We start from the raw sequence: 57671 nt of genomic DNA, 5'->3' as shown, positions 1-57671 counted from the left end.
CATTTCCGAGGCGAGTTGTGTGGGCCCGGTTTCCGCTCAGAAGTGCGTCTCGACGGACGAATTGAACACTGCGGGAGCGTCTTCCGATCTGGCTTCGCTCGGCGTGCCGGACTGGGCGATGTCGTCGGTCAAGAGCGTGCCGGACAAGGACCGTCAGCTCGAAGGCCTGATCGCCGCCAGCAGTTGGGATTTCGACCCCACTGCGACGCCGACCGAGATCCTGCGTTCGTTGGTCGAGGGCAGCGCCGCCAAGTACGAGGCCACCGGGATCCTGACAGCAGGCAGCGGAGTCGGAATGTCGCCGTACCAGTTGTTGGTGGCAGCGTCGCTGGTCGAGCGTGAGGCATTGCCTGGCGACATGTCCAAGGTCGCGCGGGTGATCGTCAACCGACTCGCAGTCGATCAGCCTTTGCAGTTCGACTCCACGGTCAACTACTCACTCGACACCACCGAAGTTGCCACGACGGATGCCGACCGTGAGCGCGTCACCCCCTGGAACACGTACGCAATGCCCGGTCTGCCTGCGACGCCTATTGCTTCGCCGAGCATCGACGCGCTGAAGGCCGTGGAATCGCCGGCGGCCGGTGACTGGTTGTACTTCGTCACGATCAACAAGGAAGGCCAGACGCTCTTCACCAAGAGTTACGAGGAGCATCTGGCCAACATCGAACTGGCACAGCAAAGTGGGATTCTCGACAGTGGACGGTAGTACCGCGACTTCGCTCGCGACGCCGCGTAAGGCGGCAGTTCTCGGAAGCCCGATCGCTCACTCGAAGTCGCCGTTGCTGCACCTTGCTGCGTACGAGGCTTTGGGTCTGAGCGATTGGACCTACGAGCGGATCGAATGCACCGGCGAGCAGTTGCCTGCCCTCGTGGACTCACTCGGCCCCGAATGGGTCGGCCTCTCCGTGACGATGCCGGGCAAGATCGCAGCACTCGACTATGCCACCGAACGCACACCGCGAGCGGTGACCATCGGCTCGGCGAACACCCTGGTCCGCATCGACGGCGGTTGGCGTGCCGACTGCACGGACGTCGACGGAGTCAGCGGTGCGTTGATCGCCGGCGGCGTCGGCGATCTCAGCGGCACTTCGGCGGTAGTCGTCGGCGCGGGCGGCACCGCGCGGCCGGCATTGGTCGCGTTGGCCGACATGGGAGTTCGGACAGTCACCGTGGTCGCGCGTGATCCGGGGCGAGCATCCGGTGCCATCGAATGCGGCAGTGCTGTCGGGTTGGGCATTGATCTGGCCTCTTTCGACGACGCACGACTCGGTGGGATCTGCGCCGAATCCTCGGTCTTGGTCAGCACCGTTCCCGCAGAAGCGGCCGCGCCTTTCGCCCAGCAACTGGGGAAGGCTCGATTTGTCCTCGACGCGATCTACAACCCCTGGCCGACGCCACTCGCTTCGGCTGTCGAGGCGGCTGGTGGCACGGTGATCGGTGGCCTCGAGATGTTGCTCAATCAGGCTTTCGGACAGGTAGAGCAGTTCACGGGCAAGCCCGCTCCGCGAGAGGCGATGGCTGCCGCTATCGCCTAGCTCTGTACACAGTGTCGAGGTAGTCCACAAGACGATTCGTAGTCTGCCGCTGGCGTACGCCAGACGCCAAGCTCGAAACCATGTGGACGTTCGTGGTCTTGGCAGGCGCTGGGGTAATCGGTGGTGTCGGTGCTCGGGCGATCGTCGACAGCTGGTTGCGACGACACGGTTATCGACCAGTTGTGGCTCTCTGTTGTGTGCCACAGTGTGCCGTCGCAACAGGCTGGGTTGTGGTCGGCGCGCTGAATACCTCGGTGGTGCAGTTGCTTTCCGGTCTCGCCGTGGTGTGGTGGTGCGTCGCGATCTCGACTGTCGACCTGGCCGTGCGCCGGCTGCCCAACAGTTTCACGTTGCCCGGCTACGCAGTCGTGATGTTCTACGCGACGGTGGCAGGCACGGTGTGGGCGGCCGCGGTGGGATCGGTGCTGCTCGCCGGAATCCATCTCCTGGCGCACGTGATGTCGCCTGGTTCCATGGGTGTCGGCGATGCGAAACTCTCTCTTCCACTCGGCGCCCTCACCGGATTGGTGGGTGCTGACGCCTGGCTGTGGTCGTTGGTGTCTGCGTCGGTGCTCACCGCAACCCTGGGGATCGTGCTCGAACTGCGGACGCTCGGACGTCGAAAGAGGGGACCGGTTGCCCACAATTCGCCCCTGCCGCACGGTCCTTCGATGTGCCTGGCAGCATGCGGTTCGATCACGTTTGCCTGGCTGACGTGACGAGTGCAACATCGGCGGAAAGTCTGGCGTCATTGACCGTTCAACGACGAACCGTGATCTGCAGGAAAGACGTAACCGTCGGTTTCATAAATGCGGGTATTGCAAGCGCGCAGTCCCAGTATGCGGCGAGTCGGACTTGCCGAATGTCCACATGCTGTCGTTCACTGAGCATTCGGAAATGGGACAAAACGAATCTCGTTTCGCACTCGATTATCGGGGGAACCTATGCGCACAAGGCTTTTCGTCGCTGCGGCAGCCTGTTTGGCTGCTGTGGCCGCAGGGGCAGGCGTCGCCGGCGCCGCGCCTGCACCTTCGTCGGTGGCACTGGGCGGGGGCTCAGGAATCCTGCTGCCGGACGTGGATCACTCCAATCCCGACCAAGTTGCGGCGTGCACGTTGACCGCGGTCGGCTATGACAACGCCGGTTCGCTCGTGGCACTCACCGCCGGACATTGTGGAGTTGTCGGGGACCGGGTGTTCGCCGAATACCTGCCCGAAGCCGGCCCCATCGGCCGGTTCACCTACTCGAGTCCGGTCTCGGACATCGCCGTGATCGATCTCGACGACGCAAAGGTTGCCCCGCTGCGTACCGTCGGCGGCACGACGATCAACGGAATCGGCGCCCCGCCGGCACCGGGCACGATCGTCTGCAAGGAAGGTCGATCGACCGGCAACACGTGCGGTATCACCTGGGGTTACGACTCCGTCTACGGTGAGATCGTCGAGCACACCTGCTCGATTCCCGGTGACTCCGGTGGACCCCTTGTCGTCGGTGATCGCCTGGTCGGCTTGATCAGCAATGGTTTCGAACCGTACTGCTTCGAGCCGCTCCCGCCGCCGTTCCATGCTCCCGACAACTCGGCGGACATCAACATCGGTTTGGCTGACATCAATGCCAACGGTGGAGGATTCCGCCTGTTCTAGACCCGCAGGAACCTCTGAGATGGCCCACACGCATCGTGCGTGTGGGCCATCTGCGTTCACCCGGAGGGCCACTGTGACAACTGAGGTCTGCGACGTGGAAAGATGGTCGGCGTGCTGCGTTGGATAACTGCCGGAGAATCCCATGGTCCCGCCCTCGTTGCGATGCTCGAGGGCATGGTCGCGGGGGTCGAAGTGACCTCTGAGGCCATCTCGTCCGAACTTGCCCGTCGTCGACTCGGTTACGGCCGTGGCGCACGGATGAAGTTCGAGGCCGACAAGGTCACCATCATCGGCGGTGTCCGCCACGGATTTACGCTCGGTGGCCCCGTGGCCATCGAAATCGGCAACACCGAGTGGCCCAAGTGGGAAACCATCATGTCCGCCGACCCGGTCGACCCCGACCTGCTCGCCGATCAGGCACGCAATGCCCCGCTGACGCGCCCGCGTCCCGGCCACGCCGATTACAGCGGCATGCTCAAGTACGGCTTCAACGATGCGCGTCCCGTCCTCGAGCGTGCCAGCGCTCGCGAGACCGCAGCCCGAGTAGCCGCCGGAACCGTCGCGCGTTCGTTCCTGCGTCAGGTGTTCGGTGCCGAGGTCGTCTCACACGTCATCTCCATCGGCGCTTCCGAGCCGTACGTCGGTCCTGTGCCGGAGGGCAAGGATCTGGACGCGATCGACGCGAGCCCGGTCCGTGCCTTCGACAAGGCCGCCGAAGAGTCGATGATCGCCGAAATCGAATCGGCCAAGAAGGACGGCGACACCCTCGGTGGCGTCGTCGAGGTCGTCATCCACGGTTTGCCGGTCGGACTCGGCACCTTCGTCAGTGGCGCCGAGCGACTCGATTCACGACTTGCCGCTGCCCTCATGGGAATTCAGGCCATCAAGGGCGTCGAGGTCGGTGACGGCTTCGAGACCGCGCGCCGTCGTGGCAGCGAGGCTCACGACGAGATCCGTCCGGGCCCCGACGGCATCGTGCGTTCCACGAACCGCGCAGGCGGTATCGAAGGTGGCATGACCAATGGTGAGGCTCTGCGAGTTCGCGCCGCGATGAAGCCGATCTCGACCGTTCCGCGTGCTCTGGCGACGGTCGACATGGAGAGCGGCGAGGAAGCGGTTGCCATCCACCAGCGCAGCGACGTGTGCGCGGTTCCGGCCGCCGGCGTCGTCGCCGAGTCGATGGTTGCGCTTGTCGTGGCTCAGGCTGCACTCGAAAAGTTCGGTGGTGATTCCATTGCTGAAACCACTGCCAACTACCGTCGTTACGCCGAGGGCATCGCAGCCCGGCCGCCTCGATAGGACTCACGTATCGATGAAGCCGAAGGCTGTACTCATCGGTCCGCCCGGAGCCGGCAAATCGACCATCGGTCGACGTCTCGCGCAGGCACTCGAACTCGAATTGGTCGATACCGACGCCGAGATCGAACGGACCACGGGTAGGACGATCCCGGAGATCTTCACCCATGACGGCGAGCCTCGGTTTCGTGAGATCGAGGAATCGGTGGTTCGCGAAGCGTTGGAGGCCACCGACGGCATCGTCTCCCTCGGCGGTGGCGCGATCCTCTCCGATCGCACCCGCGAACTGCTCCAGGGTCACACGGTCATCTACCTCGAGATCAGTGTCGCCGAAGGGCTTCGCCGCACCGGGGCGAACAATCATCGTCCGCTGCTGGCCGGCGGAGATCCCAAGGTCAAGTACCAGGAGTTGATGAGGCGTCGTCGTCCGCTGTACCGGCGTTCGGCCACGATTCGGATTCGGACCGACGGCCGAAGTCCGGCGCGTGTCGTCGGACAACTGGTGTCGAAACTTCAAGACAAATGAACAACCGGAGCGGAGTAGTGGAGCAGTGACCGAACCCGTACGTGTAGAGGTGAAGACCGCAAGTCCTTACCCGGTCGTGATCGGCCGCGGCCTGCTCGGTGATCTCGTTGCCGAGTTCGACGGCGCGCGCACTGTCGCGATCTTCCATCAGCCGCCGCTGGCAGAGACCGCGGAGGCCGTACGGGCTGCGTTGGCGGAGAAGGGAATTGACGCTCACCGTATCGAGATTCCCGATGCCGAGGACGGCAAGGATCTTGCCGTCGCCGGCTTCTGCTGGGATGTGCTCGGCCGGATCGGCCTGACTCGCAGCGACGCGATCATGAGCTTGGGCGGGGGAGCGGCGACCGACCTCACCGGCTTCGTCGCTGCTACGTGGATGCGCGGTGTCAAGGTAGTTCACGTCCCCACCACCTTGCTCGCGATGGTCGACGCAGCAGTGGGCGGCAAAACCGGTATCAACACCGAAGCGGGCAAGAACCTCGTCGGTTCGTTCCATGAACCCGGCGCGGTGTTCATCGATCTCGCGACACTCGAGACGGTGCCGCACAACGAGATCGTTGCCGGCATGGCCGAGGTCATCAAGACCGGATTCATCGCCGACCCGGTAATCCTGGATCTCATCGAAGCCGATCCCAAGGCAGCTCTCGATCCGTCGGGAACTGTTCTGCCCGAGTTGATTCGTCGCTCCGTCGAGGTCAAGGCCAAGGTCGTGGCCGCGGATCTGCGCGAGTCGGATCTGCGTGAAATCCTCAACTACGGCCACACCCTCGGCCACGCGATCGAACGTCGTGAACGCTACAAGTGGCGCCACGGTGCTGCCGTCTCCGTCGGACTGGTCTTCGCTGCCGAACTCGGACGGCTCGCGGGCCGACTCGACGACGCCACCGCGGATCGTCACAAGTCGATTCTCGATCTCGTCGGGCTGCCGACGTCCTACGACGGTGACGCGTTCGGTGACCTGCTCAAGGGAATGCAGACCGACAAGAAGAACCGTGCCGGCCTGCTGCGTTTCGTGGTCCTCGACGGTCTGGCCAAGCCGGGCCGCCTCGAAGGGCCGGATCCGAGCTTGTTGGTTGCGGCATACTCCGCGATTGCCCGCGATGCGAGGCCGGCCGGCGGAACGGTCCTGCTGTGAAGATCAACGTCGTCAACGGGCCCAATCTGGGACGTCTGGGTAAGCGTCAGCCCGAGGTCTACGGCGCGACCACACACGACGACCTGATCGAATTGTGTGTCGCGGCAGGCAAGGAGCTCGGCGTCGAGGTCGTCGTTCGTCAGAGCGATCACGAAGGTGATCTGCTCGGCTGGATCCACGACGCGGCGGACGCGGGGGAACCCGTGATCCTCAATGCCGGTGGCTTGACGCACACGTCGGTGGTCCTGCGAGATGCATGCGCCGAACTGACCGCAGGTCTCGTCGAAGTGCACATCTCGAACGTTCATGCGCGAGAAGAGTTTCGGCACCATTCTTACCTGAGCCCGATTGCGACCGGCGTGATCGTCGGACTTGGCGTCGCCGCGTACCCGCTGGCGATCAGATTCCTCGCCGAGCGGGGCTGAACGAGGGAAGTCGAAAACCCAGCCACACGAATGCGGCCCCGAGGAAAATATCCTCGGGGCCGCATTCGGTTGTGTAGACGGTGGGCGTTACTGCTCGCGCTTGCCCAGATCGATCGCCGGGAAGACCGCGGTATCGGCGTCGGATTCCTCGACGGACATGGCGGCTCCGCTGTACGCGTGCTGCTCGGTGGGGGAGTCGTAGCCCTCGCTGACGGGCACGGGTTCGCGGTGACGCTCGTGGGTCGGGGTCTGCGGAGCTGTTCCGTTCTTGCGCTGTTCGCGGCTGACGAAGAAGCGTCCGACGGTGATGGCGATCATGGCGGGGACGAAGATGAGAAGAATCGTGAACGCCGCACCCGACGTCACCTCGAAGAACAAGCCCTGCTGGGTCAGCTCGAGGGAGGGGACGAGGCTGAGTGCCCAGCTGGCAGCACCGGCGACGAACCCTCCGACCAACGCGGCCTTGAGCCACAGCATGGTCAGATCGGCGCCGTCCTCGGGTTCGGGGAAGTTCCGGCGGTCACGAATGCCGTCGATACCACCCCAGATCGCGGCGAAGACGATGACGATCAACAGGGACAGCCAGCGCAGGGTGGACCCCTGAAGTGGCCACTGTGCGATCGCTGCACCGAGCAACGCACGAAACACAACATGTATCAGGGCCATGCCGAGGCCACGTACCAACCACGCATTCATGGGTACAGCCTAACTAGAACCCATTACACCTTGTGGCCTAACCCACACTTATTGCTGTAACCGTGAGTTTCGAGTTGATCGGCAGGTCTGCGCGGGCGGTAGGTTCGAGGGATGCCGGTCGACTTCAGAACACGCCGTGAATCCCTCAGACGCCTCCTCTCGGAGCGCGAACTCGACGCGATTCTCGTCACAGATCTCCTCAACATCAGATACCTCACCGGTTTCACCGGTTCGAATGCGGCGCTCGTCGTCAGTGCATCCGATTCAGCGTCCGACGAACGCGAGACGGTGATCTGCACCGACGGCCGTTACGTGACGCAGGTCGCGGAGCAGGTACCTGACCTTCGTGCCGAAATCGCCCGTTCGAGTGCTGCGCACTTGATCGAGAAGTCCACGGCGCCCGTTCTCGCATTCGAGTCACACGTGGCGACGTTCGCCGAACATCGGGCGTGGACCGAGGCGGCGCCGAAGATCCGGTTCGAACCGGTGAGCGGACTTGTCGAACAGTTGCGCATGGTCAAGGACGAGCACGAGGTGGAGTTGTTGCGCGCCGCGTGCACCGCAGCCGATGTCGCGTTGGCACAGTTGATCACTCGCGGTGGTCTGCGACCTGGCCGAACGGAACGAGAGGTCGGCCGCGAGCTGGAAAATCTGATGCTCGACAACGGTGCGGACGGTATTTCGTTCGAGACGATCGTCGCGGCCGGCGCCAACTCGGCAATTCCGCATCACCGACCGACCGACGCGATCCTGGCGTCGGGTGACTTCGTGAAACTCGACTTCGGGGCTCAGGTCGGTGGGTACCACTCGGACATGACCCGTACCTACGTGCTCGAGTCCGTTTCCGATTGGCAACGGGAGATCTACGAGCTTGTCGCGCGTTCTCAAGCTGCCGGTTGCGACGCGCTCGCGCCGGGTGTCGAATGTGCGGCAGTCGACGCCGTCGCCCGTGCGGTGATCGACGATGCAGGATACGGCGAATTGTTCCTGCACGGCCTCGGCCACGGTGTCGGCCTCGAAATCCACGAAGCACCGGGGATCGGCAAGCTCGGCACCGGTACACTTCTTTCCGGCGCGGCGGTGACCGTCGAGCCGGGCGTGTACTTCTCCGGGCGCGGAGGTGTACGGATCGAGGACACGCTCGTAGTTCGTGAGCAGGGGCCAGAGCTGCTCACACTGACCGCAAAAGACCTTACCGTCGTCTGAGACGGTTTCCCGACCCCTAGGAGACGCGAAGCAAGTGGCTTCCACCAGTGATTTCAAGAATGGTCTGGTTCTGCAGATCGAAGGCCAGCTGTGGACGATCATCGAGTTCCAGCATGTCAAGCCCGGCAAGGGCCCTGCCTTCGTGCGCACCAAGCTCAAGAACGTGCTCTCGGGCAAGGTAGTGGACAAGACGTTCAACGCCGGTGTGAAGGTCGAGACCGCCACGGTCGACCGTCGTGACATGACGTACCTTTACCACGACGGCAGCGACTACATCTTCATGGACGGCGACACCTACGACCAGGTGTCGATCAGCGAATCCACCGTCGGCGACCAGTCGCGTTTCCTGCTCGAGAACATGGCCGTCCAGGTCGCGACCCACGAAGACGTTCCCCTCTTCGTCGAGCTTCCGGTCACGGTCGAGCTCGTCGTCAAGCACACCGATCCGGGCCTGCAGGGCGACCGCTCCACCGGCGGCACCAAGCCTGCCACCCTCGAGACCGGTGCCGAGATCAATGTCCCGCTCTTCATCAACACCGGTGACAAGCTCAAGGTCGATTCCCGTGACGGCAACTACCTCGGGCGTGTGAATTCCTGAGTGTCCGGCACACATAAGAAACTCGGTGCACGCCACAAGGCGCGCAAGCGTGCCGTCGACTTCCTCTTCGAAGCCGAGGCACGTGACCTCGATCCGGTCGCACTCGCGTCGGAGCGTTCCGACCTGTCCGTCAAAGACGACGCGGTAGCGCCTGTCGCGGCCTACACCGTCACGTTGGTGTCCGGAGTCGCGGAGAATCTGGACCGGATCGATCAGGTCATCTCCTCGCATCTGCAGGACTGGACGCTCGAGCGTCTGCCCGCCGTCGACCGTGCGATTCTGCGTATCGCCGTGTGGGAGCTCTTCCACGCGACGGACGTTCCTCCGGTTGTCGCCGTGGACGAGGCCGTCGAACTCGCCAAGCAGCTCTCGACGGACGACTCTCCGGGATTCGTCAACGGAATCCTCGGCCAGGTCGTTCTCGTTGCGCCGCAGGTTCGATCGGCAGCAGCGGCGACCTCGCAGCGCGCGCAGGAATCGGATTCCGGTACCGAGTAGCAAGTCTTGTTCCACCACCCGCCGTGCGAGTCGCACAGATGTCGCCGTGCGAGTCGCACAGATGTCTCTGCGCGAGTCGCACAGATGTCACTGCGCGAGTTGTGTGTCTGCACACAACCGGTCAGCGTCACTGCTCGCACGGCGGGATCAGGTCTGTCGGCTGATAGGGTGGGGACCGTCAGACATCCTTTAACGATCCGTCCAGTGAGGCGGAGAAGGAGGTCGCAGCATGAGCGTGCCCGAAGGGTCTCGCCCATCCGATCTTGCAGGTCCAGATAACGCGAAGGCGCCGGTCGGTGCCGAGGCAGGTAGCGAGACCCGCGAATTGTTGTCCGCCCAGGATGTGGGCCGGACCATCGCGCGGATCGCTCACGAGATCATCGAGAAAACCGCACTCGACGGACCCGAGGGAACAGCCCCTCGTGTGGTTCTGATCGGTATCCCGACGCGTGGAACCACTCTCGCCACGCGACTGCGCGCCAAGATCGAAGAATTCTCCGGTGTGCGTCTTCCTATCGGATCTCTCGACATCACGCTCTACCGGGATGATCTCCGCAACAAGCCGCATCGCCCGCTCGAGCGCACGTCCGTCCCCGAAGGTGGCGTCGACAATGCGCTGGTCGTTCTCGTGGACGACGTCCTCTTCTCCGGTCGCACTGTGCGCTCGGCACTGGACGCGTTGCGCGATCTGGGGCGCCCTCGTGCGGTCCAACTCGCAGTGCTCGTGGATCGTGGTCACCGCGAACTCCCATTGCGTGCCGACTACGTGGGCAAGAACGTCCCGACCGCGAGGTCCGAGGACGTCAAGGTTCTCCTCCAGGAGCACGACGGCAGGGAAGCGGTAGTCATCTCCGGAGGTAAGAGCGCGTGAAGCACCTTCTTTCCATCGCGGACCTCGATCGTGAGTCCGCGGTAGAACTTCTCGACGAGGCGGAACGCTTCGAGCAGGCGCTTCTGGGACGCGAGGTACGCAAGCTCCCGACGCTGCGTGGACGCACGGTCATGACGGTGTTCTTCGAAAACTCGACGCGCACCCGGGTGTCCTTCGAGGTGGCCGGCAAGTGGATGAGTGCCGACGTCATCAACGTCAGTGCATCGAGTTCCTCGGTGTCCAAGGGCGAATCCCTGCGCGATACCGCGATGACCCTGCGCGCGGCCGGTGCCGACGCCCTCATCGTGCGGCATCCGTCTTCGGGTGCCGCCCACCAGATCGCCAAGTGGACCGGAGCGGCCGACGACGGTGGCCCGGCAGTCATCAACGCAGGTGACGGTACGCACGAGCATCCCACCCAGGCGCTTCTCGACGCCTTGACCCTTCGGCAGCGTCTCGGTGACATCGAGGGCAAGCGGATCGCGATCGTCGGCGATATTCTGCACAGCCGCGTGGCCCGCTCCAACGCGCTGCTGCTCTCGATGCTCGGCGCCGAGGTTGTTCTTGTTGCCCCGCCGACACTGCTGCCGGTCGGGGCGCACACCTGGCCGGTCACGGTCTCGCATTCACTCGACGCCGAACTGCCCGGCCTCGACGCGGTGCTGATGCTGCGGGTTCAGGCCGAACGCATGAACGGCGGCTTCTTCCCGTCGCAGCGCGAGTACTCGATCAACTACGGCCTGTCCGAGAAGCGACTGGCGATGCTGGCCGATCATGCGGTGGTACTGCACCCCGGCCCGATGCTGCGCGGCATGGAGATTGCATCCGCCGTCGCCGATTCCTCGAAAACTGCTGTACTGCAACAGGTTACCAACGGTGTGCACATGCGCATGGCTGTCTTGTTCCGACTTCTGGTCGGGTCGGAGGACGGCGCGCTGTGACGAGAAACGAGAACGGAGAATCACCCGTGAGTGTCCTGCTCCGCGGAGTCCTGATCTACGGAGAAGGTGAGCCCACCGACGTACTCGTCGGCGACGGCACGATCCTCGAGATCGGCGTGGACCTCGATCCGGCCACGGCATCCGAGGTGATCGATGCCGGTGGGCAGATCCTGCTTCCCGGCTTCGTGGATCTGCACACGCATCTGCGTGAGCCGGGCCGCGAAGACACCGAGACCATCGAAACCGGTAGCTCGGCAGCCGCGCTTGGTGGATACACCGCGGTCTTCGCGATGGCCAACACGAGCCCGGTCGCCGATTCGGTGGTCATCACCGATCACGTCTGGCGACGCGGTCAGGAAGTCGGCCTCGTCGACGTCCACCCCGTTGGCGCAGTCACAGCAGGCCTGGAAGGTAAGCAGCTCGCCGAGATGGCGACCATGGCCGCTGGCGTCGGCAAGGTCAAGATGTTCTCCGACGACGGCCACTGCGTCTACGACCCACTGATCATGCGTCGTGCGCTCGAATACTCCAGCTCACTGGGCGTTCTGATCGCACAGCACGCCGAAGAGCCCCGCCTGACCGTCGGTGCGGTCGCCCACGAGGGCCCCACGGCCGCGCGTCTCGGCCTGGCCGGATGGCCGCGAGCAGCCGAAGAATCGATCGTCGCCCGTGACGCACTCCTCGCGCGTGACGCCGGAGCTCGCGTTCACATCTGCCACGCATCCACCGCCGGAACCGTTGAACTCGTGAAGTGGGCTCGCAGCCAAGGGATTTCGATCACCGCCGAGGTCACCCCGCATCACCTGCTCCTCGACGATTCACGGCTCGAGACGTACGACGCGATCAACAAGGTCAATCCTCCCTTGCGTGAGGCCAGCGATGTTGCTGCCCTGCGCAAGGGTCTGGCCGAGGGCATCATCGACTGCGTCGCGACCGACCATGCTCCGCACGCCGAGCAGGACAAGTGCTGCGAATTCGCGGCCGCTCGTCCCGGAATGCTCGGCCTCGAGACGGCGCTGTCGATCATCGTGCAGACGATGGTCCAGCCTGGCCTGTTGGACTGGCGCGGCGTTGCCCGGGTCATGAGCGAGCGCCCCGCGGCAATCGTGGGCCTCGACGATCAGGGCCGCCCCATCGAGGTGGGGGAGCCGGCGAACCTGACATTGGTCGATCCGTCGGCCGAGTGGACGGTCCACGGTCCCGACCTGGCGAGTGTCGCGCATAACACTCCGTACGAGTCGATGACATTGCCCGCTCGGGTCACGACCACACTGTTACGTGGCCGCATCACCGCACACGACGGGAATGTGCGGCTGCGGAGTAGCGAGGAGTAGCGCGTCATGGACAGAGCACTGTGGATCATCGGTCTGGCGATCTTCTGGGTCGCGATGATCGGCCTGATGTACGTCGGCTGGCGTGGACGCGCTCGACGCCAGAAAGACAGGATCGGCGAGCTGCCGACGGTACCGGCAACCCTGGGTGAGCTGCTCGTGCTGCCGACCACCGGCCTCTACGTCGGCAGCACCATCGCACCCAGTTGGCAGGACCGTATCGCCGTGGGCGACCTCGGTTTCCGCGCCACCTGCGAGATCAGCCGCTACAGCGGCGGAATTCTGGTCGAGCGTGACGGTGCGTCGGCCATATGGATTCCGGAGAAGTCGATCCGCGCGATCCGCACGGAGAACGGTCTCGCCGGCAAGGTCATGAGCAAGGACGGCGTCCTGGTCATCCGCTGGGAATTGCCGAGCGGAACCGAAATCGACACGGGCGTGCGCGGTGACGACAAGACGGTTTATCCGGACTGGGTCAAGCCGGTAACTGCTTCGAACAAGACTGCTTCGAACAAGACGAATGACAACGAAGACGCAAGCTCTGGCGACATCGAGCAGAACGGAAAGAACGCATGAGCGGCTTTGGTAACAGCCCGGCAGTACTGGTCCTCGAAGACGGACGGGTGTTCCGCGGAACCACCTTCGGTGCGGTTGGACAGACCCTGGGCGAAGCGGTGTTCAGCACCGGAATGACCGGCTACCAGGAAACGCTCACCGATCCCAGCTACCACCGCCAGATCGTGGTCTCCACCGCGCCGCAGATCGGCAACACCGGCTGGAACGACGAAGACGACGAGTCGGTCGGACCGACCGGCGAGCGTGCCGGCGCCAAGATCTGGGTTGCCGGATACGTCGTTCGTGACCCCTCGCGCGTCACCTCGAGCTGGCGTGCAACCGGTTCGCTGCAGGCCAAGCTCGAAGAGCAGGGCATCGTCGGAATCGCCGGGATCGACACTCGTGCCCTGGTTCGCCACCTGCGCACTCGCGGTTCGATGAAGGCCGGCATTTTCTCCGGTGAAGCCATCGCCGCCGATGAGGAGTTGGTTCGCCGGGTCCAGGATCAGCCGACCATGCTCGGCGCCGATCTTGCCGGTGAGGTCAGCACCACCAGCGGCTACGTCGTCGAGCCGAAGGGTGGCGAGGCGCTGTACACGGTTGCCGCCATCGACCTCGGTATCAAGACCAACACCCCGCGCATGTTCGCCGAGCGCGGCATCCGCGTCCACGTGTTGCCGTCCAACGCGAGTCTCGAACAGATCCTCGACCTGAAGGCCGACGGTGTGTTCCTCTCCAACGGCCCTGGTGATCCGGCCACCGCCGACGGTGCCGTTCACCTCACGAAAGAGGTCATCGGACAGGGCTTGCCGCTGTTCGGTATCTGCTTCGGCAACCAGATCCTGGGCCGCGCCCTCGGCCTGAGCACGTACAAGATGAAATTCGGACACCGCGGCATCAACATCCCGGTGATCGAGCATCAGACCGGTCGTATCGCGATCACCGCGCAGAACCACGGCTTCGCACTCGAAGGCGAAGCCGGTCAGGAATTCGACACTCCGTTCGGTCGCGCGGTGGTCAGCCACACCTGCGCAAACGACGGCGCCGTCGAAGGTGTTCGCCTGCTCGACGATTCGGCCTTCTCGGTGCAGTACCACCCGGAGGCAGCAGCCGGCCCGCACGACGCTGCGTACCTCTTCGACCGCTTCACCAGCCTGCTCTCCGCACGGAAAGAAACCGGAGTCAAGAACTAATGCCACGCCGTACAGATCTCAAGCACATCCTGGTAATCGGCTCCGGTCCGATCGTCATCGGTCAGGCCTGCGAGTTCGACTACTCGGGCACCCAGGCTTGCCGCGTCCTCCAGGAGGAGGGCTTGCGCGTCAGCCTCGTCAACTCCAACCCCGCCACCATCATGACGGACCCCGAGTTCGCCGACGCCACGTACGTCGAGCCGATCACGGCCGAGTTCCTCGAGAAGGTCATCGCCAAGGAAGCGTTGCAGGGCAACAAGATCGACGCCGTCCTCGCGACGCTCGGCGGTCAGACTGCACTCAACGCCGCAGTGGCTCTTCACGAGCAAGGCATCCTCGAGAAGTACGACGTCGAACTCATCGGCGCCGACTTCGACGCCATCCAGCGCGGCGAAGATCGCCAGAAGTTCAAGGACATCGTCGCCAAGGTCGGTGGCGAATCCGCGAAGTCCGCAGTGTGCTACACGATGGACGAAGTACACGCAACGGTCGCCGAACTCGGTTACCCGGTTGTCGTGCGCCCGTCCTTCACCATGGGCGGCCTCGGCTCCGGCATGGCGTACGACGTCGACGATCTCAACCGGATCGCCGGTGGCGGTCTCGCCGCGTCGCCGACGGCGAACGTCCTGATCGAGGAATCCATCCTCGGCTGGAAGGAATACGAACTCGAGCTCATGCGTGACAGTCGCGACAACGTCGTGATCGTCTGCTCCATCGAGAACGTCGACCCGGTCGGTGTCCACACCGGAGACAGCGTGACGGTCGCTCCGGCGATGACACTGACCGACCGCGAGTACCAGGCGATGCGCGACCTTTCCATCGACATCCTGCGTGAGGTGGGCGTCGACACCGGCGGCTGCAACATCCAGTTCGCGATGGACCCGAAGGACGGCCGCCTGGTTGTCATCGAGATGAACCCGCGCGTTTCCCGCTCGTCGGCTCTGGCGTCGAAGGCGACCGGTTACCCGATCGCGAAGATGGCCGCCAAGCTTGCCATCGGCTACACGCTCGACGAGATCGTCAACGACATCACCAAGGAAACCCCGGCCTGCTTCGAGCCGACGCTCGACTACGTCGTCGTCAAGGCTCCGCGGTTCGCTTTCGAGAAGTTCCCCGGTGCCGACGGAACCCTGACCACCACGATGAAGTCGGTAGGCGAGGCCATGAGTATCGGCCGCAACTTCACCGAGGCCTTCGGCAAGGTCATGCGTTCACTCGAAACCAAGCGTGCGGGTTACTGGACCGGCGCCGACATCGAGACGGAGAGCCTGGACGCACTGCTCGCCGATCTGAGCGTTCCGCAGGACGGCCGCATGTACGGCATCGAGAAGGCATTCGCCCTCGGCGCAACTGTCGAGCAGCTCTTCGACGCCACCAAGATCGATCCGTGGTTCCTCGACCAGTTCCAGCAGATTCACGAGCTCGGTGAAAAGCTACGCGCTGCAGAGTCTTTCGACGAGGCTGCCCTGCGTCAGGCCAAGTACCACGGCATCTCGGACCGCCAGATCGCGGCTCTGCGCCCCGAACTCGGTGGTGACACGCACGCAGGTGAGGACGCCGTTCGCGCTCTGCGTGATCAGCTGGGCGTGCGCCCCGTCTACAAGACCGTCGACACCTGTGCCGCAGAGTTCGAGGCCAAGACGCCGTACCACTACTCGACCTACGAGCTTGATCCTGAGGCCGAGTCCGAGGTGGCTCCGCAGACCGAGCGTCCCAAGGTTCTGATTCTCGGATCCGGCCCCAACCGCATCGGTCAGGGCATCGAGTTCGACTACTCGTGTGTCCATGCGGCGCAGACGCTGTCCGAAGCCGGGTACGAGACCGTCATGGTCAACTGCAACCCCGAGACCGTCTCTACGGACTACGACACCGCTGACCGCCTGTACTTCGAGCCGCTGACGTTCGAGGACGTCTTCGAGGTCTACCGCGCGGAGGCTCAGTCGGGCACCGTTGCCGGCGTCATCGTCCAACTCGGCGGCCAGACCCCGCTCGGATTGGCGAAGCGCCTCGAAGCTGCCGGAGTCCCCATCGTGGGAACCAGCCCCGCAGCGATCGACCTGGCCGAGGACCGCGGCGAATTCGGTCGCGTGCTCACCGAAGCCGGACTGCCTGCACCGAAGTTCGGTACCGCCACCACGTTCGACGGCGCCCGCGAGATCGCAGCCGGTATCGGCTACCCGGTGCTGGTGCGTCCGTCGTACGTGCTCGGTGGTCGCGGCATGGAGATCGTCTACGACGAGGCTTCCCTCGCCGACTACATCTCGCGTGCCACGGAGATCTCCGACGATCGTCCGGTCCTGGTCGACCGCTTCCTCGAAGACGCGGTCGAGATCGACGTCGACGCTCTGTGCGACGGCACCGAGGTGTACCTCGGTGGCGTCATGGAGCACATCGAGGAAGCCGGCATTCACTCCGGCGACTCGGCGTGTGCGCTTCCGCCCATCACTCTGGGTCGTGCGGATCTCGAGAACGTCCGCCGCTCCACCGAGGCTCTTGCAAAGGGCATCGGTGTCAAGGGCCTGCTCAACGTCCAGTACGCCCTCAAGGACGACATCCTCTACGTGCTGGAAGCGAACCCCCGCGCCAGCCGTACGGTTCCGTTCGTGTCCAAGGCGACGGCCGTCCAGCTGGCCAAGGCATGCGCCCGCGTCATGCTCGGCGAATCCATCGCCGAGCTGCGCGCAAGCGGCATCCTGCCGGCGACCGGTGACGGTGGAAACACTCCGGCCGGTGCACCGATCGCGGTCAAGGAAGCTGTGTTGCCGTTCAACCGCTTCCGCCGCGCCGACGGTACCGGCGTGGATACCTTGCTCAGCCCTGAGATGAAGTCCACCGGTGAGGTCATGGGAATCGACTTCGACTTCGGTACGGCTTTTGCCAAGTCGCAGACGGCTGCCTACGGTTCCTTGCCCACCACGGGCGCGGTGTTCGTCTCGGTCGCCAACAAGGACAAGCGTTCGCTGATCTTCCCGGTCAAGCGCCTGGCAGATCTCGGATTCACCATTCTTGCCACCGAAGGGACCGCAGATGTGTTGCGGCGCAACGGTATCGAGTGCAAGCAGGTGTACAAGCAGTCGGGTGAGGATGTTCCGGCCGGTGCCGAGACCATCGTCGACCAGATCCGCAGCGGCGAGGTCGCCATGGTCATCAACACGCCGTACGGCAACAACGGCCCGCGCGTCGACGGCTACGAGATCCGAAGCGCAGCAGTAGCGTCGAACATCCCGTGCATCACGACGGTGCAGGGTGCCTCGGCTGCAGTACAAGGCATCGAAGCGGCCATCCGCGGCGACATCGGGGTGCACTCCCTGCAGGAACTGCACGCAGGTCTTCGCCGGCCGGCACAGCAGTCGTGAGTCACAGCTGGGGGCATCGTCTCCGGTCCGCGATCGCGGACCGGGGGCGGCTGTGCGTCGGCATCGACCCGCATCCCGCACTTCTCGACGCGTGGGGACTGCCGCGTACTGCTGAGGGTCTCGAGACTTTCGCCGAGATCTGCGTCGAGGCGTTCACCGGTGAGGTCGGACTCGTCAAACCTCAGGTCGCGTTCTTCGAGGCATACGGCAGCGCCGGCTTCGCCGTGTTGGAGCGGACCATCTCGGTCCTCCGCGACGCGGGAACGCTTGTCGTCGCGGACGCCAAGCGTGGTGACATCGGATCGACGATGGACGCGTACGCGCAAGCCTGGTTGGGTGATTCACCGTTGGCCTCCGACTCGGTCACTGTTTCGCCGTACCTGGGGTTCGGGGCGCTGGCTCCGACACTCGAACTGGCGAGGGAGAACGCACGCGGGATCTTCGTGCTGGCCCGAACGTCCAATCCGGAGGGTGGCGAACTTCAACAGTCGTCGGCCGACGGTGTGAGCGTGGCTCAGTCGATCGTGAACGCGGCGGTCGACGCGAACGCCGACGGCCGCGACACCGTCGGACTGGTGGTTGGTGCAACTCGGGACCACGGTCTGGACCTGTCGCAGTTCAACGGGCCGATTCTCGCTCCGGGGCTCGGCGCGCAGGGCGCAACGGCAGCGGATCTCGCAGACATCTTTGCCGGCTCGACCGAACTCCTGCTGCCGAACACCTCACGCGGGGTGCTCAGGCACGGTCCTTCGGTATCGGCACTTCGGGAGGCAGCAATGCGTGACCGAGACGAGATCGAAGCCGCATTGGCGAACTGATCCGTGAGTGACCTCGAGGCTCGTTCGAGCGGTGGAACCCGGTGGTACCGTCCGTCGGTGAATCGTTGGTGGCAGACCGGACTTCTCATCGCGGCGTGCGCCCTGCTGGCCACCGGGTTCCAATCCGTCACCGGCGTACACGGCGACGATCTCGCCGTGTACCGGACGGCGGGTCAGGCCGTCCTCGACGGCTCGAACCTGTACGACGAGTCGTTCAACGCGAGATTGCCGTTCACGTATCCGCCCTTCGCTGCGCTCGTCGCCGTTCCGGTCGCCTTGGGTTCGTGGGGCGCGGTCCAGTGGGGATGGAGTTTTGTCAGCCTCCTGATGCTGGCCGCGATCATCGTGCTCAGCTACCGCGAAGTCCCGTTCACGCGTAAGCGACCGGTCGTGGTCTACGTGGGTTTCCTGGTCCTGTGGACGGCAGCATCACCGATCTCCGATCACCTCGGGTACGGGCAGGTCGGGTTGTTCCTGACGCTCCTGTGTCTGATCGACGTGCTGGCTCGACCACGGTGGATTCCCGAGGGTGTGTTGGTGGGGATCGCCGGGGCGGTCAAACTGGTGCCGCTCGTCTACATCGGTTATTACGTGATCACCGGGCGCTGGAAAGCGGTTGCGGGAGGCCTCGCCGGCTTCCTCGGCGCAACGGCACTCGGCTTGGCGGTTCTCCCGCGCCAGACGATCGACTACTTCGGTGACATCGCCTCACTGTCGGGGCGCGTCGCTGTCGGCGACCCTTCTGTGTTCGGCAACCAGTCCGTGCGTGGAATGGCCTTGCGACTACTTCCCGAGGGCCTGGTGGGTCCCGCATGGCTTTTCGCCTGTGCAGTGTTGGGTGTCGTCGGAATTGTCGCAACACGGCGTGCTCAGCGCCTGCGGGGTGATCTTGCCGGTTTCACGGTGGTGGCTCTGCTGGCGGCAGTCGTGACTCCCATTGCCTGGACCCACCATTTCGTGTGGTTGGTGCCGGCGGTGGGCGTGCTCCTGGTTCCGATCAAGCCAAGCGTGGGGGAGCGCACTCGAACCGTGCCCGTGTGGTCCTGGGTCGCCATCAGCCTCACTGCCGCAGTAGTCCTGTTTCGGCTTCCGCGAGTCGGCGCGGACATGGATGTCCCGGTCTTCGGCTTCGTACTGGAGAATTCATTGCTCTGGGCGAGCCTCGCGGTGGTCATCGCTCTGGCTGCCCCCGGTGTGAGCCGCACCGAACCCGAGACGGTCGACGCCGGCGATCCGAAATCGTCACTGCAGACCTGAAAACAGGCCGCGACACGCGCATGGGCGTCGAAAATGCTCGAAAATTTTGGATGTGTCGGCGACCACGTTCATTCCCGCAGGTAACGATTTCGCACACGTACACAGGGCGGTCATGCCGCGATTGACGAAATACTTTGTGCTACAGTCTATTTCGGTACTGTACGCATGTTCATGTTGCGCCGAATCCGTCTCGATCCTGCCGAAAATGGCGACGATCGGTGACATCGATTCGACGCGCATAACCCACCGCGATCTGCATCGGACCGCGGGGGGTGGGTTAGCAATTCGCGCCAGGCGTGAGTACGGTCGCTATCGCTGCTGGTTATCAGCGGAATAGACAAAATTTGCACACGACGAGACGGAGGAACCGTGGCCCTTCCCCAGTTGACTGATGAGCAGCGCGCTGCTGCTTTGGAGAAGGCAGCTGCTGCCCGCAAGGCCAGGGCTGAGCTCAAGGAGCGCCTGAAGCGTGGCGGCACCGACCTCAAGCAGGTCCTCAAGGACGCCGAAGACAACGAAATCTTGGGCAAGATGAAGGTTTCGGCACTGCTCGAGGCGCTGCCCAAGGTGGGCAAGGTCAAGGCTCAGGAGATCATGACCGAGCTGGAGATTGCACCGACCCGTCGCCTTCGTGGCCTCGGTGATCGGCAGCGCAAGGCTCTGCTCACCAAGTTTGACTTCGAGGCCTGAGCCGACAAGTGATGATTGCTGACGCGGCAGTGTCTGATGATTGCTGACGCAACAGTGTCAGAGAGCAAGACCGCAGTGCGGAGGGGTCGGCTGGTTGTACTGGCCGGCCCTTCGGCTGTCGGTAAGTCCAGCGTCGTTCGCGAGCTGAGAACTCGGTTGCCCGAACTCGTTTTCAGTGTTTCGGCAACCACTCGCGATCCCCGTCCAGGTGAAGTGGACGGCAAGGACTACCGATTCACCTCCCGCGAAGAATTTCAACGGATGATCGACTCCGGTGAACTTCTCGAATGGGCGGAAATCCACGGCGGTCTGCAGCGCTCCGGCACCCCCGCAGCTCCGATCGAAGAAGCACTCGAAGCTGGAAAGCCCGTTCTCGTCGAGGTCGATCTCGCCGGAGCACGAGCTGTCCGGAAAGCGATGCCCGAGGCTCTGTTGGTGTTCATGGCTCCACCGAGCTGGGACGTTCTGGTGCAACGGCTGACCGGACGAGGCACCGAAACGGAAGACGTCGTGGCACGGCGACTCGAGACGGCCCGAGTGGAATTGGCCGCACAGGACGAGTTCGACACGGTCATCGTGAACGAGGATGTAAGCCGTGCTTGCGATGAGTTGGTATCCTTGTTGGTTGGGAACTGATTCGGCACCCTTCGGGAACCGATTTCCATCCTGTTTCTCAGATATCCGGATCGATAAAACTAGTTCTTCAATGAAGATCTAATTCAGGAGACACAAGAGTGAGCAGCACTTCAGCCGCGTCCGCAGCAGGTCAGGGCGCTCTGCCTGCCTACGACACCCCGCTCGGCATCACCAACCCGCCGATCGACGAGTTGCTCGAACGCACCTCTTCCAAGTACGCCCTGGTGATTTACTCGGCCAAGCGTGCACGCCAGATCAACGACTACTACAACCAGCTCGGTGACGGCATCCTCGAATACGTCGGACCTCTGGTCGAGCCCGGTCTGCAGGAAAAGCCGCTGTCCATCGCGTTGCGTGAAATCCACGCTGATCTCCTCGAGCACACCGAAGGCGAGTGAGCACCACGTCTGCCGCACCCGAACCTCGTTCGGGTGTCGGGGGAGTGTCCGACGCACCCACATCGATACGTAAGCGCATTGTCGTCGGTGTCGGTGGGGGTATCGCCGCGTACAAAGCGTGCTCGATCATCCGCAGCTTCACCGAGAGCGGTCATCACGTCCGCGTGATTCCGACCGAATCCGCTCTGGAGTTCGTCGGCCGCGCGACGTTCGAAGCACTCTCCGGCAACCCGGTTCACACCGGCGTCTTCAACGACGTCCCGCAGGTTCCGCATGTCCGTCTCGGACAGGAAGCCGATCTCGTCGTCATCGCGCCGGCAACCGCTGATCTGATGGCGCGAGCTGTCATGGGTCGCGCAGACGACCTGTTGACGGCCACTTTGTTGACCGCGCGCTGTCCGGTCGTCTTCGCCCCAGCAATGCACACCGAGATGTGGGAGCACCCCGCAACGGTGTCCAACGTGGCGACACTGCGCTCGCGCGGCGTCCACGTGATCGAACCTGCCTCCGGGCGGTTGACCGGAAAAGATACCGGAGCGGGTCGACTTCCCGAACCCGACGAGATCGTCGGTTTGGCATCGTTGCTCCTCGAGCGCTCGGACGCGTTGCCGCGCGACCTGGAAGGTCGCCGCATTCTGGTCACTGCCGGCGGTACTCGCGAGCCGCTGGATCCCGTGCGCTTTCTCGGTAATCGCAGCTCGGGCAAACAGGGCTACGCGCTCGCCCGTCTGGCCGCACAACGCGGCGCGCACGTCACGCTGATCGCCGGCTACACGGCCGATCTCGCCGACCCCGCCGCTGTCGACGTCGTGCACATCAAGACGGCGGAAGATCTCCGATTGGCGGTGGAGAAGCACGCACCGGGACACGACGGAGTCGTCATGGCTGCGGCTGTCGCGGACTTCCGCCCCACCACCGTCGAAGGCAGCAAGATCAAGAAGGGCGCAAACGAACCCGACTCGATCAGCCTCACCAGAAACGCCGACATCCTCGCCGGTCTCGTCGAAGCCCGTCGTGACGGCGATCTGGATGCTCGAACGGTGATCGTCGGATTCGCCGCAGAGACCGGTGACGCCCACGGTGACGTTCTCACTTATGCCCGATCCAAGCTGGCCCGCAAAGGTTGCGATCTCCTCGTGGTCAATGCGGTCGGTGAGGGCAAGGCGTTCGAGGTCGATCACAACGACGGTTGGTTACTCGGTTCCGACGGCTCGGAGTCCGCTCTCGAACACGGATCCAAGGCTTTGATGGCCAGTCGAGTACTCGACGCCCTGGTCAAGCTCTTCCCCGAGTAGCGACACGCGCCCGGTGGTGAGAGTTACCCCACGATAATCGGGTGAGTACAAGGGTGTTGCGCAGGCGGTCCAACCGTTATCGTCGGCTCAGCCCCCAGCTAACAAAGCATGACAAAACGGTCACCGAACGGTGATTCGGATACTTCAATAAGCTGTAGTCAAGAACTCAGTCGTCGAGAGGGAGATCTGTGAGCAAGTCCGGCAGTCGGCTATTCACCAGCGAGTCCGTCACCGAGGGGCACCCGGACAAGATCTGTGACGCGATCAGCGACTCGATCCTCGACGCGCTGCTCACCCAGGACCCGCGCGCCCGCGTGGCCGTCGAGACACTGGTCACCACCGGCCAGGTTCACGTAGCCGGCGAGGTCACCACCACTGCGTACGCGGACATTCCGAAGATCGTGCGCGACACGGTCCTCGAAATCGGCTACGACAGCTCCGCGAAGGGTTTCGACGGAAACTCGTGCGGTGTCAACGTCGCGATCGGCGCTCAGTCGCCCGAGATCGCGCAGGGTGTCGATCATTCGCACGAGGCTCGCGTCGACGGAATCAGCGACGACGAGATCGACCGTCAGGGTGCGGGCGACCAGGGCCTGATGTTCGGTTACGCCACCACGGACACGCCGGAACTGATGCCGCTGCCCATTGCGCTGGCTCATCGTCTCTCCCGCCGGTTGACCGAGGTCCGCAAGTCCGGCGTGTTGCCGTACCTGCGCCCGGACGGCAAGACCCAGGTCACCATCGAATACGACGGCGACAAGGCTGTCCGTCTCGACACCGTGGTCATCTCCACCCAGCACGCAGCGGACATCGATCTCGACAACCTGCTGACGCCGGACCTTCGCGAGAAGGTGCTCCATTCGGTGCTGGCCGATGTGAACCTCACCGACCTCGACACCTCCGACGTTCGCCTGCTGGTCAACCCGACGGGCAAGTTCGTCCTCGGTGGCCCGATGGGTGACGCGGGTCTGACCGGTCGCAAGATCATCGTCGACACGTACGGCGGAATGGCTCGCCACGGCGGTGGCGCGTTCTCCGGCAAGGACCCGTCAAAGGTCGACCGCAGTGCTGCCTACGCCATGCGTTGGGTGGCCAAGAACGCTGTTGCCGCGGGTCTGGCCGACCGCATCGAGGTTCAGGTTGCCTACGCCATCGGCAAGGCAGCTCCGGTCGGACTCTTCGTCGAAACCTTCGGCACCGAGAAGACCGATCCGGCACGGATCCAGAAGGCGATCACCGAGATCTTCGACCTGCGTCCGGGAGCGATCATCCGCGACCTCGACCTGCTGCGCCCGATCTACGCGCAGACGGCAGCATACGGTCACTTCGGTCGCACCGACATCGATCTTCCGTGGGAGAGCACCGATCGCGCCGACAAGCTGCGTAGCGCAGCTGGTCTCTGATCACTGACGTACAGACGGGGCGCGGGTGGGCGCGGAAAGAGTAGCGGCAGAAGTCGATCCGGTCGCCCGGGTGCTGCCGATGCTCCCGCTCGCTCACCTCGACCGTGAATTCGACTACCTCGTTCCTCGTGAACTCGAAGCGGATGCGCAGCCCGGAGTCCGGGTGCGCATCCGCTTCGCTGGTCGTCTGGTGGACGGTTTCATCGTCTCGCGCGAGGCAACCAGTGACCATCAGGGGAAGTTCGGCTGGCTCGAACGCGTCATCTCGTCCGAACGTGTCCTGACGGCCGAAATCGCGCAAGTCGTCGATCGAGTGGCGGAGCGTTATGCCGGAACCCGTGCCGATGTCCTCCGCTTGGCGGTGCCGCCGCGCCACGCGAAGGTCGAGGCGGAACCGTGGGAGCTCGGCGAGCCGCCGCCCGCTCCTGAACCGATCGAAAATGGTTGGCATCTCTACAGATTCGGTGACGCCTTCCTGTCCGCGATTCGCGAGTCGAAAAGCCCGCGTGCGGTCTGGCAGGCTTTGCCTGGTGAAAACTGGCCACTGCGCCTGGCCGAACTGGCCGGGGCTGTAGCGGCCAGTGGTAAATCCGCGATCCTGGTTGTGCCCGATCAACGCGATCTGGACCGCGTCGTCGCCGCATGTACCGAACTATCCGGAGCGGATGCAGTGGTGGGTCTGTCCGCGGGCCTGGGGCCGGCCATGCGATACCGAAGGTGGCTCGCAGCACTGCGCGGGACCGCCCGGATCGTCGTCGGCACGCGGAGCGCTGTTTTTGCGCCGACACCTGAGACCGGTCTGGTCGTCGTCTGGGACGACGGCGACGACAATCTCTCCGAGCCACGGTCGCCGTATCCGCACGCCCGGGAAGTTGCCGTCCTGCGGGGCTACGTCGCCGGGTGCGCCGTCGTGATCGGTGGGTTCTCACGTACGGCGGAAGCGCAGGTACTCGTCGATTCGGGATGGGCGCATGATCTGGTCGCCACGCGGGACGTCGTTCGTGCCCACGCACCGAAGATCACCGCGCTGGCCGACAGTGATCAAGCCTTGGCCCGCGATCCGGGAGCCAGAGCGGCTCGTTTGCCCGCTATTGCATTCGCGGCCGCGCGGCGTGCTCTGGGTGAGGGCAACGGCGTCCTGGTGCAGGTGCCTCGGCGAGGATACGTGCCGACCTTGGCCTGCGGAAAGTGCCGTGCCCCGGCACGGTGCCGTCGGTGCAACGGCCCGCTCGCTCTTCCCGCTGCGGCAGGGCCGGACGGCGCCGGCACACCGGCGTGCCGCTGGTGCGGGGTTGCCGATGCCGCCTACCGATGTCACGCGTGCGGTGCGAAAGCGTTGCGCGCGGTGGTGGTCGGTGCCGGTCGGACCGCCGAAGAACTCGGGCGAGCGTTTCCCGGTGTGAAAGTTGTTCTGTCCGGGGGCGGTGACGTGGTCAAGGAACTGCCACACGGGCCCGCGTTGGTGGTGTCGACGGTCGGTGCGGAGCCGGTGATGACCGGCGGCTACGGCGCCGCACTCTTGCTCGACGGGTGGGCACTGCTCGGACGGCCCGATCTTCGCGCCGCCGAGGAAACACTCAGGCGCTGGATGTCGGCTGCTGCCATGGTGATTCCGCTGTCCGAAGGCGGTGAAGTCGTAGTTGTCGCGGACTCGGGTATCCCTACGGTGCAGGCGTTGGTCCGGTGGGATCCGGTGGGGCACGCACAGTCTCAATTCGAGGAACGAGACGAGGTCGGATTTCCTCCGGCCGTTCACATGGCTGCGATCGACGGTGGATCCGCAGCAATTGCGGAGTTGGTGGAGTCGGCGGAACTGCCGGCAAGCGCAGTACTCCTCGGTCCAGTGGAATTGCCTGCGGGGGAGAGGCTTCCGTATTCCGGTGAGGACGAGAGTGGTGTCGCGCCAGAGCGAATGCTGGTCCGCGTTCCACGCAAGGACGGTCGGGGTCTTGCGGACGCACTGGCACATGCGCGAGCGGCACGCAGTGCACGGAAGTCATCGGGTCCGGTCCGCATTCAGATCGACCCACGCCGCATCGGCTGAGTTTCGAGCTGTCAGAGGCATCCTTGAGTGCCGCGAAGATCTTGCACAACCCGGTATGGCGATATATCGTCGAACTATCAACGATAGTGATGGAGGTTCGACGATGGATGCAAGTTTCCCGAACGAGGGGATGTTCGGCCGGCGCGGTTTCTTCGGCGCTTTCGGACGTGAACAGCGGCCGCCGTTCGTGATGTGGGTGCCGACGGACGACGGCGCGCCGGGCGATGGTTCCGGCGATCGAGACGGTGGACGACGCGGTCGACCGCATGAGCGCCCCGGCTTCGGTGAGATGCCACGCAGAGGCCATCGGCGTGGTCGTTTCGGTCCCGACGGCGGACCTGGCCCCGGGTTCGGTCCGGGCGCACAATTCGGTCGGGGGCGAGGACGTGGTGGGCGCGGTCGTCGCGGAGACGTGCGCGCCGCGATCTTGCTGTTGATCGCCGAAGAGCCGATGCACGGCTACGAATTGATTCAGCAGATCGTCGAGCGTAGCGGTGGCGTCTGGAAGCCGAGTCCGGGCTCCATTTATCCCGCGCTGTCCCAACTCGAGGACGAAGGACTGGTGATCATCGAAAAGGTCGCCGGCCGCAAGACTGCCAAGCTGACCGAGGAAGGCGTCGCGTACGTCGAGGAGCATCGCGCCGATCTCGGGGCGCCGTGGGATGACGTTCGTCTCAGCGTGGGGGAGCCGGAGCAGGACCTTCGTGAACTGATCGGACAGTTGATGGGCGCGGCCGGTCAAGTGGCCGCTGTAGGCACGCCCGCGCAGGTCAAGGCCGCAGCCGACGTGCTGGTCGAGGCACGCAAGTCGCTGTACCGAGTGCTTGCCGGCGACGATGCCGGTGAAGGCGGCAATTGAGACGTCGGATACCTACTGTTCGGTAGGGTATGCGCCTCGAAGTTTCTGGTGTTACGGTCAGCTCCCTCGTAGGATCAGAGCAGGAGCAGGAACAATGGCTGGCGTCAAACGGTCTGTGGGACTGACATTTTCGGTAGCAGTGGCGCTGCTGATCGGGGCACCGCCCGCGATATCGGCTGCCGCACCGTCGCTGCCGTCTTCGAGTGCCGACGCGATGGATGTTCCCCTCGACATCGGCCCGGGTCAGGCGACCCGTTCCGTCGCTACGGCATATGCGCATGCTCATCCCGGATCTGCCCCTGCCGGGTCGAACGATTTCGGCTGTGCGCCCTCCGCAGCGCATCCTCGGCCGGTTGTGCTCGCCCACGGAACCGACACCGAGGCGTATGCAGATTGGGCGGCTCTGTCGCCGGCACTGGCAGCCGACGGCTACTGCGTTTTCGCTCTCAATTACGGCGGTGTGATCAAAGAACAAGACGGGGATGTCGCACACGAAACCTACGGCGTCGGAGACATCGTCGGTAGTGCCACCGCGTTCGGTTCTTTCGTCGATCAGGTGCTGACCGCGACGGGTGCGGACAAGGTCGACGTCATCGGCTACTCCCAAGGCGCGACGGTGACGCGGTACTACGTCAACAAGATGGGCGGGGACGCGTACGTCGATCATTGGGTCGGTCTGGCGTCTCCGACCTACGGCGGCGTGATGTTCGGATTGGTGCCGATCGTCCGCGCGATCCCCGGTGGAGAAGATTTTGTCGAAGATGTCTTCTCGCGAGCTGTCCGAGAGCAGATGCAGGGGTCGGATATGTTGAACGCTCTCAACGACGGCGGTGACACGGTAACCGGCGTCCGCTACACGACAATCAGGTCCACTGTCGACGAGATGATCCAGCCGTCCTCGAACATCGCGCTGCGCGACGCCGGTGCAGAAAACATCGTTCTCCAGGACCTGTGTCCGTCGAACCTGACCGGCCACTTCCGCATGCCGTACGACCCCTACGTGATCGATGTCATCCGGACGGTCCTCGACCCCGATGCCGAGCGGCACGCTACGTGCAGCGCGGTGCCGCTCGGCACGGATATTCCGCAAGTGGTCATCGATGCCAATTCGTGAGCACCGACATCACTTCGGTCGGGATCCTTACTCGGCGAGCTTGGCAGTGGCCTGAGCCCACAGGAAGAACTTGTTGGTTCCCAGATCGCGGACCGTCTTGATGTTGAACGCTGCCTTCAAATGCTCTGCATCCGAATCGCTTACACCGTTGAGTGCCGCGACCGGGGCATCCGCCAATTCTTCGACGGACTTTCCCGCGTAGGCCTTGTCGAACTTACTGTCGATGCCTGCCATCTAAGTTCCTCCGTGTGATCGGTGTATCCCGTATCAGCCTTCGCCGAGTGGCGACGACAGAAACAGTCAATACCGACGACCGGTGAATCTGCAGGGTTCTGATCAAAGAAATTGCTGAGAAAGTGGTTCGGTGTGGCGCGAGGTAGGTCGTAGCTCCCGCAGTCCTTAGACTGACAGTTCCACCCACCGACACATCCGGGAGCATTTTCGTGAGTTGCAGTCCACCGCGTTCGACAGGCCGATCGGCTGATCAGAGTCCGAAGAGCCCACCGAAACGGGAGAGCTGACATGCGCGTCGTGTTCGCCGGAACACCGGAACCCGCGGTTCCGTCACTGCGTCGTCTCATCGAGTCCGCCAACCACGAAGTGGTAGCCGTCGTCACGCGTCCGGACGCCGTCGCGGGCCGTGGTCGCAAAGTCACCCGCTCGCCGATCGGTCTCCTTGCCGACGAGCACGGCATCCCGGTGCTGACGCCGGCCAAGGCGTCCGATCCCGACTTCGCAGCCGAACTTGCCCGCCTCGAGCCGGACTGCGCACCCGTCGTCGCCTACGGAAACCTGTTGCCGCAGAACATCCTCGACATTCCGAAACACGGTTGGGTCAATCTGCATTTCTCGCTGCTTCCCGCCTGGCGCGGCGCCGCGCCGGTGCAGGCCGCGATCAGTGCCGGTGACGAGGTGACCGGCGCCAGCGCATTTCGTTTGGAGGCCGGCATGGATACGGGCCCGGTGTACGGAGTGATGACCGAGCGGATTCGTGACACCGACACGGCAGGCGATCTACTCGGGCGTCTGGCAGAAAACGGCGCGACTCTGCTCGAATCGGTTCTCGACGGACTCGAGGCCGGAGAGATCAACGCGGTTCCGCAGTCAGCCGACGGCGTCTCGTACGCCCCCAAAGTAACGGTGGACGCCGCCCGCGTGCGGTGGGAATTGCCCGCCCGCACGATCGACCGTCACATCCGCGCCGTCACACCGGCGCCCGGCGCGTGGACGATGATCGGTGACCTTCGAGTCAAGGTCGGCCCGGTCACCGTCACGGACGAGACCCTGGCCGTCGGCGAGATCTCGGTACGCAAGGATGGTCTCTACATCGGTACCGCGACCACCGCGGTACGACTCGGGCAGATTCAGCCCCCGGGCAAGAAATTGATGTCGGCAGGGGACTGGGCACGCGGTGCCCGACTCGACGCGGAGGTACGAGCACAGTGACCGAATCACGACGACCGGCACGGCGGACACAGGGCCCCGGAGCCAAGAGCGCAGCCGGTGGCAAGAACACCAAGCCGAAGCAGGCCAAGCGCCCGGATCCGGCAACCGCCGGGCTCGATCAGCCGCGTCTGGCAGCGCGTGACGTCCTGCGCGCGGTCCGTGAACGTGACGCATACGCGAACCTGGTTCTGCCGGGACTGCTTCGCGACCGCAAACTCGACGCACGCGACGCGGCGCTGGCAACCGAGCTCGCGTACGGCGCGGCCCGCGCTCAGGGCCTCCTGGATGCGGTCATCGCGCATGCAGCGGGTCGGCCGATCGAAGAGATCGACGGAACTCTGCTCGATGTTCTCCGACTCGGCTCGTACCAACTGCTGCGCACTCGTGTCGCACCGCACGCTGCCGTCGCCACCTCGGTCGACCTCGTCCGCGCCGAAAACGGCCAGGGCCGAGCGGGATTCGTCAACGCGGTCTTGCGCCGCGTCTCCGAACGCACCCAGGACGAGTGGGTCGAACTGCTGGCCCCGAAGGACCCGGTCGGCCGTCTCGCCTTCGAGCACGCGCACCCTCTGTGGATCGCGCAGGTCTTCGCCGACTCCCTCGGCGCTGCTGCCGGAGAACTCGAAGAAGTACTGATCGCCGACGACGCGCGCCCTGCCGTGCACCTCGTCGCCCGCCCCGGTGAGATCTCTGCCGAGGAGCTCGCATTGGTGACCGGCGGGGAAATCGGACCGTACTCGCCGTACGCCGTGCATCTCGACGGCGGCGACCCCGGACAGCTCGAGGCGGTCCGCCAAGGTTTGGCGGGCGTGCAGGACGAGGGCAGCCAGCTGGTTGCCCGCGCCCTCAGCATTGCTCCCCTCGAAGGTGAAGACGCCGGCCGCTGGCTCGACCTCTGCGCAGGTCCGGGTGGCAAGGCAGCGCTTCTCGGCGCTCTCGCCGGTATCGAAGGCGGGCGCCTCGACGCCGTCGAGCCCGTCGAACACCGCGCCGAACTGATCCGCAAGACGACTCGCGAGCTTCCCGTGGACGTACACGTGGCGGACGGCCGCGAATCGGGACTCGAACCCGGATACGACCGCATCCTCGTCGACGCCCCCTGCACCGGGTTGGGTGCGCTGCGTCGGCGCCCGGAAGCCCGTTGGCGTCGCCAGCCGTCCGATGTGGCTCCGCTCGTGAAGTTGCAGCGTGAATTACTTGCCGCTGCAATCGAACTGGTGCGCCCCGGCGGGGTGGTGCTGTACTCGACGTGCTCGCCGCACCTGTCGGAAACGCTCGCAGTGGTAGCCGATGCCGTGCGCCGTCATGGCGTCGTCGAACTCGACACCAAGGAATTGGTGCCCGGTGTTCCGGACGTCGGAGACGGGTCTTCGGTTCAGTTGTGGCCGCATCGCCACGGGACCGATGCGATGTTCATGGCCGCTTTGCGCAAGCCGCTGGCCTGATCGGATGACTTCTGGGCATCGGTAGTCGTATGGTGCCTACATGGTTACGTGGGAACAGGTTGTAGTACTGGGTTCGGCTCTTCCCTCCGTGGAGGAGTCGACCTCGTACAACACCCCGGCACTCAAGGTGGCAGGCAAGACTTTTGCGCGGCTCCGCACCGAAGCGGAGGGTGCCTTGGTCGTGATGTGCGGTCTGGACGAGAAGGAGGCGCTACTCGCCAGTGGTGAGGCGCCCTTCTTCACCACGGATCACTATCACGGTCACGGCTCGATCCTCGTGCACCTCGAACTGATCGACGAGGTACAACTTGCGGAGATGCTCGAAGATGCGTGGCGGATCAAGGCACCCGCCAAGGTGCGCAAGCTGCGGAGTGTCGTGAAGAACTGACCAGGGCGCACCTGCCCCGTGGTGCATGCGCGGTCGGCGATGAGACACAGCTAAACTCGGCGTCGTGGCTTCCCCGATGATTGCACCGTCCATTCTGTCCGCAGATTTCGCTCGACTCGCTGATGAAGCGACTGCCGTGTCCGGCTCCGACTGGCTTCACGTCGACGTGATGGACGCGCATTTCGTTCCCAATCTCACGCTGGGTCTGCCGGTGGTCGAGAGTCTGCTGAAGGCGACGGACATTCCGCTCGACTGCCACCTGATGATCGAGAACCCGGAGCGCTGGGCGCCGCCGTACGCCGAGGCCGGCGCGTACAACGTCACGTTCCACGCCGAGGCCACCGACGACCCGCGTTCGGTTGCCCGCGATATTCGTGCGGCCGGTGCCAAGGCGGGGCTGAGCATCAAGCCTGGAACCCCGATCGACGACTACCTCGAAATCCTCAAGGACTTCGACACACTCCTGATCATGAGCGTCGAACCCGGATTCGGTGGTCAGTCCTTCATGCCGCAGGTGCTCGACAAGGCACGTGCAGTTCGCAAGCTCGTCGATTCGGGTGAGCTGACGCTCCTCGTCGAAATCGACGGCGGCATCAACGCTTCCACGATCGAGCAGGCCGCCGAAGCAGGGATCGACTGCTTCGTCGCCGGTTCGGCGGTGTACGGAGCGAGTGATCCCGGTGAGGCCGTGCGCAAGCTCCGCGCGCAGGCCGCCTCGGCGTCGCCGCACCTGACGCTGTCGGTCTGAGCCGCTCGATGGCAAAGGGTGGACAGGCGTCGACGGCTGATCTCGACGCCGCGATGCAGATTGCGCTTGCTGCAGCTGATTCCGCGCGCGGATTCACCAGCCCCAACCCGCCGGTCGGCGCGGTCATCCTCGCTGCCGACGGCACCATCGCGGGCGTCGGAATGACGCAACCTCCCGGTGGACCGCACGCGGAAGTCGTGGCTCTCGACGAGGCCGGCGATGCGGCACGTGGCGGAACGGCAGTGGTGACACTGGAACCGTGCAATCACCAGGGACGAACCGGCCCCTGCTCGCAGGCATTGATCGACGCCGGAGTTTCGGCAGTTGTCTACGCCGTCGGTGATCCCAATCCGGAAGCCTCCGGGGGTGCAGCGACGCTCATGCGAGCCGGAATCAGCGTCACGGCCGGACTGCGAGCACCCGAGGTGGAGGCAGGTCCACTGCGAGCCTGGCTGCACAAGCAGCGCACCGGTCGCCCGCACATCACGTGGAAGTACGCGGCCAGTCTGGACGGACGCAGCGCCGCCGAGGACGGAACGAGTCAGTGGATCACCGGTCCGCAGGCGAGAGCGCGCGTACATGCGCAGCGGGCGCAGATCGACGCGATCGTGGTCGGCACCGGCACCGTGTTCGCCGACGATCCGTGGCTGACGGCGCGTCAGCCCACGGGCGAGCTCGCGGCGCACCAGCCCGTGCGCGTCGTCGTCGGTAAGCGTGAAATACCGTCGACTGCAAGCATTCTCGATGACACCGCGCCGACTCTGGTACTCAACACCGACAACATCGCCGAAGTGGTCGAGGCGTTGGGGGAGTACACGGACGTACTTCTCGAGGGTGGGCCCCGTCTGGCCGGAGCATTCCTCGCCGCCGGATATGTCGACGTGATCGAGGCGTACATCGCTCCGATACTGCTCGGCGCGGGCGCTTCCGCACTCGTCGACGCCGGAGTGCACACCATCACCGACGCCCACCGATTCCGTTTGGAGTCCGCGGTAACGATCGGTCCCGATATTTTGTTGAGTCTGGTTCCGGAGAGTTCTGCTCCGGGGAACGAGGAGTAGGGCGCGTGTTCACAGGAATTGTGGAAGAACTCGGCGAAATCGTCGCCAAGGAAGAACTGGTCGATGCTGCACGCTTCACGGTGCGCGGGCCACTGGTCACCTCCGACGCCAGTCACGGCGATTCGATCGCGGTGAACGGTGTGTGCCTGACGGTGGTCGACGTGCTTGCCGACGGTTCGTTCACCGCCGACGTCATGCAGGAAACGTTGAATCGCTCGAGCCTGGCGAAGTTGGATGTCGGCTCTCGCGTCAACCTCGAGCGTGCCGCGGCGCTGAACAGCCGACTCGGCGGCCACCTGGTTCAAGGGCACGTCGACGGAACAGGCCACGTCATCTCCCGCTCGCCGTCCGAGAACTGGGAGGTAGTGCGGATCGCGCTGCCGGATTCCATTTCCCGTTATGTCGTGGAGAAGGGTTCGATCACCGTCGACGGAGTCTCGCTCACGGTCTCCGCACTGGGCGGCGACCGCGGGTTCGAGTACTTCGAGATCTCGCTGATCCCGACAACGCTCGAGTTGACGACACTCGGTACCGCTGTGGTCGGTACTCCGGTCAACCTCGAGGTGGACGTGATCGCGAAGTACGTCGAGCGGCTTCACTCTGCCGGTCGGTAGGACCAGGCTGATCGGACCCGTCCGATTGGTCGTAGGGTTGTCAGTGCATCCGTCGGATGCACTCGTTGTATTCGATGATGTGAATAGTCAAGACTTTGGAGTGCGAGCACGTGACCAGGTTCGACAGTATCGAGCGCGCAGTAGCAGATATCGCTGCAGGTAAAGCTGTTGTCGTCGTGGACGACGAGGATCGTGAGAACGAAGGCGATCTCATCTTCGCCGCCGAGAAGGCCACCCCGGAACTGGTGGCGTTCATGGTTCGCTACACCTCCGGCTACCTGTGCGTGCCGCTCGACGGTGACGATTGCGATCGGTTGGGCCTGCCCCCGATGTACGCCACCAACCAGGACAAGCACGGCACCGCGTACACGGTGACCGTCGACGCCCGTGAAGGAATCGGTACCGGTATCTCGGCGTCGGACCGCGCTGCGACGATGCGTCTGCTCGCCAACCCCGAATCGGGTGCCAACGATTTCACTCGTCCCGGCCACGTCGTTCCGCTCCGCGCGAAGGAAGGCGGAGTACTGCGTCGTCCTGGCCACACGGAAGCTGCAGTCGACCTCGCCCGCATGGCGGACCTGCGTCCCGCCGGCGTCATCTGCGAAATCGTCAGCCAGAAGGACGAAGGCGCGATGGCTCAGACCGACGAGCTGCGAGTCTTCGCCGACGAACACAACCTTGCTCTCATCTCGATCGCCGACCTCATCGCGTGGCGTCGCAAGCACGAGAAGCACGTGCTGCGCATCGCCGAGGCCCGCATCCCCACCCGCCACGGTGAGTTCACTGCTGTCGGCTACACGAGCATCTACGACGAGGTCGAGCACGTTGCGCTGGTGCGCGGCGACATCGCAGGCCCCGACGGCGACGGTAGTGACGTACTCGTCCGCGTTCACTCCGAGTGCCTCACCGGCGACGTCTTCGGTTCGCTGCGGTGCGATTGCGGCCCGCAGCTCGACGCCGCACTGGACATGGTCGCCCAGGAAGGCCGCGGCGTTGTCCTGTACATGCGCGGACACGAGGGTCGTGGCATCGGTCTCATGCACAAGCTGCAGGCCTACCAGCTCCAGGACGCCGGTTCGGACACCGTCGACGCCAATCTCGAACTCGGACTTCCGGCCGACGCCCGTGACTACGGCATCGGTGCGCAGATCCTCGTCGATCTGGGAATCTCGTCGATGCGTCTGCTGACCAACAACCCGGCCAAGCGTGTGGGTCTGGACGGCTACGGCCTGCAGATCACCGATCGCGTTCCGATGCCGCTGCGCGCGAACGCCGAAAACCTCACCTACTTGCGCACCAAGCGCGACCGGATGGGTCACGACCTGATCGGACTCGACGAGTACGAGGCGAACCAGAACACCGCACAGCCGGGAACCGCACTGTGAGCGGCGAAGGTCAGCCGCAGCTCGCGATCGCCGAAGCCAAGGATCTGAAGCTGGCGATCGTTGCCGGGCAGTGGCACGCGACGATCTCCGAGGCTCTGATCGCCGGCGCGCAGCGCGTCGCGCAGGAGGCACAGATCAAGGACGTGACGCTGGTCCGTGTCGCCGGTGCGATCGAACTGCCGGTCGTCGCGCAGGCATTGGCTCGCACTCACGACGCCGTCGTTGCCCTGGGCGTCGTCATCCGCGGCGGCACGCCGCACTTCGAGTACGTGTGCGACGCGGTCACTGCCGGTCTCACACGCGTCTCGCTCGACGAAAGCACTCCGGTGGGTAACGGTGTCCTGACCACCGACACCGAGCAGCAGGCTCTTGACCGGTCAGGGCTGCCGGGTAGCGTCGAGGACAAGGGCGCACAGGCCTGCGCCGCCGCACTGGACACCGCAGTGACCCTGCGCCACGTCCGAGCACCATGGACCGAGGATTCGTTTCGATGAGTACACCCGGCGACAACGAGAACTGGGAACTGATTGCGTCACCGCGTAAGTCCACGCGGTACGCGATCGGAGTTGCGGTACTCCTGGTGATCGTTCACGTCACACTGGCACTCCTGCTCCGTCAGGGGTCCACCGGCGTGTACTTCCGTGCCGCGGACCAACTTGCGATGGCAGGCATCGGCACCATTCTGGCTCTCGGTGTGCTGATGTTGACGCGGCCGCGGGTCAAGGTGGGCAAGCAGGGAATCGCCGTCCGAAACATCCTGGGTGAGAAGATTGTCGACTGGGATCTGTTCGAGGGACTCTCGTTCCCCGACGGTGCCGCCTGGGCACGCATCGAATTGCCCGACGACGAGTACATGGCCGTGATGGCGATCCAGTCCAACGACCGCGAGTACGCCGTCGACACGGTCGGTAAGTTCCGCGAACTGGCCGACCGCTACGCACCGGTCGCGCACAAGAGCAACTGACGTCTTCCGACCGGTTCGGTGCCCGCATCCTGCGCGTTTCCGAGTCGGTCGGTGGCGGCGACTAACCTGAAACCGTGCCGGATCCCTCGACTTACCGCCCCGCTACCGGAACCATTCCGGCTGCGCCGGGCGTCTACAAATTTCGCGATCCGCATGGTCGGGTCATCTACGTCGGAAAGGCGAAAAGCCTCCGTTCACGTTTGAACTCGTACTTCGCGGACGTCACGACACTTCATCCCCGTACGCGGCAGATGGTGACCACCGCCGGCAGCGTCGAGTGGACCGTCGTCAGTACCGAAGTCGAAGCGCTTCAGCTCGAGTACAACTGGATCAAGGAATTCGATCCGCGGTTCAACGTGCGGTACCGCGACGACAAGACGTATCCGGTTCTCGCCGTGACGCTCAACGAAGAGTTCCCGAGGCTGTTCGTCTACCGCGGTCCGCGGCGCAAAGGTGTCCGCTACTTCGGTCCCTACTCTCATGCGTGGGCCATCCGCGAAACCCTCGATCTGCTGCTGCGAGTATTTCCCGCGCGAACGTGCTCGTCCGGAGTCTTCAAACGGCACAACCAGATCGGTCGTCCGTGTCTGCTCGGCTACATCGACAAGTGCTCGGCGCCCTGCGTCGGGCGAGTCAGCGCCGAGGAGCATCGACAGATCGTCGAAGATTTCTGCGACTTCCTCGCCGGCCGCACCGACAAGCTGGTCAAAGATCTCGAGAAGCGCATGCAGCAGGCTTCCGAGGATCTCGACTTCGAGACCGCAGCCCGTCTGCGTGACGACATCGGAGCCTTGCGCAAGGCGCTCGAGAAGCAGGCAGTCGTACTCGGTGACGGCACCGACGCTGATCTCGTCGCCTTTGCCGCCGATGATCTCGAGGCCGCCGTTCAGGTGTTCCACGTGCGCGGCGGACGCGTGCGGGGTCAGCGTGGATGGGTCGTGGAGAAGGCAGGTGACGCCATCGACTGGGCCGCACTCGACGCCGAGTCCGACCTGCCGATCCTGGTCGAACAGTTCCTCACCCAGTTCTACGGTGAGCAGGCGGCACTCGACCCGGGAGCGGGCTCCGAGGCCGGGATCAGCGCCGTTCCCAAGGAAGTTCTCGTGCCGGTCCTGCCGGCAAACGCGACCGAGATCCAGGCGTGGCTGAGCAAGCTTCGGGGATCACAAGTGCAACTGCGGGTTCCGCAACGCGGAGACAAGAAAGACCTCGCCGAAACGGTCCAGAGAAACGCGAAAGAAGCTCTGGCGCAGCACAAGCTCAAACGCGCCGGCGATTTCACTTCACGCTCCGCGGCGCTGCAGGGCATCCAGGAAGCACTGGACCTGGACTCGGCTCCACTACGAATCGAGTGCATCGACATCAGTCACGTCCAAGGAACCGACGTCGTGGCGTCACTGGTCGTGTTCGAAGACGGGCTCCCGCGTAAGTCGGACTACCGGCATTACGCGATCAAGGAAGCAGCCGGCGACGGTCACTCCGACGACGTGGCGAGTATCGCCGAGATCACCCGCAGGCGGTTTCTGCGACACAACCGCGACCTGGGCGTTCTCGCCGCGTCAGCGTCGACCATGGACGCGGACGGTGGGGATCTCGCTCCCGAAGCGGCGATCGACCCGGCGACGGGCAGGCCTCGGCGGTTCGCCTATCCACCCAATCTGTTCGTCGTGGACGGCGGCGCTCCTCAGGTCACGGCGGCAGCGGCGGTCCTCGACGAGCTGGGCGTTACCGACGTCGCGGTAGTCGGATTGGCCAAGCGACTCGAAGAGGTATGGGTGCCGGGGGAAGAAGATCCGGTGATCCTTCCCCGAACGAGCGAGTCGTTGTACCTACTGCAACGCATCCGAGATGAAGCTCACCGATTCGCGATCACGTTCCATCGCAGCAAACGCTCGAGGCGGATGACGGCTTCGGCGCTGGACTCGGTCAAGGGGCTCGGTGAAACTCGTCGTACCGCTCTGGTGGCGCACTTCGGTTCCGTGGCAAAGCTGAAAACGGCAACGGTCGAGGAGATCATGCAGGTCCCTGGTATCGGTGAGACCACCGCCACAGCGGTTCTGGCCGCACTCGGAACGGATTCGGCCGCAGCCGATACGGGGGCTGAAGCTCGCGCGCTGCCCGCGCCGGTAGGGGATGATGAGCTGGACAAGGAATCCGAATCGTCTGTTACGTCTGCTGACGCGCCCAGCGTCGAATCCGGTAGCGGTGACGAGGGCTCCGAGTCGCGAGAATTGTCCATGCCGACGACGGGGCCGAGTGCACAGTGACTACCGACAGCGCCAAAGACAGTCGAACGATGGATTTCCTGCTGGTGACGGGATTGTCCGGAGCAGGTTTGAGTACCGCTGCCAAGGTGCTCGAGGACCTCGGCTGGTATGTCGCGGACAATTTGCCACCTGAGCTCATATCCCGAATGGTCGGTCTGAGCTTGACCTCCGATCCGCCGGTCGATCGTCTTGCCGTCGTGATCGACGTGCGGAGTCGACTCTTCACCGGCGACCTCGGTTGGGTGCTCACCGAACTCGAAGCGGAACCGATCCACACCCGGGTGCTCTACCTCGAAGCGTCGGACGACGTGTTGATCCGACGGTTCGAACAGGTACGCCGCAGCCATCCCTTGCAGAACGACGGCATCGACGGCACGTTGTCCGAAGGCATCGCAGCCGAGCGTCGCCAGCTGGCTGTGGTGAAGGCAGCCGCAGATCTGGTCATCGACACGTCTGCGCTGAAGGCGCATCAGCTGCGTCAGAAGATCGAAACCGCATTCGGAAACGACGCCAACCGCACGATGAAGGTGACGGTCCAGTCGTTCGGCTTCAAGTACGGCCTGCCGATGGACGCCGATCTCGTCTGTGACGTTCGATTCCTGCCCAATCCCCACTGGATCCCCGAACTTCGTCCGCACACCGGTCAGGATGCCGACGTCCGTGATTACGTGTTGTCCCGCGAGGGTGCGGAAGACTATCTCGACACCTACCGGCATCTGGTGGATTTGACCATCGCCGGATATCGACGAGAAGGAAAGCGCTACATGACAATTGCAGTCGGGTGCACCGGCGGTAAGCACCGAAGCGTGGCCATGTCGGAAGCTCTCGCGAGGCGTTTGGGTTCCGAGGAAGACATCTCCGTCAGCATCGTGCACCGGGATCTGGGGCGCGAATGAGTGAACCTACACAGCGCACGTCTTCCGATCCGGCGATTGTCGCGCTCGGCGGCGGCCACGGATTGTTCGCCACCCTCCGGGCCGTCAGACGCCTGACAGTCGACGTCACCGCAGTGGTCACCGTCGCTGACGACGGTGGTTCCTCGGGTCGGCTGCGCGCCGAACTCGGCGTCATCCCGCCCGGTGACCTCCGGATGGCGCTCGCGGCTCTCGCGTCGGACGAACCCGAGATCGTCGACTGGACGCGGACCATCCAGCATCGCTTCGGCGGTGTCGGCGCACTTGCCGGGCACTCGGTGGGCAATCTCATCCTGGCCGGCCTCACCGAGGTGCTCGGCGATCCGGTCGTCGCGCTCGACGAGATGGCGCGACTGCTGCGAATCCGTGGCCGTGTGCTGCCGATGTCGCCGATCGCGCTCGAGATCGAAGCCGACGTTCAAGGACTCGAAGAGGACCCCCGCGTCAGCCGCTGCATTCGTGGACAGGTCGCCGTCGCGACCACGCCGGGCAAGGTGCGGCGTGTGAGACTGCTCCCGTCCAATCCGCCCGCGTGCCCCGACGCAGTAACTGCGATCGATCGTGCCGATCTCGTGGTGCTCGGTCCGGGATCGTGGTTCTCGAGCGTGATCCCGCACGTCCTGGTACCCGAACTCGTCGAATCACTGTCGTCGACGAAGGCTCGAAAGGTGCTGGTGCTCAATCTCGCCCCCGAGCCGGGGGAGACCGCCGGATTCTCCGCAGAGCGTCACCTGCACGTACTCTCCCAACACGTGCCCGATTTCCGGGTCGACTACGTGGTGGTCGACTCGGCGTCGGTACCGGCCGGGCGTGAACGTGAACATCTGCAGCGTGCGGCGGATCAATTTTCAGCCGAAGTCAGGTACGCGGATGTCGCGGACACCTCACCGGGCGCAGCGCATGTACACGATCCGGCAAAACTGGCCGATGTACTGGCCGAACTGTCGAGCGGTGCGGCAGTAGGGGATTCGACACAGCAGTCCCTGCAAGAACAGCAGTCCGAGAAAGAACAGAGGGAGAACGCTTCGTGGCAATGACAGCGGAGGTCAAGGACGAACTGAGCCGGTTAGTGGTGACTCAGGTCAGCTGCCGCAAGGCAGAGGTCTCCGCGTTGCTGCGCTTTGCCGGTGGACTCCACATCGTCGGCGGCCGGGTGGTCGTCGAGGCAGAGGTGGATCTGGGCTCCACGGCGCGACGTCTGCGCCGGGAGATCTTCGACCTGTTCACCTACAGCGCCGACGTTCACGTACTCAGCGCGGGCGGGCTGCGTAAGTCCGCTCGCTACATCGTGCGCGTGGCGAAGGAAGGCGAGGCGCTGGCCCGCCAGACAGGATTGCTCGATCTTCGCGGACGCCCGGTCCGCGGCTTGCCCGCGCAGGTGGTCGGCGGAAGTGTCGGCGACGCCGAAGCGGCGTGGCGCGGAGCGTTCCTCGCGCACGGTTCCCTGACCGAACCCGGCCGTTCGTCGGCGCTCGAAGTGAGCTGCCCGGGCCCGGAAGCCGCACTTGCTCTGGTCGGTGCTGCGCGGCGTCTCGGGATTTCGGCGAAGGCACGTGAGGTGCGCGGAACGGATCGTGTGGTGATCCGCGACGGTGAGGCCATCGGTGATCTCCTGACTCGAATGGGAGCACAGGACACGCGTCTGGTGTGGGAGGAGCGACGGATGCGACGCGAGGTCCGCGCCACTGCCAATCGCCTCGCCAACTTCGACGACGCCAACCTGCGACGCTCGGCCCGCGCCGCCGTCGCAGCCGCTGCACGCGTCGAGCGTGCGTTGGAGATCCTCGGCGAGGACGTGCCCGATCACCTCGCGGCGGCGGGCGCACTGCGCGTCGAGCATCGGCAGGCGTCCCTCGAAGAACTCGGCCAGTTGGCGGACCCGCCGATGACCAAGGACGCCGTCGCCGGACGTATCCGTCGCCTGCTGTCCATGGCTGATCGCAAGGCGAAAGAAACGGGCATACCCGACACCGAATCCGCAGTGAACGTGGAGCTACTCGAAGAGGGGTGACCTGCCCTCCGTCAGGGTGGGCTGCGCACGTTCGGGCCACGCGCATTAGGGTATGAGTCACATCGACCGATGAACCCCACGTCCGCGTCGTGCACACACGGATTCGGAGTATGCGTGGGTCAAGTTGCACACCAGAATCATGGTCAAAGGAGCGAATTGTGACTGTCCGGGTTGGCGTAAACGGTTTCGGCCGTATCGGACGTAACTTCTTCAGGGCGGTGGATGCGCAGAAGGCGCTCGGAACCACCGATATCGAGATCGTGGCAGTCAACGACCTGACTGACAACGCGACGCTCGCTCACCTGCTGAAGTACGACTCCATCCTCGGCCGTTTGCCGTACGACGTGTCGCTCGACGGTGACGACACGATCGTTGTCGGCGATCAGCGCATCAAGGCCCTCGCACACCGCGGCCCGTTGAACGAACTTCCCTGGGGCGAGCTGGGCGTCGACGTCGTCGTCGAGTCCACCGGTATCTTCACCGACGCCGCAAAGGCCAAGGGACACCTCGAAGCCGGCGCCAAGAAGGTCATCATCTCGGCTCCGGCCAAGGGTGAAGACATCACCATCGTCATGGGCGTCAACGACGACAAGTACGACGGCAGCCAGAACATCATCTCCAACGCGTCGTGCACCACCAACTGCCTCGGCCCCATCGCCAAGGTTCTCGACGACGAGTTCGGCATCGTCAAGGGTCTGATGACCACGATCCACGCGTACACCCAGGATCAGAACCTGCAGGACGCTCCGCACGCAGACCTCCGTCGTGCCCGCGCAGCCGCCCTCAACATCGTTCCCACCGGCACCGGTGCAGCCAAGGCCATCGGCCTGGTTCTCCCGCAGCTGCTCGGCAAGCTCGACGGCTACGCACTGCGCGTGCCGATCCCCACGGGCTCGGTCACCGACCTCACCGCGAACCTGAAGAAGTCGGCCACTGCCGACGAGATCAACGCCGCGATGAAGGCTGCTGCCGAAGGACCCCTCAAGGGCATCCTCAAGTACACCGACGCACCGATCGTCTCTTCGGACATCGTCACCGACCCGCACTCGTCGATCTTCGACTCGGGTCTGACGAAGGTCATCGACGACCAGGTCAAGATCGTTTCCTGGTACGACAACGAGTGGGGCTACTCCAACCGCCTCGCCGACCTCATCGGCCTCGTCGCCAAGTCTCTCTGAGCGGAGTTTCGATAACAGTGGCAGTTCAGACGCTGAAGGATCTGCTGGACGCTGGGGTCGAGGGGCGCACCGTACTGGTGCGTTCCGACCTCAACGTCCCGTTGGATGGCGGAGAAATCACGGACCCGGGCCGCATCGTCGCGTCCGCTCCCACCCTGCGGGCACTTGCCGAGGGTGGAGCGAAGGTCATCGTGACCGCGCACCTCGGGCGCCCAGACGGTCAGCCCGATCCCAAGTTCTCCCTCGCACCGGTTGCCGCGAAGTTGGCCGAAATCCTCGGTCGCAACGTGCAACTCGCCGGTGACGTCGTGGGACAGGACGCGCTGGCTCGTTCCGAAGGACTCACCGATGGTGACGTCCTGATGCTCGAGAACATCCGTTTCGACCCTCGCGAGACCAGCAAGGACGAAGCCGAGCGGGTCAAGCTCGCCAAAGCTCTCGTCGAGCTGGTCGGTGACGACGGCGCATTCGTCTCCGACGGATTCGGTGTTGTTCACCGTAAGCAGGCGTCGGTCTTCGACGTCGCGAAGCTGCTCCCGCACTACGCGGGCTACCTGGTCGGCGCCGAGGTCGAGGTGCTCGCCAAGCTCACGCAGGACGCAGCGCGTCCGTACGCAGTGGTGCTCGGCGGCTCCAAGGTCTCGGACAAGCTGGCCGTCATCGAGGCACTGGCACCGAAGGTCGACACTCTGGTGATCGGCGGCGGAATGTTCTACACGTTCCTCGCAGCTCAGGGTGTCTCCGTGGGCAATTCGCTGTGCGAAGAGTCCATGATCGAGACCTGCAAGGATCTCCTCGACCGGTACGCCGACGTCATCCACATTCCTCAGGATGTCGTTGTCGCGGACTCCTTCTCGGCCGATGCCGAGTCGAAGATCGTTCCGTTCGACAAGATTCCCGACGGCTGGATGGGTCTGGACATCGGACCGGAGTCGGTCAAGCGCTTTGCCGCGATCCTGACCGGCGCCAAGACGGTGTTCTGGAACGGCCCGATGGGCGTGTTCGAGTTCCCGAAGTTCGAGGCAGGCACCCGCGGTGTCGCCGAGGCAATCGTGGAGGCAACCGAGAAGGGCGCCTTCAGTGTCGTCGGCGGCGGCGACTCCGCAGCAGCCGTTCGTCAGCTCGGTATCCCGGACGAGGGCTTCTCGCACATTTCCACCGGTGGTGGCGCTTCCCTCGAGTACCTCGAGGGCAAAGAGCTGCCCGGCATCGCAGTACTGGAAGGCTGATCCGACATGGCACGTAAGCCGTTGATCGCCGGCAACTGGAAGATGAATCTGAACCACCTCGAGGCCATCGCCCTGGTGCAGAAGATCGCATTCTCCTTGCCTGCGAAGTACTTCGACAAAGTGGATGTCACGGTCATCCCGCCGTTCACCGACATCCGTAGCGTCCAGACGCTGATCGAGGGCGACAAGCTCCTCCTCACGTACGGCGCGCAGGATGTCTCGGCTCAGGACTCGGGTGCGTTCACGGGCGAGATCAGCGGCTCCATGCTGGCCAAGCTCGGTTGCACCTTCGTCGTGGTCGGTCACTCCGAGCGCCGCACCCTTCACGGTGAGACCAACGAGACCGTCCTCGCCAAGACCAAGGCTGCTCTCAAGAACGGCCTCACACCGATCGTGTGCATCGGTGAAGGCCTCGAGATCCGCGAAGCAGGCGATCACGTCGCCTACAACGTCGACCAGCTCAAGGGTTCGTTGGCGGGCCTGAGCGCGGAGGAGATCTCCAAGATCGTCATCGCGTACGAGCCTGTCTGGGCCATCGGCACCGGCCGTGTCGCTTCTGCCGCCGATGCACAGGAAGTGTGCGCTGCGGTACGAGCAACAGTTGCCGACCTTGCCGACGCCGAGGTCGCGGCCGGCGTTCGCGTTCTGTACGGCGGCAGCGTCAGCTCCAAGAACGTCGGAGAGATCGTCGGCCAGACCGACGTCGACGGCGCTCTTGTCGGCGGCGCGTCGCTCAAGGCTGACGAGTTCGCGACACTGTCTGCGATCGCGGCAGGCGGTCCACTCCCGTGATGTGATCGGGTAGTGAGCTGAAACTGCAGGACTCAAACTGCGGGCGTGTGACCGAGTAGGTCACACGCCCGCAGTTTTTGATTTGCCGGATTCAGCTGACGAGTTTGGATTCCAACGTGGCGATCAGTTCCGGTGCAAGCTCCAACCCTGAGGTCAGATAGTTCTCGACGGTGCCGTAGTGGTGCTCCACCTGTTCGAAGGCGGAATCCAGGTAACGTGCGTCGACGGAGAGCAGCAACCGGATCACCTCGCCCTTGTCGGTATCTGTGGCGGCGGCGATCCTCGCGACCGTCGCATCGATGTACCCGGCCGAGTACGTATTCGTGAGCAGGTAGTCCGCCATGATCGTTTCTCGCGGTACTCCGGCGAGTGTCTGCAGTAACGCTGCCGCCCAGCCTGTTCGGTCCTTGCCTGCAGTGCAGTGGAAGAGTTGCGGCCCTGCAGTAGTCGCCAGGGCGGCGAACAACTGTGAGAATCCGTTTCGTGTGACGGGGTCTACGACGAAGCTGCGATTGATGTTCTGCATGAAAGCTGTTGCAGCGTCAGCTGTTCGGATTGCCATCGCTTCGGCGTGGATGTTGCCGGACAGGATGGGAATGTGCGCGTACATCGCCGGCACGGGCACGATGTCGGGAGTTTCGCTCGCTTCGGTTTCGGATCGCACGTCGTAGACGGCGGTCAGCCCCAGTGATTCCACGATTGCAAGATCGTCGGGCGAGGGCGTGAGCACGTTGGCGCGGTAGAAGACGCCGCGGCTCATCGCCTGTCCGCTGGTCGTCACGTATCCGGGGCCGGCCACATCGCGGAAGTTGTGAATCGAAGCCAGACGCGGTGTGTCAGGCAAGGAAGTGTCAGGCAGGGTTGCGTCGGAGAGCATGGAGCGGGCCTTTCGGAGGTAGAGTCGCGTCTACTGAGAAACTACTGAATCGGTATCTCGACCGTGTGATCGATGCCACTGACCAAGAGTTGTGCCTGGCCGGGAGCAATGTCATGCGCAAGGTGGGTATGTGGTCAGGTTATCTGTGCGCGCCTGTATGGTGTTATCGGTTGTAGTTGTCCCTATTGGATTGGTGGACGTAGACAGACATGAAACTGTTCCTGGATATCCTGCTGGTCGTCACCAGCTTGCTCCTCATCGCCTTGGTGCTCCTGCACCGCGGTAAGGGCGGCGGTTTGTCGAGTCTGTTCGGTGGCGGTGTCCAGTCCAGCCTGTCCGGATCGACTGTTGTCGAGAAGAACCTCGACCGGTTGACTGTTTTCACCGCGTTGATCTGGCTCATCTCGATCGTCGGCATCGGCCTGGAGATCAAGTTCGCCTGATTCTCGGCGCATGACTTACAGCCGGTAGTTCGTCACACACGAATTTCAGACACGGAACCCCGCCTATCGAGCGGGGTTCTTTGTTTCGGTCGATAATTGTGTGATGACTGAAACCGCGTCGCATCGAGAAACACCGCGAGAGGCCACCGAGCCGCTGCGCGAAGACATCCGGCTTCTCGGCGGAATACTCGGACAAATAGTGCGAGAGCAAGCCGGCGACCATGTGTTCGATCTAGTCGAGCGAGCCCGCGTCGAGTCGTTTCGTGTCCGTCGGTCGGAGATCGACCGCGCCGAACTGGTTTCGCTGTTCGCCGAAATCAGTACGGACGACGCCATTCCCGTCATCCGGGCGTTCAGTCACTTCGCACTGCTCGCCAACCTGGCCGAGGACATCCACCGCGAGCGTCGACGGGCCATCCACGTCAACGCGGGTGAACCGCCCCGCGACAGCACTCTCGCGGCCACGTACACCAAACTTGATGCAGCCGATATCGACTCGGCCACCGTCGAAGAAGCACTGCGGGGCGCCCTGGTCTCGCCCGTCATCACCGCTCACCCGACGGAGACTCGACGCCGCACGGTGTTCGAGACGCAGAGTCGGATCACCGAGTTGATGCGATACCGCGAGCGCACGGCGCTGAGCGTCGCCGAAACCGCTGACGTCGATCTGCAATTGCGCCGTCAGATCCTCACCTTGTGGCAGACGGCTCTGATCCGGCTCAGCCGCCTCCGTATTCAGGATGAAATCGAGGTAGGCCTGCGCTACTACGACGCGGCGTTGTTCGAGGTGATTCCGAAGATCAATGCGGAGGTCCGCAAAGCTCTGCGCACGCGTTGGCCGGACGCCGGACTTCTGCCGCAACCGATCCTGAGGCCGGGTTCGTGGATCGGCGGTGACCGCGACGGCAACCCGTACGTGACCGGCGAAATCGTTCAGCGCGCCACGTCGCGCGCCGCGGCAACTGCTCTCGAGCACCATCTCGAGGAACTCGAACATCTCGAGCGTGAACTGTCGATGTCGGCGCGCTTGGTGTCCGTCACCCCCGAACTGGATCTGCTGGCGTCCACCTCCGGCGACGATTCCGCCTTCCGGGCCGATGAGCCCTACCGTCGCGCCATTCGCGGTATCCGCGGGCGATTGAGCGCCACTGCATTGTCCGTGCTGGGGGAGTTGCCCGCCCACGGCTCCGATGACGGTCTCGAGGCGTATACCGAACCGGCACAGTTGCAGCGGGATCTCGGCATCATCGACACCTCGCTGCGTCGTTTCGGCGACGAGACCATCGCCGACGATCGACTCGATCGGCTCCGAGAAGCGGTGGAGGTGTTCGGATTTCACCTGTCCGGTCTGGACATGCGGCAGAACTCCGAGGTCCACGAAAGCGTCGTCGCAGAGCTTCTGGCGTGGGCCGGAGTTCACCCGGACTACGCGTCGTTGCCGGAAGCCGATCGAGTGGAATTGTTGTCGGCCGAGTTGACGACGCGGCGACCGCTGACTTCGCCGGACGCCGAGTTCAGCGAATTGACCACCAAGGAACTGGCCATCATGGCGGCCGGCGCCAAGGCAGTACGGGTTCTCGGAGCGGGCGCAGTACCCAACTACATCATCAGCATGTGTACCTCGGTCAGTGACATGCTCGAAGCTGCGGTGCTGCTCAAAGAGGTCGGGGTGCTCGATCCGGGCGTCGGTAGCGAACCCTCCTGCCCGATCGGCATCGTCCCGCTGTTCGAGACGATCGAGGATCTGCAGGGCGGCGCCGACACGCTACTGGCGACTCTGGACATCCCGATCTATCGCGCCATCGTCCGATCTCGCGGTGACAGTCAGGAAGTGATGCTCGGGTATTCCGACTCGAACAAGGACGGCGGGTATCTCGCCGCCAACTGGGCGCTGTACCGTGCCGAACTCGACCTCGTCGATGCCGCGCGTAAGAGCGGAATCAGGTTGAGGCTCTTCCACGGCCGCGGCGGAACCGTGGGACGTGGCGGCGGACCGAGCTACGAAGCGATTCTCGCGCAGCCTCCCGGTGCAGTCGCCGGTTCTCTGCGCATCACCGAGCAGGGTGAGGTGATTGCGGCCAAGTACGCCGAACCGCGCCTGGCGCATCGCAACCTCGAAACACTCATCGCCGCGACTATCGAGTCGACGTTGCTCGACGTCGAGGGACTTGGCAGCGACGCCGATGCGGCCTACGCGGTGTTGGACGAGTTGGCGGCCCTCGCTCGTACCGCGTACAGCGAATTGGTGCACGACACACCAGGATTCGTGCAGTACTTCGAAGCGTCGACACCGGTCGCCGAGATCGGGGCACTCAACATCGGTTCTCGCCCGGCCTCTCGCAAGCAGACGAAGGCGATCTCCGACCTGCGTGCCATTCCCTGGGTGCTCTCGTGGAGTCAATCTCGCGTGATGCTTCCGGGGTGGTACGGCACCGGCGCCGCGTTCGAACGATGGATCGACGGAGACGACACTCGGCTCGCCACGTTGACGGCCCTGTACGAGAAGTGGCCGTTCTTCCGAACCGTGCTCTCGAACATGGCCATGGTGATGTCGAAGTCGGATCTCGGTTTGGCGGCCCGTTACGCGGACCTCGTGCCCGACGCCGAACTACGCGATCGAGTCTTCGGAATGATCACCGACGAGCACGAACGCACGATTCGCATGTACAAGGCGATCACGGGCAACGAGAACCTCTTCGCCGACAATTCGGGACTCGAGCGTTCGGTCCACAATCGGTTCCCGTACCTCGAACCTCTCAACCATCTACAGGTCGAGCTGATCCGCCGGTACCGTTCCGGCGACGAGAGCGATCAGGTGCGTCGGGGGATCCAGCTGACGATGAACGGCCTGGCCACCGCACTTCGTAACAGTGGCTAGGTGTAACAGCGGCTGGTTCTGCAGGTTTACCGAGGTGTGCGTGCGGCGACTCTAGAGCCGTCGCACGCACACCTACCGCTGCGCGCAGGACCGAACGGGGACCGCAGTGGATCTGCAATTGAACGGAAGAACTGCCGTGGTCACCGGCGCGGGAAAAGGCATCGGGTTGGCCGTCACGCGCGCACTGGTAGCCGAGGGTGTTCACGTAGTTGCCGGTTCTCGGTCTCTCTCGCCGGAACTCGAATCGCTGCAGTCCGGCGGCGCCGTCACCTTTGTCGGCGTCGATCTCGCGAGTGCCGAAGGATCAACCCGACTACTCGAGGTTGCAGCAGCTAGGGGCGGCGTCGACATTCTGGTCAACAACGTCGGCGCCGTCACCCCGCGAACGAGCGGCTTCGCGGCCATCACAGACGAAGAGTGGGTTTCCTCGTTCAATCTGACGTTCTTGTCGGCTGTACGCACAGTTCGCGCTGCGCTGCCGCAGTTGATCGGCCGAGGTGGCGGCAGCATCGTGACGATCAGTTCGGTCAACGCGTTCTTGCCTGACCCCACGGTGATCGACTACAGCGCCGCGAAAGCGGCGTTGACCAACTTCTCGAAGTCGTTGTCGAAGGAACTCGGCGGGAAGGGGATTCGCGTCAATACCGTCAGCCCTGGTCCGGTGCAGACGGAGTTGTGGCTCGGCGAGCACGGAGTGGCCTCGACGCTGGCGAAGGCGAATGGTTCAGCCGCCGACGATATCGTCGACAGTGCCGCCGCCGGCGCCGAGACGGGTCGATTCACTTTTCCCGAAGAGGTAGCGGACCTGGTGTTGTTCCTCGCCAGCGATCGCGCGGGGAACGTGACGGGCGCGGATTTCGTGATCGACGGCGGGTTGATCAAAACCTTGTGATCATTGCTGCCTGGAACCTGATCATGTGCGCGACGGTCGACGAGGTGATGCACAGGATCACGGCGGACGCGATGACCACCCACAGTCCCCACCCGATGGACGGTCCGGCGGTGTGCCCTGCGACCTCAGTACTACGCCGCACAATGGACGCGGCGTTTCCGACGGCAACGATCAAGACGGCGATTCCCACCAGCGGTCCCGTGCAGTGATTCTTCATCTCGGGGGTGACGTCTCGAACCATGAGGGCGATCAGCGCGGTCACCGCGCACAGGGCGAGGGCGAGAGTGATCACTCCGCATTCGTCGATACCACTGTGGTCGAGGGCGGAGGACGACGTCCACGGGCCGAGGCTTCCGGCGACGATCCCGGCGCACGCCCACAGCGATCCGATGAGGCTAGGTCCGAAACGATCGGGCATGAGCGAGGGAACCGCGTGGGTCGTCGGCCTCTGAAACCCGAAGGCGCGTTGGTGATCCGGCTGATTGGGTGTGAACGTCACGCGACGGACCACCTTTCCTCCGCGCCGTCGAGGCGCCCAATCCGATGCTTTTCCGGAGTCTAAGGGCCGCCCAGTTCACTTTTGCCGAATCGACCGAAATTGCTCGAGGCGGCACTACCGGTCAGTGAACGAAGTCCAGAGCTTCCTTGATCCACGCATCGAACTCGACGTTCGAACTCGTACCCGTTCGGTCGACCACGATCCATCCCTTGCTCATCGGCTTACCCCGCATCTCGGGCCAACTCGCACCTTTGTGCGTCAGGAGCTCGTCGACTCGATCGGGGTCGCAGCGAACCATAATGTTTCCGTGTGAGTTCGCGCTGGCGGCCAGCTTCCCGTTGACCATGAAACTCAGGCCACCGAACATCTTGACTTCTTCGACGTCGTCCTCGCCCGAGAGCGCGTCGCGGATACGCTCGGCCAGCGCTTTGTCGTATGCCATGGAGGCCTCCTGGGGGTGGAGTTCCAGGTTAGATCAGGTGGCGCAGGTACGTCTGCGGGTCGTGCAGGAATCGCTGCCAGTTCGAGACGAGGTCGAGGTCCTCCCAGGCTGCACTCCTGATTCCCCATTCGCCGATCTCGAGCAGATTGGCGTTCGGCAGCGCCGCGATGATCGGCGAGTGCGTCGCGATCAACGCCTGCGCGCCGGATTCCACCAGCTCGCCAAGCAACGCGGCCAGCGTCAAAGTTCCTTGGAAGGAGAGTGCGGCATCGGGTTCGTCGATGAGATAGAAGCCACCGTCCGAGGTCCTCGACGACAGGATCTCGAGCAGCGCCTCACCGTGGGAGAGGTGATGGTAAAGCGGTTCAGGCCGCCTGGGATTGGGGTTGTCCTCCAAATACGTGTACAGCCCGTGCAATGTTTCGTCTCGGAGGTAGTACGCCCACTTCGATGCGCCGGGACTCCGCTCGACCACAAGGTCGAGGCCGCCCGGTTCACTCGATCGAGTCTGATGCCGCGTATTGGTCGACCCGCCTTCGGCATTGAGACCGAGAACGGCGGCAAGAATTTCGATGACGGTCGACTTTCCCGCTCCGTTTTCGCCGACCAGAATGGTGACACCCGGTGGAAGTTCGAGACCGTCCTGAACGATCTGCGCAACAGCGGGTACCGTCATCGGCCAGCTGCCTACGTCAGCGCCTGACGATGTCCCGGCTTTGATGTGTCGGATGGGTTGTCTCTGCACGGCCATACGCTCTCACAAGGCTCCGACGGGAACTGGGGCTAGTGGCGCTGCGCGAGCAATTCGACGATTCGGGCCACGAGGTCGAGAGGGATCGGTTTGTTCAGCGGGAACTTCACCGTTGATTTCGCAGCCCGGTACGGGTCGACGGACTTCTCGAACTCTGCATCACCTGCCGGGAGCGGGTACATCGAGATGTGGTGTTTCCAGCCTGCGAAGTGAACCAGATTCTTCCCGTTCACTCTCATGGTGGGCATCTGATAGCTGATGGTTTTATCGAGGCCGGGAACGGTGTTGTGGATCGTCTCGCGGATGCTCTCGAGGACTCGTTGCTCGTCGGCGGGAAACGACGCAATGTATTGGTCGATCGTCGCGAATTCGGCCATGAACGGATCTTAATCACAGTCGGATTCAGTTGGCTCGCCAAAAATCCGGTCGGCTGCCGTCGGTGTCGGTGAACCCGTATTCCGTTCCGAGTTCGCCTGAAGTGACCGATCGCTGATTCCATCGCTTCCGATTCGGATCGGCGGCGAGGGCGGCGATCGCACGTCCGATAAATCTTGGTGACTCGGAGCGGGCAAAATCCGCAGGCGCAGTCGGACCATCTCGAACCGGCAACAAAGCGTCACGCCAATTCGATTCACCGACACCGAAATTGTCGAGCATCATCTCCGATCGCAGGAACCCGGGAGTGATGGCGACGGCAGTACAGCCGAACGGGGCAAGTTCGTGGCCTTGCGAAAATGCGAGCCTGTTCACGGACACCTTCGCCAAGTCGTAGAACACCGAGATGCGATAGTTCGACGCGTTGTATTCGGTAGTGCCGTCGGTTATCTCGGCGACGAATCCGCCTGGCCGATCGATCATCAGCGGCAGGAGGTGATGCGACGTGGTGATGTGGGTGTCGATCGCCAGACGCAAGATGTGAAAGCCCTTGTCCAGATCGAGTTCCCATACCGGCGTGTTCCACTCCGCCGGCCCACCCTTGAGCAGTTCCGCGCCCCAGATGTCATTGACCAAGATGTCGATATGTTGATAGTCGGCGCGCAAGCGTTCGGCGAGATCAGCCACTTGCGTGCTCTCGAGATGATCGACGGCAATCGGCACGCCGACGCCGCCGAGTTCGGTGACCAGCTCTGCCGTCTCCTCGATGGTTTCGCCGCGCGGATAGTCCGACTGAAGTATTCCGGCAGATGTGCTCCGGCCAGTGCAGATGACGGTTGCACCGGCCTCGCCCAAGGCTGCGGCGATCCCGCGTCCGGCGCCCCTCGTCGCCCCGGCAACAACAGCAACTCGCCCGCGAAGTGCGTCCGGATTCGGTGTCCACGACATTGTTCGATTGTTCTCGCCTGGATTGCTTCGTTCAAGAGCGAGGGCGATCAGCGGAACCGAACCGTACTCCGCGGCGTCCAAGGAAGTAATTGCTCGAAGAACGAGACAAGGAGAGAAATGAATCGTTGTGTGGGGCAGAGCGCCCGTTGGAGAAGTGGAATTTCGGGATTGAGTTCAGTTGCATCCAAAGGGAATTCGCCTCTGATCCGGACTCGTCTTGTAGTCGGGACTTGCCACTGTGAGAACACCCTCGATGCACCTCCGGGCCGGGAATCGCCTGAAGACGATTCCCGGCCCGGAGTGAAATCAGATCCGTGAAATCAGATCCGTGAAATCAGATCCGTGAAATCAGATCCGTGAAATCAGATTACGGAAGCTGCGAGGCGGCGTCCGTGTCGAGGAACCAACGTGTCGCAACCAGACCGGTGGCACCGGCTGACGGCCAGTCTTCGGCGGAAGCACCTCCGACGGCTTCGGCAACGGCCTCGGCCTTTGCAGCGCCGGAGACGAGTAGCCAGACCTCTTTGGCTCGCCGAACAGCAGGCAGCGTCAGCGTGATACGAACCGGCGGCGGCTTGGGGGAGTCCGTCACCGCGACGACGAAACGCGCTTCTTCGCGAACAGCATCGGTGTGCGGGAACAGTGAGTTGACGTGCCCTTCGCCGCCCATACCGAGCAGGTGCACGTCGAACGTCGGAACCTGATTGCCGTGCGCCTGAGCACCCAGCAGTTGTTCGTACGCCGTCGCCGCACCGTGGGGATCACCGTCGTAGATACCGTCGGATGCAGCCATCGGGTGCACCCGGTCAGGATCGACCGGCACATGATCGAGGAGTGCCTCACGTGCCTGCACTTCGTTCCGCTCGGGATCGCCGGACGGCAGGAACCGCTCGTCGCCCCAGTACAGATCGATCTGCGACCAGTCGATGTCGCCGGGAGCCGCACGCAACTTCTCGAGAAGTGCGATGCCGGTTCCGCCGCCGGTCAGAACGATGGACGCGACTCCGCGAGCTTTCTGGGCGTCGACGATGGTCGTGACCAGGCGTGCGGCAGCAGCATCGACCAGTTTGCCGGCGTCGGAAAACTTCTCTACGACAACTTCACTCATAGGTCACCTTCTCCAGTCCTGCCAGCGCTTCTTCGTAGATCTCGTCGGGATCGAGTCGACGCAATTCCTCGGCGAGGCAATCGCGTGTCTCTCGGCGCCCCAGAGAAACCAACGCGTCAGGCTGACCGGTGCGGATCAAGGTTGCAGTCGTTCCCTCCTGCGGACGACTGATGGAGATGCTGCGGGTCTCGAGCTTCAACTCGACCGTCAGCTCACCCGTACGCCGGATGACCGGACCGTCGATCTTGGCTGCCAGCCAACCGGCGAGAATATCCAGTGCCGGTTCGGTTTTGAGACCGGAGACCACTGCGGAGGTGATCTTCTCGTGCGGCGGCTGATCGAGAGCCGACGCGAGCAGAGCGCGCCAATAGGTGACGCGACTCCAGGCGAGATCGGTGTCACCGGCGGTGTACGACGCGAGTCGACCCTTGATGGTGGCAGTCGGATCGGGCGCGCCGGTGGCATCGGTGATACGCCGTATCGCGAGCCTCCCGACAGGATCCTTGGCCGGAATCTCAGGTGCCTCGAGGGGCCACCAGGCAACAACCGGTGTGTCGGGAAGCAGGAACGGGATGACGACGCTGCTCTCGTGATCGGCCAACGGACCGTAGAGTCGCAGCACCACGACCTCCGAGGCGCCGGCGTCTCCGCCGACACGGATCTGAGCGTCGAGTCGAGGCTCACTCTGCTCGTCACCACGCAGAAGCACGATGACGCGGCAAGGGTGCTCTCGGCTTGCCTCGTTGGCAGCCTCGATGGCTTCCTCGGCATTCCCGGTGTCCCTGGTGCAGACGACGAGCGTCAACACTCGCCCCAAGGTGACAGCGCCGCCGGTCTTGCGGACCTCGACCAGTTTTTTGCTGACCTGGACCGTGGTGGTGGACGGCAAATCGAGAATCACTAGGGTCGCCTCCATTCGCGTCCGGTGCGTTGCATCATTTCGTCCGCAGACGGGGGTCCCCACGTTCCGGCCTCGTAGGGTTCCGGCTTACCGCCGGCTGCCCAGTGTTCGAGGACGGGATCGAGGATCTCCCAAGACAATTCGACTTCGGCATTGACCGGGAAGAGAGACGGCTCGCCGAGCAACACGTCGAGGATGAGTCGCTCGTACGCTTCCGGTGACGACTCGGTGAAAGCCTGACCGTACGAGAAGTCCATGTTGACGTCACGGACTTCCATGCTCGATCCGGGGACCTTCGAACCGAACCGCATGGTGACCCCCTCGTCGGGCTGCACCCGGATGACCAGAGCATTCTGGCCGAGGTCTTCGGTCATCGTCTTGTCGAACGGCAGGTGCGGTGCACGTTTGAACACCACCGCGATCTCGGTGACGCGACGGCCGAGTCGTTTGCCGGTACGCAGGTAGAACGGCACACCTGCCCAGCGGCGGGTGTCGACCTCGAGGGTGATGGCGGCAAAGGTCTCCGTGATGGAGTCCGCTGCGAAGCCGTCTTCTTCCAGGAGCCCGACCACGGGCAGCCCGCCCTGCCAGCCGCCCGCGTACTGGCCGCGGGCGGTGGTCTCGTCGAGGGGCTCGGCGAGGCGAGTAGCGGAGAGGACCTTGATCTTCTCCGCCTGCAAGTTGAGCGGCTCGAAGCTGATGGGTTCTTCCATCGCCGTGAACGCGAGCAACTGCAGCAGGTGATTCTGGATCACGTCGCGGGCAGCGCCGATGCCGTCGTAGTACCCGGCACGGCCACCGAGGCCGATGTCCTCGGCCATCGTGATCTGAACGTGGTCGACGTAGTGCGCGTTCCAGATCGGATCGAACAACTGGTTCGCGAAGCGCAGAGCCAGGATGTTCTGGACGGTTTCCTTGCCGAGGTAGTGGTCGATACGGAAGACCGTGTCCTCGGGGAACACCTTGTTGACGACGGCGTTCAGTTCGCGAGCGCTCTCGAGGTCGTGACCGAACGGCTTCTCGATGACGACTCGCCGCCACTGACCGTCCTCGGCCTGCGCGAGGCCCGACGCCGACAGCTGCTCGAGCACCTGAGGAAAAGCGTTGGGCGGAATCGCAAGGTAGAAACCGTGATTGCCGCCGATGCCACGCTCGTTGTCGAGCGTGGCCAACGTGTCGGACAGGTTCTGGAAGGCCTCGGCCTCGTCGAAACTGCCCTCCACGAACCGGATGCCTTCGGCGAGCCGCTCCCACACGTCCTGACGGAACTTGGTGCGAGCGCCGTCCTTGACTGCTTCGAGGACGACGTTCGCGAAGTCCTCGTCCGTCCAGTCACGCCGGGCGAACCCGACCAGAGCGAATCCGGGCGGCAACAGTCCACGGTTGGCGAGGTCGTAGATGGCGGGCATGAGCTTGCGCCTGGCAAGGTCGCCGGTAACACCGAAAATCACCAGGGCGCAGGGCCCCGCAATGTGCGGAAGCCGTTTGTCGGTGCTGTCCCGAAGGGGATTCACCCAATCTGATGCCGCCGCGGAATCGCTCACAGGCTCAGCTCTTCTGGGTTGCTGCGCGGAGCTGCTCGGCGGTTGCGTCGAGCAACTCGTTCCAGGACACCTCGAACTTGTCGACGCCCTCTGTCTCGAGGACCTTGAACACGTCCGCAAGATCGATGCCGACTGCAGCGAGCTGATCGAAGACCGCCTGCGACTCCTGAGCGGTGCCCGAGATCGTGTCGCCGGTGATCTCGCCGTGGTCGGCGAGAGCGTCGAGCGTCTTCTCCGGCATGGTGTTGACCGTGTTCGGCGCAACCAACTCGGTGACGTAGAGCGTGTCGGGGTAATCCGGGTTCTTCACGCCGGTCGACGCCCACAGCGGACGCTGAGCCTTGGCGCCGTCGGCCAGAAGAGCCTGGAAGCGCGGCTGCACCTCGAAGATCTGCTGGTACGCGTTGTACGCCAGACGTGCGTTTGCGAGTGCAGCCTTGCCACGAAGCTCGAGGGCTTCCGGCGTGCCGATTGCCGTGAGGCGGTTGTCGATCTCGGAATCCACGCGGGAAACGAAGAACGAGGCGACCGACTCGATGGAGGAGATGTCGCGGCCGGCAGCCTTGGCGGTGTCGAGACCGTCGAGGTATGCGCCCATGACTGCTTCGTAGCGCTCGACCGAGAAGATCAAGGTGACGTTGACGCTGATGCCCTCGCCGATCACCTTGGCGATGGCGGGAATGCCTGCCAACGTCGCGGGGATCTTGATCAGGACGTTCGGGCGATCGACGATCTTGTGCAGCTCGATCGCCTGCGCGACGGTGGCGTCGGTGTCGTGTGCCAGGCGAGGATCGACCTCGATGGACACGCGTCCGTCGACGCCGTTCGACGCCTCGAACTGCGGAGCCAGGATGTCACACGCAGCACGCACGTCGTCGGTGGTCACCGCGGTGATGGTGGCGTCGACATCGGCGCCGCGCTGTGCGAGCTCACGGACCTGAGCGTCGTAGGCCGATCCCTTGGAGAGTGCTGCCTGGAAGATCGACGGGTTGGTCGTGACGCCCACGATCGACTTCGTGTCGATGAGGTTCTGCAGGTTGCCGGACTGGATGCGATCTCGCGAGAGGTCGTCGAGCCAGATGGAAACGCCTGCAGCGGAGAGCTTTTCGGTATTCACGTTCTGTGTCATCGAGATCATCCCTTCACAGCTGCGAGGGAGCGCTGCGCGGCTTCGACAGTCGCGTCGGCAGTGATGCCGAACTCCCGGAACAAGGTCTTGTAATCGGCGGAAGCGCCGTAGTGCTCGAGC

At 63.8% G+C, this 57671-nt stretch carries 59 protein-coding genes (2 of these 59 cut by a window edge); 46 read left to right on the top strand and 13 right to left on the bottom strand.

Translation table 11 applies throughout. The annotated features are described in order from the left end of the window. The 8 genes from ABWI03_RS19655 to aroQ form a co-directional block, all read left to right on the top strand. Window positions 1-709 carry the 3' portion of an endolytic transglycosylase MltG gene (locus tag ABWI03_RS19655; protein WP_298773848.1) on the top strand. The gene continues 602 nt to the left of window position 1, outside the view, so only the last 709 of its 1311 coding nucleotides appear in the window; the start codon falls outside the window, past its left edge; its stop codon occupies window positions 707-709. Next, on the top strand, window positions 699-1538 hold the full coding sequence (locus ABWI03_RS19650; RefSeq protein WP_298773845.1) for a shikimate dehydrogenase: 840 nt from the start codon (window positions 699-701) through the stop codon (window positions 1536-1538). The genes ABWI03_RS19655 and ABWI03_RS19650 overlap by 11 nt, the downstream gene beginning before the upstream one ends. 80 nt (window positions 1539-1618) lie before the next feature. Then, the gene (locus ABWI03_RS19645; protein ID WP_283376396.1) at window positions 1619-2257 is read left to right on the top strand and encodes a prepilin peptidase; all 639 of its coding nucleotides are present in this window, start codon (window positions 1619-1621) and stop codon (window positions 2255-2257) included. A 225-nt stretch (window positions 2258-2482) separates the two neighbouring features. Further along, the gene (locus ABWI03_RS19640; RefSeq protein ID WP_095970216.1) at window positions 2483-3181 is read left to right on the top strand and encodes a S1 family peptidase; all 699 of its coding nucleotides are present in this window, start codon (window positions 2483-2485) and stop codon (window positions 3179-3181) included. Between the two features lie 111 nt (window positions 3182-3292). Continuing rightward, window positions 3293-4480, top strand: coding sequence for a chorismate synthase (aroC, locus tag ABWI03_RS19635; RefSeq protein ID WP_003944974.1), 1188 nt, complete (start codon window positions 3293-3295; stop codon window positions 4478-4480). Window positions 4481-4493: 13 nt separating this feature from the next. Then, a complete protein-coding gene (locus ABWI03_RS19630) occupies window positions 4494-5003 on the top strand; it encodes a shikimate kinase (protein WP_095970215.1) in 510 nt (169 codons plus the stop codon). Window positions 5004-5028: 25 nt separating this feature from the next. Then, the gene (gene aroB, locus ABWI03_RS19625; RefSeq protein WP_095970214.1) at window positions 5029-6138 is read left to right on the top strand and encodes a 3-dehydroquinate synthase; all 1110 of its coding nucleotides are present in this window, start codon (window positions 5029-5031) and stop codon (window positions 6136-6138) included. Further along, window positions 6135-6563, top strand: a complete 429-nt coding sequence (gene aroQ, locus ABWI03_RS19620; protein ID WP_095970213.1) for a type II 3-dehydroquinate dehydratase — start codon at window positions 6135-6137, stop codon at window positions 6561-6563. Before aroB ends, aroQ begins: the two co-directional genes overlap by 4 nt. A gap of 87 nt (window positions 6564-6650) precedes the next feature. On the opposite strand, the gene ABWI03_RS19615 is transcribed toward aroQ, so the two are convergent. Next, window positions 6651-7259, bottom strand: a complete 609-nt coding sequence (locus ABWI03_RS19615; RefSeq protein WP_124568642.1) for a B-4DMT family transporter — start codon at window positions 7257-7259, stop codon at window positions 6651-6653. A gap of 111 nt (window positions 7260-7370) precedes the next feature. Between ABWI03_RS19615 and ABWI03_RS19610 the strand changes: the two genes are divergently transcribed. The 19 genes from ABWI03_RS19610 to ABWI03_RS19520 all read left to right on the top strand — a co-directional run bounded on the left by ABWI03_RS19610 (window position 7371) and on the right by ABWI03_RS19520 (window position 28322). Beyond that, complete coding sequence (locus ABWI03_RS19610) at window positions 7371-8465, top strand: M24 family metallopeptidase (RefSeq protein WP_095970211.1); 1095 nt, start codon at window positions 7371-7373, stop codon at window positions 8463-8465. Between the two features lie 34 nt (window positions 8466-8499). Further along, on the top strand, window positions 8500-9063 hold the full coding sequence (gene efp, locus ABWI03_RS19605) for an elongation factor P (RefSeq protein WP_003944958.1): 564 nt from the start codon (window positions 8500-8502) through the stop codon (window positions 9061-9063). Beyond that, window positions 9064-9561, top strand: coding sequence for a transcription antitermination factor NusB (gene nusB / locus ABWI03_RS19600; protein WP_007728014.1), 498 nt, complete (start codon window positions 9064-9066; stop codon window positions 9559-9561). Between the two features lie 229 nt (window positions 9562-9790). Continuing rightward, window positions 9791-10432 carry a bifunctional pyr operon transcriptional regulator/uracil phosphoribosyltransferase PyrR gene (pyrR, locus tag ABWI03_RS19595; RefSeq protein ID WP_095970210.1) on the top strand — a complete coding sequence of 214 codons (642 nt, stop codon included), beginning with the start codon at window positions 9791-9793 and terminating at the stop codon, window positions 10430-10432. Beyond that, on the top strand, window positions 10429-11373 hold the full coding sequence (locus tag ABWI03_RS19590; protein ID WP_298773837.1) for an aspartate carbamoyltransferase catalytic subunit: 945 nt from the start codon (window positions 10429-10431) through the stop codon (window positions 11371-11373). Before pyrR ends, ABWI03_RS19590 begins: the two co-directional genes overlap by 4 nt. A 26-nt stretch (window positions 11374-11399) precedes the next feature. Beyond that, entirely contained in the window at window positions 11400-12707 is a 1308-nt protein-coding gene (locus tag ABWI03_RS19585; protein ID WP_003944990.1) for a dihydroorotase, read from the top strand. A 6-nt stretch (window positions 12708-12713) separates the two neighbouring features. Continuing rightward, window positions 12714-13280 (top strand): PH-like domain-containing protein, encoded by a 567-nt coding sequence (locus ABWI03_RS19580; protein WP_095970208.1) that lies wholly within the window; start codon window positions 12714-12716, stop codon window positions 13278-13280. After that, window positions 13277-14452 (top strand): glutamine-hydrolyzing carbamoyl-phosphate synthase small subunit, encoded by a 1176-nt coding sequence (gene carA, locus ABWI03_RS19575; protein ID WP_298773834.1) that lies wholly within the window; start codon window positions 13277-13279, stop codon window positions 14450-14452. Before ABWI03_RS19580 ends, carA begins: the two co-directional genes overlap by 4 nt. After that, on the top strand, window positions 14452-17808 hold the full coding sequence (gene carB, locus ABWI03_RS19570; protein ID WP_095970207.1) for a carbamoyl-phosphate synthase large subunit: 3357 nt from the start codon (window positions 14452-14454) through the stop codon (window positions 17806-17808). The genes carA and carB overlap by 1 nt, the downstream gene beginning before the upstream one ends. Further along, entirely contained in the window at window positions 17805-18626 is an 822-nt protein-coding gene (gene pyrF, locus ABWI03_RS19565; RefSeq protein WP_095970206.1) for an orotidine-5'-phosphate decarboxylase, read from the top strand. Before carB ends, pyrF begins: the two co-directional genes overlap by 4 nt. Before the next feature lie 57 nt (window positions 18627-18683). Further along, on the top strand, window positions 18684-19883 hold the full coding sequence (locus ABWI03_RS19560; RefSeq protein WP_298773831.1) for a glycosyltransferase 87 family protein: 1200 nt from the start codon (window positions 18684-18686) through the stop codon (window positions 19881-19883). Between the two features lie 369 nt (window positions 19884-20252). Continuing rightward, window positions 20253-20573 (top strand): integration host factor, actinobacterial type, encoded by a 321-nt coding sequence (gene mihF, locus ABWI03_RS19555; RefSeq protein ID WP_003944825.1) that lies wholly within the window; start codon window positions 20253-20255, stop codon window positions 20571-20573. A gap of 36 nt (window positions 20574-20609) precedes the next feature. Next, window positions 20610-21209: a guanylate kinase gene (gene gmk / locus ABWI03_RS19550; RefSeq protein ID WP_020907704.1), complete on the top strand. Its 600-nt coding sequence runs from the start codon at window positions 20610-20612 to the stop codon at window positions 21207-21209. A gap of 98 nt (window positions 21210-21307) precedes the next feature. Continuing rightward, complete coding sequence (gene rpoZ / locus ABWI03_RS19545; RefSeq protein WP_003944996.1) at window positions 21308-21607, top strand: DNA-directed RNA polymerase subunit omega; 300 nt, start codon at window positions 21308-21310, stop codon at window positions 21605-21607. Beyond that, window positions 21604-22902, top strand: coding sequence for a bifunctional phosphopantothenoylcysteine decarboxylase/phosphopantothenate--cysteine ligase CoaBC (gene coaBC, locus ABWI03_RS19540; protein WP_003944888.1), 1299 nt, complete (start codon window positions 21604-21606; stop codon window positions 22900-22902). Before rpoZ ends, coaBC begins: the two co-directional genes overlap by 4 nt. A 188-nt stretch (window positions 22903-23090) precedes the next feature. Continuing rightward, on the top strand, window positions 23091-24305 hold the full coding sequence (gene metK / locus ABWI03_RS19535; protein WP_095970204.1) for a methionine adenosyltransferase: 1215 nt from the start codon (window positions 23091-23093) through the stop codon (window positions 24303-24305). 25 nt (window positions 24306-24330) lie between these two features. Further along, complete coding sequence (locus tag ABWI03_RS19530; protein ID WP_235172204.1) at window positions 24331-26349, top strand: primosomal protein N'; 2019 nt, start codon at window positions 24331-24333, stop codon at window positions 26347-26349. Window positions 26350-26539: 190 nt separating this feature from the next. After that, entirely contained in the window at window positions 26540-27208 is a 669-nt protein-coding gene (locus tag ABWI03_RS19525) for a PadR family transcriptional regulator (protein ID WP_397508789.1), read from the top strand. Between the two features lie 94 nt (window positions 27209-27302). Beyond that, window positions 27303-28322 carry an esterase/lipase family protein gene (locus ABWI03_RS19520; RefSeq protein WP_298773824.1) on the top strand — a complete coding sequence of 340 codons (1020 nt, stop codon included), beginning with the start codon at window positions 27303-27305 and terminating at the stop codon, window positions 28320-28322. A 27-nt stretch (window positions 28323-28349) separates the two neighbouring features. On the opposite strand, the gene ABWI03_RS19515 is transcribed toward ABWI03_RS19520, so the two are convergent. Next, on the bottom strand, window positions 28350-28556 hold the full coding sequence (locus tag ABWI03_RS19515; RefSeq protein ID WP_003944900.1) for a hypothetical protein: 207 nt from the start codon (window positions 28554-28556) through the stop codon (window positions 28350-28352). Window positions 28557-28844: 288 nt separating this feature from the next. On the opposite strand from ABWI03_RS19515, the gene fmt reads away from it, so the two are divergent. From fmt to tpiA, 16 genes are all read left to right on the top strand, one after another. Beyond that, the gene (gene fmt, locus ABWI03_RS19510; RefSeq protein WP_095970199.1) at window positions 28845-29768 is read left to right on the top strand and encodes a methionyl-tRNA formyltransferase; all 924 of its coding nucleotides are present in this window, start codon (window positions 28845-28847) and stop codon (window positions 29766-29768) included. Continuing rightward, window positions 29765-31213, top strand: a complete 1449-nt coding sequence (locus tag ABWI03_RS19505) for an RsmB/NOP family class I SAM-dependent RNA methyltransferase (RefSeq protein ID WP_124568634.1) — start codon at window positions 29765-29767, stop codon at window positions 31211-31213. The genes fmt and ABWI03_RS19505 overlap by 4 nt, the downstream gene beginning before the upstream one ends. Window positions 31214-31253: 40 nt before the next feature. Continuing rightward, a complete protein-coding gene (locus ABWI03_RS19500) occupies window positions 31254-31601 on the top strand; it encodes an MmcQ/YjbR family DNA-binding protein (protein ID WP_095970197.1) in 348 nt (115 codons plus the stop codon). Between the two features lie 64 nt (window positions 31602-31665). Next, window positions 31666-32349: a ribulose-phosphate 3-epimerase gene (rpe, locus tag ABWI03_RS19495; protein ID WP_019748384.1), complete on the top strand. Its 684-nt coding sequence runs from the start codon at window positions 31666-31668 to the stop codon at window positions 32347-32349. 8 nt (window positions 32350-32357) lie between these two features. After that, the gene (ribD, locus tag ABWI03_RS19490) at window positions 32358-33410 is read left to right on the top strand and encodes a bifunctional diaminohydroxyphosphoribosylaminopyrimidine deaminase/5-amino-6-(5-phosphoribosylamino)uracil reductase RibD (RefSeq protein ID WP_095970195.1); all 1053 of its coding nucleotides are present in this window, start codon (window positions 32358-32360) and stop codon (window positions 33408-33410) included. Window positions 33411-33415: 5 nt separating this feature from the next. Further along, a complete protein-coding gene (locus ABWI03_RS19485; protein ID WP_298773819.1) occupies window positions 33416-34024 on the top strand; it encodes a riboflavin synthase in 609 nt (202 codons plus the stop codon). Between the two features lie 110 nt (window positions 34025-34134). Then, window positions 34135-35409: a bifunctional 3,4-dihydroxy-2-butanone-4-phosphate synthase/GTP cyclohydrolase II gene (locus tag ABWI03_RS19480; protein ID WP_003944833.1), complete on the top strand. Its 1275-nt coding sequence runs from the start codon at window positions 34135-34137 to the stop codon at window positions 35407-35409. Further along, entirely contained in the window at window positions 35406-35903 is a 498-nt protein-coding gene (gene ribH / locus ABWI03_RS19475) for a 6,7-dimethyl-8-ribityllumazine synthase (protein ID WP_298773817.1), read from the top strand. The genes ABWI03_RS19480 and ribH overlap by 4 nt, the downstream gene beginning before the upstream one ends. Next, entirely contained in the window at window positions 35900-36373 is a 474-nt protein-coding gene (locus tag ABWI03_RS19470) for a PH domain-containing protein (protein ID WP_007727982.1), read from the top strand. Before ribH ends, ABWI03_RS19470 begins: the two co-directional genes overlap by 4 nt. Before the next feature lie 74 nt (window positions 36374-36447). Then, entirely contained in the window at window positions 36448-38640 is a 2193-nt protein-coding gene (gene uvrC / locus ABWI03_RS19465) for an excinuclease ABC subunit UvrC (RefSeq protein WP_124568631.1), read from the top strand. Beyond that, on the top strand, window positions 38637-39536 hold the full coding sequence (gene rapZ, locus ABWI03_RS19460; protein ID WP_172436543.1) for an RNase adapter RapZ: 900 nt from the start codon (window positions 38637-38639) through the stop codon (window positions 39534-39536). The genes uvrC and rapZ overlap by 4 nt, the downstream gene beginning before the upstream one ends. After that, window positions 39533-40591, top strand: a complete 1059-nt coding sequence (locus tag ABWI03_RS19455) for a gluconeogenesis factor YvcK family protein (RefSeq protein ID WP_124568630.1) — start codon at window positions 39533-39535, stop codon at window positions 40589-40591. Before rapZ ends, ABWI03_RS19455 begins: the two co-directional genes overlap by 4 nt. Further along, window positions 40588-41565, top strand: a complete 978-nt coding sequence (whiA, locus tag ABWI03_RS19450) for a DNA-binding protein WhiA (protein WP_021344225.1) — start codon at window positions 40588-40590, stop codon at window positions 41563-41565. The genes ABWI03_RS19455 and whiA overlap by 4 nt, the downstream gene beginning before the upstream one ends. Window positions 41566-41723: 158 nt before the next feature. Then, window positions 41724-42743, top strand: a complete 1020-nt coding sequence (gene gap, locus ABWI03_RS19445) for a type I glyceraldehyde-3-phosphate dehydrogenase (RefSeq protein ID WP_003944851.1) — start codon at window positions 41724-41726, stop codon at window positions 42741-42743. 17 nt (window positions 42744-42760) lie between these two features. Beyond that, window positions 42761-43972 (top strand): phosphoglycerate kinase, encoded by a 1212-nt coding sequence (locus ABWI03_RS19440; RefSeq protein WP_003944901.1) that lies wholly within the window; start codon window positions 42761-42763, stop codon window positions 43970-43972. 6 nt (window positions 43973-43978) lie between these two features. After that, window positions 43979-44764, top strand: a complete 786-nt coding sequence (gene tpiA / locus ABWI03_RS19435) for a triose-phosphate isomerase (protein WP_298773807.1) — start codon at window positions 43979-43981, stop codon at window positions 44762-44764. Window positions 44765-44855: 91 nt separating this feature from the next. Here tpiA and ABWI03_RS19430 read toward each other — a convergent pair whose 3' ends face one another. Continuing rightward, window positions 44856-45641 (bottom strand): tyrosine-protein phosphatase, encoded by a 786-nt coding sequence (locus ABWI03_RS19430; RefSeq protein WP_298773805.1) that lies wholly within the window; start codon window positions 45639-45641, stop codon window positions 44856-44858. 209 nt (window positions 45642-45850) lie between these two features. On the opposite strand from ABWI03_RS19430, the gene secG reads away from it, so the two are divergent. From secG to ABWI03_RS19415, 3 genes are all read left to right on the top strand, one after another. Next, complete coding sequence (secG, locus tag ABWI03_RS19425) at window positions 45851-46084, top strand: preprotein translocase subunit SecG (RefSeq protein ID WP_095970190.1); 234 nt, start codon at window positions 45851-45853, stop codon at window positions 46082-46084. Between the two features lie 103 nt (window positions 46085-46187). Continuing rightward, window positions 46188-48962 (top strand): phosphoenolpyruvate carboxylase, encoded by a 2775-nt coding sequence (gene ppc / locus ABWI03_RS19420; RefSeq protein ID WP_296555510.1) that lies wholly within the window; start codon window positions 46188-46190, stop codon window positions 48960-48962. 106 nt (window positions 48963-49068) lie between these two features. Then, window positions 49069-49854 carry an oxidoreductase gene (locus ABWI03_RS19415; protein WP_298773802.1) on the top strand — a complete coding sequence of 262 codons (786 nt, stop codon included), beginning with the start codon at window positions 49069-49071 and terminating at the stop codon, window positions 49852-49854. Here the strand turns inward: ABWI03_RS19415 and ABWI03_RS19410 are convergent. The 10 genes from ABWI03_RS19410 to tkt form a co-directional block, all read right to left on the bottom strand. Further along, a complete protein-coding gene (locus ABWI03_RS19410; RefSeq protein ID WP_298773800.1) occupies window positions 49841-50353 on the bottom strand; it encodes a hypothetical protein in 513 nt (170 codons plus the stop codon). The genes ABWI03_RS19415 and ABWI03_RS19410 overlap by 14 nt on opposite strands. Before the next feature lie 121 nt (window positions 50354-50474). Beyond that, window positions 50475-50795, bottom strand: coding sequence for a TfoX/Sxy family protein (locus ABWI03_RS19405; RefSeq protein ID WP_166810212.1), 321 nt, complete (start codon window positions 50793-50795; stop codon window positions 50475-50477). Window positions 50796-50823: 28 nt separating this feature from the next. After that, window positions 50824-51471 carry an AAA family ATPase gene (locus tag ABWI03_RS19400; protein WP_234036694.1) on the bottom strand — a complete coding sequence of 216 codons (648 nt, stop codon included), beginning with the start codon at window positions 51469-51471 and terminating at the stop codon, window positions 50824-50826. Window positions 51472-51578: 107 nt separating this feature from the next. After that, window positions 51579-51923, bottom strand: a complete 345-nt coding sequence (locus ABWI03_RS19395) for an iron chaperone (protein WP_298773795.1) — start codon at window positions 51921-51923, stop codon at window positions 51579-51581. A 25-nt stretch (window positions 51924-51948) separates the two neighbouring features. Further along, a complete protein-coding gene (locus tag ABWI03_RS19390) occupies window positions 51949-52869 on the bottom strand; it encodes an SDR family oxidoreductase (RefSeq protein ID WP_298773793.1) in 921 nt (306 codons plus the stop codon). A gap of 367 nt (window positions 52870-53236) precedes the next feature. Next, window positions 53237-53977 (bottom strand): 6-phosphogluconolactonase, encoded by a 741-nt coding sequence (pgl, locus tag ABWI03_RS19385; RefSeq protein ID WP_235172212.1) that lies wholly within the window; start codon window positions 53975-53977, stop codon window positions 53237-53239. Then, complete coding sequence (gene opcA, locus ABWI03_RS19380) at window positions 53970-54878, bottom strand: glucose-6-phosphate dehydrogenase assembly protein OpcA (protein WP_095970270.1); 909 nt, start codon at window positions 54876-54878, stop codon at window positions 53970-53972. Before opcA ends, pgl begins: the two co-directional genes overlap by 8 nt. Further along, window positions 54878-56422: a glucose-6-phosphate dehydrogenase gene (gene zwf / locus ABWI03_RS19375; protein WP_003944956.1), complete on the bottom strand. Its 1545-nt coding sequence runs from the start codon at window positions 56420-56422 to the stop codon at window positions 54878-54880. The genes opcA and zwf overlap by 1 nt, the downstream gene beginning before the upstream one ends. 4 nt (window positions 56423-56426) lie before the next feature. After that, window positions 56427-57551, bottom strand: coding sequence for a transaldolase (tal, locus tag ABWI03_RS19370; RefSeq protein ID WP_166810208.1), 1125 nt, complete (start codon window positions 57549-57551; stop codon window positions 56427-56429). A gap of 5 nt (window positions 57552-57556) precedes the next feature. After that, a protein-coding gene (tkt, locus tag ABWI03_RS19365; RefSeq protein WP_003944976.1) for a transketolase crosses the window boundary here: on the bottom strand, window positions 57557-57671 show its end. The gene runs 1988 nt beyond the window's last position; 115 of the gene's 2103 nt are visible here — the last part of the coding sequence; its start codon lies off the right edge, out of view; the stop codon is at window positions 57557-57559.

The sequence above is a fragment of the Rhodococcus baikonurensis genome, from assembly GCF_040489275.1.
Taxonomy (GTDB): Bacteria; Actinomycetota; Actinomycetes; order Mycobacteriales; family Mycobacteriaceae; genus Rhodococcus_F; species Rhodococcus_F baikonurensis.
This window is presented reverse-complemented; position numbering and strand designations above follow the sequence as displayed.

Excerpts from the sequence above, each read along its gene's own strand:
- ABWI03_RS19645 (WP_283376396.1), top strand. The coding sequence starts at position 1,619 with ATGTGGACGTTCGTGGTCTTGGCAGGCGCTGGGGTAATCGGTGGTGTC.
- ABWI03_RS19640 (WP_095970216.1), top strand. The coding sequence starts at position 2,483 with ATGCGCACAAGGCTTTTCGTCGCTGCGGCAGCCTGTTTGGCTGCTGTG.
- ABWI03_RS19630 (WP_095970215.1), top strand. The coding sequence starts at position 4,494 with ATGAAGCCGAAGGCTGTACTCATCGGTCCGCCCGGAGCCGGCAAATCG.
- ABWI03_RS19615 (WP_124568642.1), bottom strand. The coding sequence starts at position 7,259 with ATGAATGCGTGGTTGGTACGTGGCCTCGGCATGGCCCTGATACATGTT.
- ABWI03_RS19610 (WP_095970211.1), top strand. The coding sequence starts at position 7,371 with ATGCCGGTCGACTTCAGAACACGCCGTGAATCCCTCAGACGCCTCCTC.
- pyrR (WP_095970210.1), top strand. The coding sequence starts at position 9,791 with ATGAGCGTGCCCGAAGGGTCTCGCCCATCCGATCTTGCAGGTCCAGAT.
- ABWI03_RS19580 (WP_095970208.1), top strand. The coding sequence starts at position 12,714 with ATGGACAGAGCACTGTGGATCATCGGTCTGGCGATCTTCTGGGTCGCG.
- carA (WP_298773834.1), top strand. The coding sequence starts at position 13,277 with ATGAGCGGCTTTGGTAACAGCCCGGCAGTACTGGTCCTCGAAGACGGA.
- carB (WP_095970207.1), top strand. The coding sequence starts at position 14,452 with ATGCCACGCCGTACAGATCTCAAGCACATCCTGGTAATCGGCTCCGGT.
- gmk (WP_020907704.1), top strand. The coding sequence starts at position 20,610 with ATGATTGCTGACGCAACAGTGTCAGAGAGCAAGACCGCAGTGCGGAGG.
- ABWI03_RS19525 (WP_397508789.1), top strand. The coding sequence starts at position 26,540 with ATGTGGGTGCCGACGGACGACGGCGCGCCGGGCGATGGTTCCGGCGAT.
- ABWI03_RS19520 (WP_298773824.1), top strand. The coding sequence starts at position 27,303 with ATGGCTGGCGTCAAACGGTCTGTGGGACTGACATTTTCGGTAGCAGTG.
- ABWI03_RS19515 (WP_003944900.1), bottom strand. The coding sequence starts at position 28,556 with ATGGCAGGCATCGACAGTAAGTTCGACAAGGCCTACGCGGGAAAGTCC.
- fmt (WP_095970199.1), top strand. The coding sequence starts at position 28,845 with ATGCGCGTCGTGTTCGCCGGAACACCGGAACCCGCGGTTCCGTCACTG.
- ABWI03_RS19500 (WP_095970197.1), top strand. The coding sequence starts at position 31,254 with ATGGTTACGTGGGAACAGGTTGTAGTACTGGGTTCGGCTCTTCCCTCC.
- ribD (WP_095970195.1), top strand. The coding sequence starts at position 32,358 with ATGGCAAAGGGTGGACAGGCGTCGACGGCTGATCTCGACGCCGCGATG.
- ABWI03_RS19470 (WP_007727982.1), top strand. The coding sequence starts at position 35,900 with ATGAGTACACCCGGCGACAACGAGAACTGGGAACTGATTGCGTCACCG.
- ABWI03_RS19455 (WP_124568630.1), top strand. The coding sequence starts at position 39,533 with ATGAGTGAACCTACACAGCGCACGTCTTCCGATCCGGCGATTGTCGCG.
- whiA (WP_021344225.1), top strand. The coding sequence starts at position 40,588 with ATGACAGCGGAGGTCAAGGACGAACTGAGCCGGTTAGTGGTGACTCAG.
- tpiA (WP_298773807.1), top strand. The coding sequence starts at position 43,979 with ATGGCACGTAAGCCGTTGATCGCCGGCAACTGGAAGATGAATCTGAAC.
- ABWI03_RS19430 (WP_298773805.1), bottom strand. The coding sequence starts at position 45,641 with ATGCTCTCCGACGCAACCCTGCCTGACACTTCCTTGCCTGACACACCG.
- secG (WP_095970190.1), top strand. The coding sequence starts at position 45,851 with ATGAAACTGTTCCTGGATATCCTGCTGGTCGTCACCAGCTTGCTCCTC.
- ppc (WP_296555510.1), top strand. The coding sequence starts at position 46,188 with ATGACTGAAACCGCGTCGCATCGAGAAACACCGCGAGAGGCCACCGAG.
- ABWI03_RS19405 (WP_166810212.1), bottom strand. The coding sequence starts at position 50,795 with ATGGCATACGACAAAGCGCTGGCCGAGCGTATCCGCGACGCGCTCTCG.
- ABWI03_RS19400 (WP_234036694.1), bottom strand. The coding sequence starts at position 51,471 with ATGACGGTACCCGCTGTTGCGCAGATCGTTCAGGACGGTCTCGAACTT.
- ABWI03_RS19395 (WP_298773795.1), bottom strand. The coding sequence starts at position 51,923 with ATGGCCGAATTCGCGACGATCGACCAATACATTGCGTCGTTTCCCGCC.
- ABWI03_RS19390 (WP_298773793.1), bottom strand. The coding sequence starts at position 52,869 with ATGTCGTGGACACCGAATCCGGACGCACTTCGCGGGCGAGTTGCTGTT.
- pgl (WP_235172212.1), bottom strand. The coding sequence starts at position 53,977 with ATGAGTGAAGTTGTCGTAGAGAAGTTTTCCGACGCCGGCAAACTGGTC.
- tal (WP_166810208.1), bottom strand. The coding sequence starts at position 57,551 with ATGACACAGAACGTGAATACCGAAAAGCTCTCCGCTGCAGGCGTTTCC.